The organism is Haliea salexigens DSM 19537 (assembly GCF_000423125.1).
Lineage (GTDB): Bacteria > Pseudomonadota > Gammaproteobacteria > Pseudomonadales > Halieaceae > Haliea > Haliea salexigens.
The window spans coordinates 1-57467 of the sequence record NZ_AUHJ01000008.1; the positions used below are offsets into that span (position 1 = coordinate 1).

A 57467-nucleotide genomic window follows, 5' to 3' on the forward strand; every position below is an offset into this window, starting at 1 on the left:
CACGACGCAGATACTCGCTGACGGTGGGGCGGCCAATGCCACAGGCGGTGGCAATCTGCCGGTTGCTCAGGCCCTGGGCCCATTTGAGGCGCAGCACCTCTTTGATTTTACGCATGGATAACCTCTTCGCTGGCATCTGTTCCCCTCCGTGTGGAAAGGCTCAGAGTACCGGTTAGTTATCCCGCGTCGGGGCGCTCCGTTGGGTGACCTCAGACTGCCTGCCGGGGTGGCAGGCTTCGTCTGGAATCAGTGGCAGCTTTGCTGTGGAATGGGTGGCAGGCTTCGCGTGGAATCAGTGGCAGGCTTGGTCTGGAATACGCACTCACTCCCCACCCTCAGCGCCTGCGTCAGGCACGGGGGATGGGCTGGACAGGGTGTTGTAGCGTCTGGCTTTCTCGCGCGATTTAAGTTGGGCATAGCGCGTCAGGTCAGCGCCTGACCCCCAACCCGTAGCCCGGTGGTAACTCACCGCGTCCCGGATATATCGCTCGAGCCCCTCAAAGAAATCGGAAATACCCTCTCGAGCCATGTAGGAGGTGATCCCACTCAACCCATGTTTAAACAGAAAGTGATCGTCAGGTACCCGCGCGCGACTAATGCGTGAGAGGTTTTCGCTACGTGGAACGCCCCAATTTGCTTGCACCAGGTGATCCCACAGAGGATGGTTCGGCCAGCGGGTGCGGCTATCGTCAGACGCACTGGGTACGGTTAAACGCAGCCAGTTGTTCGCGCCATAGCGCCACAGGGCCGCAAGGCTTGCGCCGAGGTGCTCTGTAGTTTCCACCCCAAGCTCTTTGAGGACATTCCGTTTAAACTGAAACTCAAGACGCCAGACCGTCGTCGTGCCGTGCCAGCCAGACGCTTGCCACAGTTCGTGAAGATAGTATTTTTTAGACTTCTGGATCTCCTCGGTCTTGTCGTACAGTCGTGCTGATATATCTCCGCCCAAGCCAAAGGCATATCCCGTGAAGCGCCGGGTTGTATAATAATTGCTTGCCTGATTGGCTCGAGTAACCCAGGCATCCAGAGCCAGTGAACCAATGTCTACCTCTGTTGTGAAATCAACGCAGATATCCACACGACTAACGTTTGGGGTGATCGAGGCTCCACCAAGCTGGCTTACCACACTCGACAGGGCACCTGTTGCCGCAGCCCAACCTGCGCGAGTGATCAGCTCGCTACTGAGTTGCACATAGGCGAGTGGGAGCCTATGTGCCTTTTCACCGCACACCTGGATATGAAACCAGTTATCCACCAAAACATAGGGGAACCGCCCCTTTCCACGATCCCGCACTTCGAAGCGATGATCGTCCACCACAAAAACAGCACTCGACGAAACGACCGGGTCAGCTGATTTAGCACGTTCCTTGAGCTCGTCGAAGTGCCTTGCCTGTGCATCTGACAAACTACCCGGATATGACAGATACAGGCTGTCTATACCCGTGCGGAGGATCTGCGTGGACGGGTTTCGTTGAATGCTGTTTGCAGGTGCTGTGTTACTAGGCGGCGCACCTGCCTCGACGGCGGGGAGGTGTGGGTGCGGGGTTGTCTGCGACACTCCCGCCCCCACACACTCTCCCTCATCAGTGGATGGGCTCGATACACCTATCGATACTGAGTCTTGTTTAGCCATGTTGATTCTCCTTGATCAGACATGGCCGTCATACTTATTCCTCAGGGGCGAATAGACGACGACAGAATCTGCGAGTTTTATGTCGCGCGATCAGATTGCCAACGCTGGATAAGGCGCTTGAGACTCCTGGAGGCATCCCCTTCGACATCATCGGGATAAAGCTTCAGTTCCTGACAAAATAGCTCATAGGCGCGCTTTTCTGTCAGGGAAGCGAGGCAATTCTCTTGTTCCAATACATAAAGACATACTCGCAATGGCGCGTAGGGTTTCATTTTCTTGGTGGGAGCCCCTTGCCGAAGCCGTTTGCTGACTTTCTGGAAGAATTCCTCATCACCCTGGTACTCCGCCAAAGCCATTCGATCAGCAAAAGGAGGGCAAGTCAGTATGGTTCGGTCGATAAGTATCGCGTCAAAAAAAGCTCCGTCATTGCCTTTTTCAACTTCCTTGGTCAACTCCTCCAAGGATTTACTGTAGAAGCACATGGATCGAAGGTTACCCCTTAGGGCCATCGCAATACCCAGAATATATTTGGCATTTTCTGGATCGACTTCTGGCTCAAATCCCTTGAGTTGACTCAGGATCGCGACGTGAGGATCTGAAGTTTGAGCAACCTCAGCAAATTTGGATTCCAGACTAAGTAATTTGAGCTGCCAGGCCACCAGATCCAGGAAGGGAACCTTGTAGAAGGTAGCCCAGAAAAAGGGCGGGGTTAAGTGCTCAGCAAACCCACCTGGTAGCGAGGTCATGAACCCCCTTAGTTCAGCCAAGTCTGACTCAACCGATCGAAGTTGCTGCGTGAGCGCCAGTAGATCAGCGGCGGAGTAGCGACCAAACTCCTTACTAACCATATTTGCGTCCGAATCCTGTGGTTTGTCACCGAAAGGCTACGGGTTGATGCGGCAAGACTCAATCGCAGTTTACGTGCTACACAACACCAGCCGCGGAGGGTTTACACGGTTATAATTCGGCTCCAGAGCGGGGAGCTATCGACCGAAACCAGACATATAACACCTGAGCTCAACTGCGTTCGAGGCGATGCCTGCTTTTGCGAAAGTAAAAGCGCGCAGCCCGTCAAACGTCGCGTGCAACGCCTTATTAGGCACCTTCCGCACCAATCTGTGGGAGATCTCCAGGTGGGACTCCCACGTCGACGGTGTCAGTACGGAATAGGATCGGAACCACTATAGAGTTTGCAAACATGGTCTTTCGCCGGCCCCAGTGAACAGTGTAGATCTTGCCTCCTGGAGAATTTGGCAAGTCATGAGTCCTCGGCGAGCCGCTTCCGGTGTATAGGAATATCCAGTCCCCGGTATTCACTATCCCATCACCGAACCAGAACAAGTTGTCTTGGACTGGCATAGCAAATCGTTGCGGCCCTGTAATCCCGACCATCAGTCCGTACCGCCCCATGTCCGTAGGCTGCAGCACATGTATTGGCACATGCTCAGAATTTGGGACCCCCCTGTTTGCCACCGGATAAAGCTTCAATTCGGCCAGGTCAGAGACAATCACCTGTCACCTCCCTTAGGCACTGAAAGCCAGCTCATTAGGACGAGAACAGCTCCTATCACTCCAGTTGCCACCCCAACAAGCTCAGCGTTGTCCGCACGTGAAAGTTGAACACCGCCTCCCAGAAGTATAGTGCCCACAGCAATACCAACATTTTTCAGGTGCCGCGTCGATTGGAATGCGGAAATTCGCTCATTCAGGATCGCTGAGTTTATCCTCTCATTGGCAAGGTCGTCTCTTAGCGATTCTCTATCTGTTCGCAGTAATGCAAGTTCTTGCTTCGTCTGATCCAACTCAACTGCCATCTGGGATGTGATCCCAGCGACAAGGGTCGAGGCAACTTCTCCGCCAAAGGCGCGCGAACGCGATGCCGCGAGGCCGGTAATCGATTTAGCCATCGGAGCGGTGAGCGGTTGGGCTGCAACCAGTTCACTGCCACCATCGGAATTGACCTGAGTTCCATCGGAACCCGAGTCCTTTGGTTCTGGAATTTCAGTTTGGTCAGTCACATACCTCTCCAAAGTGCCAAAGGCCTTGCGTAACGGCGGTGAAACGGTGCAACGGTTTTGCCGTCCGGCCACACTAGAACCGCATTCCCACTTCTTGTTAAGAGGCTCAACAAACCAAGCCAACAATGGAAATTTTTTAGGGCCGCCGCTGAAACGATCAATGGCGCAGTAAACCTGAACCATAACTGATGTAACTCAGCAAGTACCGCTGACAGCATTGGAAAATGTACGGCGTGTAAATTGTCGCCGATCGCCATGGTGAAAAGCGACCAAATTGATCTAGATAGCGATCATGTATCCTTTGCAAGATTTCCCGATCTGTTGGTGGTCTAGGCACGATCCCCCCTTGGCCTCTTAACGCCTACATTCGGGCCGGCGAAGCGCGCAGCACTTTGGCGTCCAAGCAGCCACGGGCTGCGACAACATGTACTTATTATGCGTCATTGGAGCATTTGCTCAATGAGCTTGATCAGGGTTGAAAAGCCCTCCGATGAGAGCCGCCCCGAGAACGCCTGATACAAGGCTTCGATAAAGGCTGGACCTTCCTTAATTGGCGCTCCGAGGTCATCAAACCGCTCAGTGATCCAGTCAGCTATCTGAATCTGCTCGTACTCTGAAAGCTTGTTCGACAACTCAACTCTCTCTATCACAGCAGCAGGTGTAACTAGCACTGTAGCGGGATAAGTCTTGGCAACTATCGACGCTGGTTGTGGCTGGATATTTCTCGGTTCCGTGCCCATATCGCTCTCCGGTGAATGGAATTGGAGGCGCATAACGCCTGAGTTAGAAGGCCGCACGCTAGCCGCCCAATTTTGAAAAGCGGTGGCCTGGGACTTTCAAACGCTTTCTTGCACCCTTGTCTACAGCCAAAACCGAGAGCGTGGCCACCTTGGCAAATGCCTCAACATCTCCGATCCAAAGAGCTTTCAATTCACCACAATCGGTTTGCTTTGCACCAGTCCGCGAGATGTATCGCTGATTGATTACGCAGCGATTGTGAACCGAGATATTCCGGGCCTCTATTGCCTCAATGACTTTTTGACGCCCCTTATCGTCTACAAGCACGAGACTAAACCTATTTGAAAAGAATTCCTCAAGGCTACTGAATGACGAATAAGTTAGGCTTTCAACCTTACGCTCAGCAACTGTCTGCACAAGATCTTGAATGCTGTCATGCTTCAAGACCGTTTCCAAATCAATCTTGTCCGATGAACGCAATGTCTCCGGCCGAGAGACAAATATCTCTCTCAGCAGAGACGACAAGTAGTTCAGGTAGTTCTCGACGTGCCTGACTAAAACAACCTCCATAAAGAATTGACGATTCTCCCGTAGGTCGTCAATCGTGCTTCGGCGCTCCCTCCAATCTCGCTCCATCTGGGCCTGCTTCTCCAGATCATCTTCAACTGAAAGCAGGGCACTGTGGGCGCTCTCAGACACCTTTTCAATGTGGCCCGCCATTCCAATAACGAAATAAAGGAAACGATTGATTTGGCGGAATGAAGCTAAATACTCGTTGCAAGAGACCGTTCCGGTTGCTGGTAGACGAACGCCAAGATACGGTGAACGAGATGACGCTGCTTGCGGCTTGGGGTTTGATTTGGCATTCATGTTGATCGGCCTTCTAACAGCGGATTAACAAGACCGGACCGAATAACCTCATTCCGGTTCACTCGGCTACCGGAGCCGAAGAAAAGAATATTTTTATCATGAAATTAGTATGTTAGCTACTCGCACTTCAAATCCATCCGAAATAACCGGACGTCATTTAAAACTATGACTCACCCATTTTAGGAAACAGCGACTTTGGGAGATCAACTGCCCTTAGCGACAGCGCAAGTAGAATGGCGGCTTAGGTGCGGACTCAAACTAACAATTGTGCGGGCAGCTGCTAGATCATTAGATCTAGGGATTGAGCACAGACTGTGGCCACAATTGTGACCACACAAAATCGCACCATCAAATATTCAGTACCATTACGTCACATTAGAATTGGGGGCAAACGTCGTAACTGGCTGATTAAATAGAGTATTTAGTTTGGCCAGCCAAATTGAAAATCCCCGTGTCGGCAGTTCGATTCTGTCTCCGGGCACCATTTTACCCCCTTATGCTTATATCGTTACGGCAACCTCTCAGCCTCGCTCTTGGAGCGCTGAATCGAATCTAGACGAAAGTTCCCTGCGGTCTCTATGCTGCTCCTTGTTACCCAGTTCATACGAGTAGTCGCGAGCGGTAGGGTACGAAAACTGCGTCGGTTACCTGCCCCCTGCATACCATTCCCAAAACCGCGGACAAACTGTGAAATATCAGGCAATGTCTCGGCGTTCGCTGATGCCGCCAGACGCGATTATGAACCAGGTACGACGATCTGTCTGGCTGTCACGGGAAACGAACGATCCGGAAAATTGCTTTCTTTGGATTTGCTGATACTGCTCCGGAATGGGTTTGGCATTCCCACGAAAACATGGATCGAAAGAAAATGGGGCCAGCGAGATTAACTGCTAACCCTTATAGCCGATCACAGCCGGGAAGCCATTGTCCATAATCGCCTTGATGATTCCCTGCACGGCCTCTGTATCGTTGATGTTCGGAAACGGTTCCTGCGGCACGGGCATTTCCAGGAACTCGCAGAGTGGCTCCCAGCCATCCGCCACCTCGAAGACCAGCAACCGCTCGGGGTCGATGGTTGCCCGCACCTCGGCAACATGTTCGTTAAAGCGCCTGATTAGGTGCTTACGGTCGTGCATGCGACCATCAAAGTAGTCATTGATTGTTGCTTTCGTGTACGCCCCTGCTTCGGTGTCCGGCAGGAACTCGATCCACTCTTTACCGAATATGGTGTTCTGGACCGAAATAAACCACTTCTCCGGATCGCGTACGGTAAGTACAACTCTGGCATCCGGGTAATGGTTGGCAAGGGCGGCGTAGCTGGTACACGCCGGGAAATCGACCGTCGCGGTAAAGCCCTCGAAAATCCTGTCCCAGTCCGGCGTGCCGGTCCCTACCTGTTCCCACAGCTTCCAGTGTTCAGGCCCTTTGGGAAAACATTCCACCATGTGATAGCAGGGGTAGCCCAGGTGCTCCAGTGCCGCCTTCAGGGACATGGTACCCGTGCGGCCGAAACCCGCCCCGATCACTTCTAATGTCATCTGAACTGCCTCGCGAATAGGTGGCTGGACATCGATTGTAGGCTATCCCACGACTGCCTGATTGAGCAACCACACGTTCTCTCGCGCCGCACATTGCCCCTTGAGTCCTCCGGTCACTGCGACACTGGCCAACTTCAACAGGTCGTAGTGGCCGGCGTAATGCCGCGCCACCTCCTCATCGGAAATCGAGAAAGGCGGCCCATCCATGGCTCGCTGATCGTACTCAAAGCACAACAGCAACTGCGGTGCCGTCGCCGTGATCACACGCAGGTGTGCGGTGTAGCGTCGTCGCATTGAGAAAGGCAGCGCGACCAGGGCTGCACGGTCATAGATCGCCTGCACCTCACCCAGCAAGCCCTGCGTCAGGTCAAAGATGTCACCCACGAACACATCCACACCATTGCCGCGATAACACCGCAGCTCGTCCAGCTCGGAGATTTCGGGCACCAGACCCAATTCGGCAAAGAGCTCCTGAACCGCCTTTTCACTCAGCTCCGCACCCACCACACGGTATCCCTGTGAGAGCAGCCAGCCAATATCGAGTGTCTTTCCGCACAGGGGCACAAAAACACGATCGCCGGCGACCAGCGACAGCGCACCCCAATGGGCCACCAACAGCGGATTCGCCTCGGCGGCGTGAAAGCCAATTTCGTTGTGTTGCCAGCGTTCGTACCAGAATTCAGGCTCCATACTCACCCCTGTTTGCGCAGTAAGCGCTCCAGACCAAATACATGGGCATCCTCCGCCCCCAGATCCCGCAGCGCGTCAGCGAGATGCAAGAGGTAGTCGCGGTTGAGCCCACTCGGGCCAATCGCGTGGTTTATCTGCGCGGCAATGTCTGCCTCACTCGCGGGCCCCAGGTAGGCGGGGTTATCCGGCCCCGCGATATACACCAGCGCCTCTTCGCACGCGCCGTCCGCAAATTGCACATCCACCACGACCCTCAGGTAGCCATTTTTTTCCCGATTGTCGAGGTGTTCGAAAACGTCCGGGGTAATCTCAAACGCCATGCCCCGGCAAAAAGCGTCGGCGCTTTCCACCAGGGTGACCACGCGGCCCGGTGCCGCGGGCGTTCCACGATGGTCGTGTGAACCCTGCCAGAAACGGCGTTCCCATCCGCGAATGACAGCAGGGCGCCGTTGCAGAAACGGAAAGTCGACCTTGTAAATCAACGAGCCGTAACCGAACAGCCACAGGCGTTGATGGCTGGCGAAGTAATTCATGGCCCGGTTGCGGGCTGTCGTGTCGGCCTCGCGGAATGATTGCATGCGGCGCGGCGGACCTCCCTGAAACGCTACGGTATACTGCCTACCGTGAAAGCACGTAGCGGTGCGTCTAGAACAGAAATTGGTAGCGCAGGCACTGAGCCCCAAGGATATAGCAATCGTATGAAACCGCACCACCACGTTACCCGCGAACCGTTCGCCGTACCCAGCGGCCGCCAAAGGCTGTTCGTCCGCTACCTGATCTCCATTCTCATCGACCTGGTGGTATTGAACCTGTGTGCAGAGTACTGGCAGCACGTACAGATATCGTCTTTCAGCATCACGCTGGCCGCCGCATTGCTGCTGCAGCTACTGTTGCAGGGCACGCTGGTGGTAGAACACCGCATCGCCGGATGGTTTACAGGCCGCAGTGGCTTTGGCTGGCAATTCCTGCGCTTCTTCAGCGCGTGGGTGGTACTGTTCCTGTCAAAGTTCGTCATGCTCTGGGCAATTGACATGGCCTTCGGCGACGCGCTTGTATTCAGCGGCCCTTTGCACGGCGTGGTGGCCTTCCTCGCCGTCATTGTCGCCATGGTGGCCGCAGAAGAGCTGCTTGATCAGTTGGTACGCCGGCTCGCTTGAGCGAGCACCTGCAGCGGCTTCACCGCTGTATCGCTGCCGCCCCGAGGCAAGAGCGCTCGATACGCTAGGCGGGCATACCCCAGCGTGGCTTCACGCCGTTGCGCCGCAGATGCGGCAGCACTTGCTCTTCGAACAACCGCAGCATTTTCCAACCCTGCTCGGGATCAATGCCCCCGAAGAGAGGCGTCAGGTACAGCGAACTGTGGTCACCCAACTCGCGCGCCATGGTCACAACGTCCTCCGGGCGCAGCACCTTGTAGGCGCCACTTTCACGCACCGACTCAGCGGTCATGCGACCGGCGTAGGGGCCCTGGGGCGTGCCGTAGGCATCGGCCGTCCAGCGTGAATAGGAATCCAGCACATGCAGGATGTGCGGCGCGATCCATTGCCAGTCAACCTCCGGGTCTTCAGACACCCAGAGGAACGTGGGCCCCTGGCGTGGATAAGGACCCGGGTCCGGTTTACCCAGGCGCAGGCAGGCGTCGCGGTAGGGTTGCCAAACCTTGGGCGGAAACAGCGGCACGAGAAAACCATCGGCAATTTCGGCGGCTATGCGCGCCACCTTGGGCGCCATGCCACCGAGCAGGATCGGCACCGGTTTTTCCGGCACTGGCGACACCAGGCAGGGGCGCCCCTCGTAGTTGAAGGGCTCGCCGGTCCAGGCCTTTTTCAGTAGCCGCGCGGTGTTGCAGGTCACTTCGAAACGGTCTTCGACGCGCTGACCATACATGGCAAATTCGACCGGCCGGTAGCCAAACCCCAGGCCGAGCTGCATACGCCCGGCGCTGGCCAGTTGGGCCACCGCCAGATCTTCCGCCAGCCGCACCGGGTCGTACAACGGGGCGAGCAATACCGCGGTACGCAATGCGACCTGCCGGGTGCGCCCCGCCATCGCCGCGGCCAGGACCAGCGGCGAGGGGTTATAGCCGTCGTCGGCGCAGTGATGCTCGCCAAAACCCAGCACATCAAAACCCACCCGATCAGCCCACTCGGCCATATCCAGCGCTGCGGCATAGGCCGCTTCCCTGCCTACACCGAATGCCGGCGTGCGCATATCGAAAATCATTACCAGTTCCATGGCATTGCTCCGTGCTTCACCGTTCCGAGTGCGCACTTTAACAAGACGGGAGCGGCGCCCAAACGGGTTTCAGCGGTCGGAAACAATCGGGCGCATCAACTGGCTGTTGGGCCCGGGGATGATTCCCGGGTGTTGCAGCGGCGGGCGCAGGTCGGGTCGGCGTGGCGGGCGCGGCCGATGCCCAGGACGCCATGGGATCACCGCGGAGGGCACATACACCGGCACATAGTGGATGGTCGACTCGGGCTGGGATTGCCGGGCGGGGGGACGGGCCGCAACCTGTGCCCGCAGCCTTGCCACCTCACGTTCCAGCTCTCGTTCACGACGACTTTCCGCTAACCGGTCCGTGCTGTAGCGCATCGCTCTGAGCTGTTGTTCGGCCGCTGCGGGATCTCCCGCCTGTGGGGGGCGTATCCGCAGCACCTCGGTGCCGGCGGACTCCGCCGGTGGCGTATCTGAGAACTGCACCGTGCCGTTGGGCCCCTCGGAACGGTACACCGTGGTGTCGGCAGCCAGTGCCACATCAGCCAGAAAGATGAGCGCGATGGCGCGAGTAATAGTCAGTGGGTGAGGCATCTGCTCAGTATAGATCAGTTGGCAGATCAGGGCGCGCTGCTGACCTGCCCCGGTTCTCTTGACATGGATCAAGCTCCCCGCTTTTCACCCCCGGTTATACCGCAGATGAGGTATGAGCGACTTGCCCCGGGAGGAGGATAGTCGGTATCAAAGATGACCCGGACTCGGAGAATAACCATGACCGCACAACAAATGAACGACATCGACCGCCTCTACGCCAGCGCCCGCAAAATGGTGCCTGTCCTGCGTGAGCGCCAGACAGAAGCTGCCAGCCTGGGCCACCTGCCCGAAGCAACCGTGCGCGAAATGCAGGAAGCCGGGTTCTTCCGCATCATGCAGCCCGCCCGTTTCGGCGGCTACGAAATGGAGCCGGAAGTGTTTTTTCGTGTGCAGATGACGCTGGCTGAGGGCTGCATGTCCACGGCCTGGGTACTGGGCGTGGTGGCGATCCACAACTGGCAGCTGGCGCTGTTCGACCAGCGCGCCCAGCAGGACGTCTGGGGCGAAGATACCAGCGTACTGATCTCCTCGTCCTACATGCCGGTCGGCAAGGTGACCCGCGTCGACGGTGGCTACACGTTGAGCGGCCACTGGGGCTTTTCCTCTGGCTCCAAGCACTGCGGCTGGGCCTTCCTCGGCGCCATGATTCCCGCCGAGAAAGAGGGCGATGCACCCGACTACCGTACGTTCCTGGTACCGCGCAGCGACTACGACATTGTCGACAACTGGGATGTGAGCGGCCTGGAAGGTACCGGCAGCCACGATATCGTGGTGAAGGACGCCTTCGTACCCGAGTACCGCACGCACCGCTCCATTCACGGCTTCGAGTGCAACAGCCCGGGCAACGCCGTGAACACGCATCCGATTTTCCGTCTGCCCTTCGGCCAGATTTTTGTGCGCGCCGTGTGCAGTTCCGCCATCGGAGCCCTGCGCGGTGTCACCGACAGCTACGTGAAAGTGAATCGCGAACGGGTCGGCCTGAACGATGGCAACAAGATCGCCACCGATCCCGATGCGCAGATGGCCCTGGCCAATGCCATCGCCACGGTGGATGAATGCGAAACCATCATGTTCCGCAATTTCGACACGATGCTGGATGCCGCGCGCGAAGGGCGCTCGCTGCCCATGGAGGAACGTATCAAGATGCGTTTCGATGCCTCGCGCGTCGGCGCCAAATGCGCGGATGCCATCAACGCCATGTTCATCGCCTGCGGCGCGCAGGGTATCCATCGCGGCCACCCCTTGAATCGGGCGTGGCTGGATATCAACGCGGGGCGCACCCATGTGGCCAACAACCCGTTCAAGTTCGGCCGCAACCTCGGCGGGAACCTGATGGGCCAGCCCAACGCCGACTTCTTCCTCTGATATCAGAAACCATAACGGGCAGCACACTGCAGCGGAGATACCCATGACTGTTCAACAGAAAATCGAACCCTATGTAATCAAGGCCGAACCCCGCCCCGAGCGCTACGCACGCGGCTGGTATGTCATTGGCAACGCGGCCAGTGTCACCACCGCGCCACGCATGCTGGAAGTGTTCGGCACGAAACTGGTCGCCTACCGCGGCGAAGAGGACGGTGCCGTGCACATACTCGACGCCTACTGCCCGCACATGGGCGGCGACCTGAGTGGCGGCAAGGTGTGTGGCAACTCCGTGGTGTGCCCCTTCCATCTGTGGAGCTGGGGCGCTGACGGGGTCTGTGACGACATCCCCTACGCGAAGAAAATTCCGGAAAAAGCGGTCATCAAATCCTGGCCGGTGCTGGAACGCAACGGTCTGGTACTCGTGTGGCAGGATCCCGAAAACAACGCCCCCATCCCCGGCCAGGAACCCGCCGAAATGGCAGACTGGTATTCCGGTGACTGGACTGACTGGGAAATGCGCGCCATTCCCATTGAAACCCTGGGCCGGGAACTGGTCGACAACATGGCGGACATGGCGCACTTCGGCCCCATTCACTACTCCGCCGTGAAATCATTCCGCAACACCATGGAAGGGCACAAATTTGTGCAGTATATGGTCGGCGGCCACCAGCTCCTCACCGAGGGCGATGGCGGGCTGATCACCAGCGTGGCCACCTATGAAGGCCCCGCCTACATGACCACCACAATGACCGGCAGCATGGACGGTCACCCGATGACGGTGCACCTGCTGGTCAGCCATGTACCCGTTGATATGGAGAACTTCATCATCAACTTCGGTGTGATGATGCGCAAGGACCCGAGCATGAGCCCCGAGGAAAACCAGAAGATGCTGGATGAGTACACGGAAAAGAATATCGAGTCGTTCCACCAGGACGTGGCGATCTGGAACAACAAATGCATCATCGACAACCCGCTGATGTGTGACGGCGATGGTCCCATCAACCTGGTGCGCAAGTGGTACAGCCAGTTCATGACGAATGTGGCGGACATTCGGCCCGATCAGGTCAAGGCGCGTGAACACGTCACCATGGAAGGGCCCACGGTCGAAGAGGTGCTGGCCGCTCAGCAACAGTAACCTGCTTTTTTTTGCGCCGGAGTGCCTTGCGCGCTCCGGCTTTTTTTTCGGTAAACTGACGGAAACTTCCGAGGTGCACTGCGCTTGTTCGCTCTCGTCGCCGTCAACATGCTCATCGTCATGCTCACCGTGGCGATTCACTACGAATTCCTGCACTGGATGACACGCCTGCTGCCGCGCCTGAATATGGTGCACCGGGCGCGTATTGTTGTCGGGGTTGCCGGCGCCATGGTGGCACACTCCATCGAAGTCTGGGTGTTTGGCATCGCCTTTCATCTGATGATCAACACCCCTGGCTGGGGCGCCCTGCACGGAGAATATTTTGACGGTTCCCTGTTGGACTGCATTTATTTCTCCTTCACCGTGTTCACCACGCTCGGCTTTGGCGACATCTTTCCGGAGGGCAACCTGCGCTACCTGATCGGCATTGAATCACTGACTGGTCTGGTGCTGATTACCTGGACCGCCTCTTTCCTCTACTACGAAATGCAGCGCAGCTGGAGCAGCACCTGATGAGCACGCTCACGATTCGCCAGGCGCGTCCGGACGATTGCCCACGTATCCTGCAGTTCATTCGCGACCTGGCACTCTACGAGCGGGCACTGGATGAAGTGCAGGCCACCGTGCCACAGCTGGAAGCGCTGCTGTTCGGCGATAACCCGCGGGTCTACGGTGTTATCTGCGAGGAGGATGGCGAGGCCCTGGGATTTGCCCTGTACTTCTTCAACTTTTCCTCCTGGCTGGGGCGCCTCGGGCTGTACCTCGAAGATCTCTACGTCAACCCGGCACACCGCGGCAAGGGCGCGGGCAAGGCACTGTTGCGCCACCTGGCACAAGTCGCGGTTGCCGAAGGCTGCGGTCGCTTCGAATGGAACGTGCTGGACTGGAATGAGCCCGCCATCCGCTTTTACGAATCTTTCGGCGCACGACCCCAGAGCGAGTGGACAGGCTACCGCTTGACCGGGGAGGCACTGCAGGCTTTCGCGGCGGGCAAGGGCTGAACCGACGCCGCGCCGCGGCAACCAACCGCCACAGCAAAGACCCCCGCGGTGGCGACACCGCGATGAAGTGACAGTACGCTGCGACGAACCGGGGTGAAGCCAGGCCGTTGGCCAGCGTATACTCTAGCCATGCGCACCTCGGACCTTCTACAGAACAAGACAATTCTCTTCTGGGCGCTCCAGGCGGCGGGCTGGAGCGGCTGGGGCGTGTCCTACTACCTCGGCATCATGGTGTGGAGCAAACCGCCTGAAGGGTATGAGTTCTACCTGCCACTGGTGAGCGTCATCGGCATCGGTTTCACTCTGCTGCTGCGCAGCCTGTACCGGCGTACCTGGCACATGGCCCTGCCCTGGCGCGGCGTTGCTCTACTGGGTGGCTCCTACCTCGCCGCGCTGGCCTGGATGGGCCTGCGCGCCACCCTGTTTCAGCAGATGTTCCCGGATGAGCAACTGGGCAAGCCGGATATGGCCTGGTACAACTATTTCTCGGGCACGGTATCGGCGTTCTGGGTGATGCTGGTGTGGAGTGTGCTGTATTTCGGCATCAAGTATTACCTGCTGGTGCAGGCGGACAAGGAACGCCTGCTCACGGCTATGTCGATGGCACAGCAGGCGCAGCTGAAAATGCTGCGCTACCAGCTCAATCCGCACTTCCTGTTCAACACGCTGAACGCCATCTCCACGCTGATCCTGGAACAGGAAACCCAGCTGGCCAACACCATGGTTGGCCGCCTGAGCCGTTTTCTACGCTACTCACTGGAAAACGACCCGATGGAAAAGGTCACGGTGGCGGAAGAGTTTGAAGCCCTGCGCCTGTACCTCGATATCGAGAAGGTGCGTTTTGGCGAGCGTCTGCAGTTGCACTTCGACCTGCCTCCCCAGGTGCGCGAGGCGCTGATGCCATCCCTGCTGCTGCAACCGCTGGTGGAGAACTCCATCAAGTATGCAATCGCAACCGCCGTCAAAGGCGGCAGCATCGGCGTCAGCGCTGCGCTGGACAATGGCGAGCTGGTGCTCGCCGTGGCGGATGATGGCCCGGGGCTGGACATGCGCGTGGGGCGCAATGCCAAGGGCGGCGGTGTGGGGCTGGGCAATATCCGCGACCGGCTGAGCGCACTGTACGGTGAGGGCCAGAGCTTCCGGCTAGGCGCTACCGAGCCGCATGGCCTCACCACCACCATACGCATACCACTGGAATACAAGGAGGCGCGCTGATGCAAGCCCTGTCCACCGTGATTGTCGATGATGAGGACCTCGCCCGACGGGGGCTCGCGCTGCGCCTGCGCACCATTCCGGGCATCGACATCGTTGCGGAATGCAGCAACGGCCAGCAGGCACTGCAGGCAATTGCCGAGCACGAGCCGGATCTGCTGTTTCTGGATATCCAGATGCCGGGCATGGACGGCTTTCAGGTACTGTCGGAACTGCAGGCAGACACCCTGCCCATGGTGGTTTTTGTCACCGCATACGACACCTACGCCGTGGATGCCTTCAAGGTCCACGCCGTGGACTACATCCTGAAACCCATTGACGAAGAGCGCCTGCAAGAGGCGGTGGAGCGAGCCCGGCAGTTCAACCAGCAGCAGGCCTCGACCCGCGACAAAGCCCGGCTGATGAACCTGGTCATGGGCATGACCGGCGCCAATGCGCAAACCGTAGAGGCCATGGCGGAGTCCGGACGCCAGGGCTGGCCGGAGAAACTCACGGTGCGTGACGGCAATGCCATCCACTTCATCAAAACCGTCGACATCGCGTGGATTGACGCCGCGGGCGATTATATGTGCATCCACGCGGGCGGCAAAACGCACATCATGCGGGTCACCATGAAGGAGCTGGAAGCCATGCTCGACCCCGCACGCTTCCTGCGCGTACACCGCAGCACCATTGTCAACGCTACGGGCATTACCGGTGCCGAGAGCCTGGACAGCGGCGAGTACCTGCTGCACCTGGATACCGGCGCGCGCATCAAGGTCAGCCGGGGCTATCGCGACCGGGTGCGTGCGCTGCTGGAAACCTGAACACACGCTCGCGTACAGGGCTGGCAACTGCTGCGGAGTCGCGCATAATGGCGGCAGGCCAAGGCAGGGGATGCAACAGCTATGAACATGAGCAAAGTGGTATTCGGTTTTTTCGTATTGCTGGCGGTAACACTGAATTTCGGTTTCTTCATCGGCGACATCGACAATCCACAACACCACGATGTGTACGAACTGTTTGCGGCACTGGTAGTCAGCCTCATAGCCACCGTACTCAAGTTCGGTGAACGCTCGCAGATGGGGGCCATACTGCTTGCCTCCAGCCTGGTGGTGAACCTGCACCTGCTGGCTGCCGCCGTCGTGTGGGCAATTGCCGTGCATGTGATGGAGGTAGGGCTGACACCGCGTGTCATGGCGTCGATCGTGTCACTCTCCGGCGGCGCACTGCTCGCCAACCTGGTATCACTGGTGCTGCTCACCCTGGATACGGCCGGGCTCAGCCGGAAATAACCCGCCATGAGCCGGCACGTACACAAGTCTCTGGTCTTCCTGTTCCTGCGGCGCATGCGCATGCCGCTGGTGATCCTTATCACCGCCTATGCCATTGCCACCGTCGGCTTCACCCTGATCCCAGGCGTGGACGACCAGGGCAACCCCTGGCGCATGAGTTTTTTCCAGGCCTTCTACGTGGTCAGTTACACCGGCAGCACCATCGGCTTCGGCGAAGTACCCTACCCGTTCTCCCCGGGCCAGCGCCTGTGGACCATGGTCAGCATTTACCTCACGGTCATTGCCTGGCTGTTCTCCATCGGCTCCATTGTTTCCCTGCTGCAGGACCCGGCATACACCCGTGCTCTGCGCCGCGCGCGCCTCGCCTGGAAGGTGCGCAACCTCAACCAGCCCTTCTACCTGGTGTGTGGTTACGGCGACACCGGTCGCATGTTGACCAGTGCACTGACCAACCGCGGCTACCAGGTGGTAGTGATCGAACAAAACCAGGAAAAGGTAGAAGCGCTGGAAGTGGTGGAGTTCTTGGCGCCGGTCACCGCGTTCTGCATGAATGCGAATCTGCCCGACAACCTCATCGAGGCGGGGTTGCGCAGCCGCTGGTGTACGGGGGTTATCGCGGTCACCGGCGAGGGGCATATCAACCTGAAGGTGGCCATCAGCGCCACGCTGCTCAATCACAAGGTGGCCGTGTACGCCAGCGCCGACACGCGCAACGATGCCGACAACATGCGCTCCTTCGACACCGACTACGTGGTCAATCCGGTGGAGGAATACGTGCGGCGACTGGAACTCGCCATCGACAAGCCCGACCTGTTTCGCCTGTACCACTGGCTCAATTCCGGCCCCGGGGCACGCCTCACCCGGGCCACGCCGATCCCGCGCGGCAAGTGGGTCGTGTGCGGTTACAGCCGTGTGGGTCGTGCGGTGTACCAGTTACTGCGCGAGCGGGGCATGGAGGTGGCGGTGATACACCCCGACCCGGAGCAGGCCGGTTGCCCCTACGACACAGTCGCCGGCCGTGGCACCCAGGCGGAAGAGTTGAGCGCCGCTGGCGTTGAAGAGGCGGTGGGTATCGTCGCCGCCACCAGTGATGACGCCGACAACCTGTCTATTCTGATCACGGCACGGGCCCTGAACCCGGAGCTGTTTCACGTGGTGCTGGAAAACGGCTTGTCCAGCCACGCGCTGTTTCGGGCGGCGGAGCCCGACTTTCTGGGCCAGCCCAGTATGGTGGTGGCCGGCACCATTCTCAGCCGCATCAGCTCGGGGCTGGTGGAGCCCTTTATCCAGCAGCTGTTACAGCTGAACAACGACACCGGCCGCGACGCCCTCGCGCGTTTTCTGCGCCACCAGAACGACCACCCGCCGGAGTTCTCCTCAGGCCGTATCAGCAATCGTCGCTCTCCCGCCCTGGCCCGCGCTTTGACTGCAGGCCAGCGCATTACCGTCGGTAACCTGCTGGCAGACCCCAGTAACTGGCGCGAACGCCTGCACCTGGAAGTGGTGATGATTCGCAAGCAGAAAGAGGACCTGCTGTTTCCCGCCGATGATGTGCCGCTGGAGATGGGTGACCGCCTGTTGCTGGCGGGCCGCGACGGTGAAGCCCAGCGCCTGCAGGCAGTGCTGGAAAACGATCAACGCCTGGAATACCTGCTCACCGGCCGGGATCGCCAGCACGGCGTGTTCTGGCGCTGGCTGGAGCAGCGCAGCAACAGGGGATAATCAGCGGCAGCGGATGGGTTCAGCGCCGGCACTGAGGGCAACGATCTCACCGATCTCGACGGCGTCCGCGTAGCCCGCCTCATGCAGCGCTGCCAGCAGGTCCGCAGCCGCCGCTTCCGCCACGCCCAGTAACAGCCCACCGCTGGTCTGCGGATCGAACAGCAGGTCGTAACGCGGATCGGTCGCCGCGCCCGCGCCGCTGTTGCGGGCGTTGGCTTCATGCATGGTGCTGCGACGTCCCGCCGCCAACTGCGCCAGTGCCCCCGGGAGCACAGGCAGGGCCGCCAGCTCCAGCACGGCGCCCTGCTCCGGGCGCAACATTTCCTGTAGATGCCCCCAGAGGCCAAAGCCGGTGACATCGGTTGCCGCACTGGCGCCCTGCGCCAGCGCCACACGCGCTGCCGCGTAGCTGCTCTGCAGCATGCTGTCGATAGCGCCGTGCAGGTGGCGGCCATCGGCCTGCAATTGCATGTGGGCGGCGAACAAGATGCCGGTGCCCAGCGGCTTGGTCAGTATCAGCCGGTCGCCCTCATGCAGGGTCCGCTTGCGCAGGAACTGGCCCGCGCCGCCCATGGGCTCGCCGCTCACCGCAAACCCCAGCGCCAGTTCCGGGCCCTGCAGGCTATGACCTCCCACCAGCTGGCAGCCGACCGCCGCAAATTCATGCAGCGCACCGGCCAGCAGCTGCACCAGGTCGCGCTGTTGCACAGACGGGCCGCTGAACGGCAGGGTCAGCGCCGCCAACGCCGTAGTGGGCTGAGCGCCACTCGCGTACAGATCGGACAGGGCGTGATTGGCGGCGATGCGTCCCATCAGCCACGGGTCCGACACCAGGCCGCGCAGAATATCCAGGCTCTGCAACTGAATGCCTCCGGCCGGCGCTGTCACCACGGCCGCGTCCTCGGCACCGTCCGTCGTGGGGCAATGTTGCGGATACCGCTGGCGCAGCTCGCCGAGTGCCGCCGCCAGCCGGTCGCCACCCACCTTCGCGCCGCAGCCACCGCAAGGTGCCTGCGTGGCGGCGGCAAGTGCTTCGGGCAGGGTATCCGCTGCCGCGTTGGGCATGCCTTCAGGCAGGGCGGCGAACTGCGCCATGAAACGACGATCAATGCGGTCTTTCCAGCGCCAGGCCCAGGCACCGCTGGCGACAAACGGGCCCCGCTCCGCGACCGCTCGACGCTCCCCCAGCGACAACAGGGAGAGAAAACGTTGCTGTGGCCTGTGCGCGCGCAAAGGGCGCTGTAGCAGCAGGTTGCGCAGGTTGGCTGCGAGTACGGGCGCCTGACGCACGGCGTACACACCGGCCTTGGGCCGCGGGTGTTGCAACTGGGTGGCGATATCACCGGCGGCGAACACCACGGGGTCGTCCACTGACTGCAGGGTGTCGTGCACGGCCAGGAAGCCGCCCTGCACGGTGCGCAGGCCGCTGGCACCCACCCAGGGCGCAGCCGCCGCGCCGGTACACCAGAACAGCGCATCGAACGCGGTGCTACCGCCATTTTCTACCGTCAGCTGGCCCGCGCTCACCGCACTCACGCGGCTGGCACAGTGCACCGCGATACCCGCACGGGAGAGCGCTTGCTTCGCCGTGGCCCTGGCGCGGTGGTGGTAGCCGGGCAGGATATCTGCCGCGGCGCAAAACAGGCTGAAGGCCGGTGCGCGATCCCGCAGGCGGTGTGCCATGGCCAGCGCCAGCTCAACGCTGCCGGCGCCGCCCCCCACCAGGGCAATATGCCTGGACGGCAGGCACTCCCCTCGCAACAGTGTGGCTTCCAGAGCCTGCCAGCGCGCCCAGAATTCCGCCACCGGCTTGACCGGCGTAGCGTGCTCGCGCGCGCCCGGCACACTGTCCAGGTCGGGTTGGGAGCCGATGTCCAGGCTCAGCACATCGTAGGTGAGGGCGGGACGACCGGGCAGGCCCACTTGGCGTGCGCGGGTATCCAGCACGTCGACTTCGGCCTCGATGAAGCGCGCGCCAGCCCATTGGCAGAGCCGGGCGAGGTCGATGTGGGTTTCCGCAAACCGGTAGTGGCCGGCGAGCAGTCCGGGAAGCATGCCCGAATAGGGCGTATGGCTTGAGGGCGACACCAGAGTGACGCGCAGCCCGCCGATGGGCCGCATGGCCAGCATGCGCAGCGCCAGTGCATGGGCGTGTCCACCGCCTATCAGCACCAGGTCACGCTGCACGCTGCTGCCTGTCAGCAAGACAGCTGGCTCCGGGCGTAGTCGACGACCTGCTGGCGGTTGCCGCGGAACAGTTCCGTGCCCTCGCGCTGTGCCAGCTGGTAGCTGTACATCGGGTCGTAATAGGCTTCCAGCAACTCGCGAATCCAGCCCCGATGCACCTCGGGGTCACCCCTGCTGTGCTGCAGATCAAACGCCTGCTCCATGGTTGCACGCAGGGCCTGGTGGCGCGCGCCACCCAAACGCTTGCGAATACCGTCCAACCCCTCGAGCAGTCGCGCCCGGTGCAGGGCGGGGCCGTCGACAACCCCGTGGCGGAGCGCGTAGCGAGCGCCCAGGTCGTTGATGTAGTCATCGAGGATCACCGCCACGCGCTCCTCCAACGGCTCGTCCACTACCAACAGCGGCGCCTGCTGCATGTGTTGACGCAAGTTCTCGGGCAGCGCCAGGCGCCCGATAAGGCGGCCCTCATCTTCCAGCACAACCGAACCGGAGCGGCGCGCGAGCTGCTGCAGAAAAGCAATGCTTACGGCGTTTTCAAAGTCGATCTGGCTCGGTTGGGGCTCCGGCAGGTGGCCAAAACTCGAGCCGCGGTGGCGCGCCAGGCCCTCCAGGTCCAGCGCACCCTGCAGCGCATGAATCACGCGGGTTTTGCCGGTGCCGGTGCGGCCGCTGACTAGTACCAGGCGCGCCTGCTGCAGCGAGCGGGCCAGTTCCTCCAGCAGGAAACGGCGCAGCGCCTTGTAGCCACCTTCGATACGGGGGTAAACAATGCCCTCGTCGGCCAACCACTGCTGTACCGTCTGCGAACGCAGGCCGCCGCGCCAGCAGTACAGGTAGCCCTGAGGGTGACGCCGGGCGAAGGCGCACCAGGCGGCAACCCGGCGCTCGCGCTCGTCGCCTGCCACCAGCTGGTGTCCCAGCGCAATCGCCGCGTCCTGCCCACGCTGTTTGTAGCAGGTGCCTACCTGGGCGCGCTCTTCATCGGTCATCAGCGGCAGGCTGGTGGCGCCGGGAAATGCACCGTGCGCGTATTCGGCCGGCGAACGCAGGTCCATGAAGACAGCGTCATCCAGGAACAGGCGGCGGTAGTCGGCGCTTACCGGCAGATCAGCCACGTGCAGCGTTACTCCATTTCTCCACCGAACAGGTCGATGACCCGCTCCTGCAGACGGGTTACCAGGTCCGACATCAGTGCAAAATCTGCATCCAGGCGCGCGGCGTGGTCCGCTTCCGGCAGGTCCTCGTTTTCCTTCAGCAACTCATCCGAAAACTTCAGGCGCCGCAGACAGAGGTCCTCGGCCAGTACCAGCGACACCCGCTCCTCCCAGCTGAGCGCGAGTCGCGCCACCTGTTTGCCGGCGTTGAGGTGAGTCTCCACCTCTTCACCCAGCAAATCAACGCCACGGCAGCGCACCACGCCACCCTCATCGCCGGGCTCGCGCAGTTCGCACTCTTCGCCCAACGCGAAATCCTGTGGCAGGCTCTGGTGCGCCAGCCACGCCGTCATACTGGCGGTTGGCGCATTGTTAACCTGTGGCAATACCACCGGGAAGCTGCCGATGCACTCGCGCAGCAGGTTGAGGAACTCCTCGGCGCGGGCCGCGCTGGTGGCATCGACAAAAACCCAGTTGGCGCGCGTGTCGATGTAGGCATAGAAAAAGGCCGAGCGTGTGAAAGCGCGCGGCAGGAAATCCAGTACGATTTCGTCCTGCAGGGTCAAGCGCTCCTTGCGATAGACCTTGCGACCCTGGGCTTCCTCGATCTCCGCCACTTTCTCCGCAAGCTGCTCGCGCACCACAGTCGAAGGCAGCAACCGTTCCTCCCGGCGCATTCGCAACAGGAAGCGACCATCAACAGGGTGCACGAGTGCGCTGGTCGTCCCGCCCAGCGCCGGCACCCACCCCAGGGATACCGGCTGGGTGGCGCTGCAGTGCTGAAATTCGCGCTGCGCCAGCTGTTGCTCAATCTGCTCTGCTGTTACCTGAATAGGGGTGGTGAGGCGATAGGCCCGCACGTTTTTGAACCACATAAAATACTCCAATAGCCGCCAGTGCCCGGGCCAGGGACCCCAGCACAGGCCTAAAAAGACAGGGATTGTACCCGATGCCGGGCTGCCCGGCATGGGCGAGGGCGCTTTCGGGATGGCTTTCAGGAAGCTCCACCGCCTGCTATCGGAGCAAGCGGCGAGCGGGCGGCTGAAGGAAGCTAACTTGAGGGATAGCGGGGGGTCGAAATCCCCTTGGGCCTTGCTAGCGCTTTAACCGTCTCATTCCGGAAAGGGCGAGCAGGCCGCCAAGCAACAACAGGGCGAAGAACGGTAGTGCCGGGACCGCGACTGGGCCTGACGCTGCTTGAGCGGAGCCGAATATCCTGAAGTGTGGAACCACACCGTTCGATTCTCCAAGATTTGTTGGCGCGGCGAAATTTGTTGGATTACCATTTTCCGGAAAGGCAGTCAGACCATTCTCGCTCAATTGCGTCAGGCCCCAGGGAAAGTCAGCCTGGCCTTCAACCATAGCGGCAATTTCGTATCGCTGTCCAGCGAGCAAAGTGAAATTGAACGCCGGGCTCTGCACCCACTGTGCTCCCGCCCCCACTGCAACCGGTGCACTGTAAAAAAGCACAGCATCGGGGCCGTTACTCGCAATCAGAAAGCGGACATTGGTAGGCGCGACGGGGTTGATGAACGCTTCAAGCTGCTCGACTGAGGTATCGTTGTCAACTTCCAGCTTCAGGCTGATGGCCCCATCCGTGCGGCTATCTGTCGTGTTGTCGGTAACAACCGAAGTGTCTATCAGTGGCGCTTGCGCCATCGCCGACATCGCCCCGAAACCCGCCAAGGCCACCATCAATACTGCGATCAAACTCTTGTTTTTCGTCGATATTCTTCCCCGGTAGTTTTTCTTGGCATATCCCCTAAACACCCGAGATGCTAAAGTGGCCAGTTAAATTGCGCAACGTCGGCCCCATCCCGGATTCGGAGGACTAAGCCATGCAATACCTGCACACCATGGTCCGCGCCAGCGACCTGGACGCTTCGCTGGACTTTTACTGCAACAAGCTGGGGCTGGTGGAAGTGAACCGCTACGACAGCGAGGGCGGACGCTTCACGCTGGTCTATCTGGCCGCCCCGGGCGATGTCGAGCGCGCCAGCACGGCAAGTAGCCCGCTGCTGGAAATCACCTGGAACTGGGACCCGGAAAGCTACAGCGGTGGTCGTAATTTTGGCCACCTCGCGTACCGGGTAGAGGATATCTATGCCACCTGCCAGCGCCTGCTGGACGCCGGCGTCACCATCAACCGCCCGCCGCGTGATGGGCATATGGCCTTTATCCGCTCCCCGGATGGCATTTCGATCGAGTTGTTACAGGCTGGAGACAGCCTGCCCGCCGCCGAGCCCTGGGCCTCCATGCCCAATACCGGGAGCTGGTAGACCCGCGTATACAGGCTTAGTTGCGCAGAAACGCGAGTATCCAGCGCCCGACGCGCTCCGGTTCGGCGTCTTCTGCCAGCGAAGCCATGCCGCGGGTGTAGGCCTCTTCACCAATGCGCTCACGGCGAAATTGCATCACTTCCTGCGCATAACCCGGCACGAACTCGGGGTGCCCCTGAAAGGTAAGTATGTGCTCACCCACCTGGCAGACGGCATTTTCACAGAACTCGCTGCCGGCCAGCACGTCGGCGCCCAGAGCAGGGCTCACCACCTGATCCTGATGGCTGACCAGAATGGCAAACGCGGCAGCCCCCTGGTCGTGCCAGGCAGGTAGCTGCTGGAACCGGTGCTGGTGGATACCCACACCCCAACCCTTGGGTGATTTTTCCGTTTTACCGCCCAGCGCCTGCGCCACCAACTGGTGACCAAAACAGATACCCACCAGCTTTTTCCGCCGGGTGTGCAGCTCACGCACAAAGTCCATCAGGCGGGCAATCCAGGGGTCGGCATCGTACACGCTGCTCTTGCTGCCGGTAATCAGGTAGCCGTCCACCTCGTCGATAGTTTCCGGGTAAACGCCTTCCTGCACGTCATAAACGCGAAACTCGATGGCCGGATCGAGCCGACCCAGCAAGGCGATGAACATATCGGGGTATTCCCCGAAATCCGGCACCCACTCTGGCCGTACCGCGTCGGTCTTCAATATTCCCAGTTTCACCCTGCGCTTCCCGTATTGCCCAACGGCTGAAGCGAGCATGGTAGGAGAGCCCCCGCCCACTGTAAATTACTAATGCTCAGCCGCCCTGCGGAATTCTTGAGCGGCGGGGCCGACAAATTCATAAAACCGTCACACCGCTGTCATGCGGTTGCCATGCGGCGGCGCAACACTGGGACCATGAAGCTGCTCAATGCCATGCACAGGCTCGACCTTCACCTGCTCACCCGAATCTTTTCCCAGGGTGAGCGGCGCACGGTGCGCCCTCTCGCACGTGCGCTCTCTCGCTCCGGAGACGGCTACCTGCAAGTGCTGGTGCCGATGCTGCTGTGGCTGCTGAGCGCTCCCTACGCCGAGGATTTCGCCACGGCACTGGCTGTGGCCCTTGCGGCGGAACGCACTCTCTACTGGACCCTGAAAAACAGCCTGCGCCGGCCGCGGCCGCAGGTTGCCGTTCCGGGTTTCCGCAGCCTGATCACGGCGTCCGACCAGTTCAGCTTTCCCTCCGGGCATACTTCAGCCGCCTTCCTGCTCGCGACCATGCTTACCCTGTTCTATGGCGGCCCCTTCGCGGTGGTGTTCGCCTGGGCCTGCGGCGTGGCGATGTCACGGGTTCTGCTCGGCGTGCATTTTCCCGGTGATACCCTCGCGGGCGCGATCATGGGCGCGGGGTCGGCACTGCTCACTGCACAATTTCTGGGGCTGGCCTGATGCGTATACTTTACGGCGTGCAAGCCACCGGTAACGGCCATATCAGCCGGGCACGGGCAATGGCCGAAGCGTTTCGCGGGCTGGATGTTGACGTGGTCTGGCTCTTTTCCGGGCGCGCGCCGGAGCAGCTCTTCGACATGGCACCGTTCGGCAATTACCTGCACCGGCGCGGCCTGACGTTCGCCACCGAAGACGGCAGAGTGCGCTACCGGCGCACGGTAAGCCAGAACAACCTCCTGCAGTTCCGGCGCGATGTACGCGCGCTGCCCGTGCAGGGTTTCGACCTGGTGGTCACCGACTTCGAACCCATTGTTGCGCGTGCCGGGCGCAGAGCGGGCATTCCCACCATCGGCATTGGCCATCAGTACGCCTTTGGCGGGGCCACACCCACCCCGACAGGGCACTGGCTGGCGCGACAGATCATGCAGTACTTCGCGCCGGTGGACAGGGGCATTGGCCTGCACTGGCACCCGTATGCCAGCAACGTGCTGCCACCCATCCTCGACCTGCCCGCACTCGACACCCGACCACAGGAGCATGTCGTCGTCTATCTGCCCTTCGAGGACGCACAGCGCGTCATTGATGTGCTGCAACAGCTGCCACAGCAGCGTTTCGAGCTATTCGGACCAGGCTTGCCGGAGGCCACATTCGGTAACGTAAACCAGCACCCGGCGCGGGTTGCCACCTTCAAGCAGGCGCTGGCGAGTTGCGCGGGCGTTATCTGCAACAGCGGCTTCGAACTGGTGAGCGAGTGTCTGCATTGGCGCAAGCCGGTGCTCACACGGCCCCTGCAAGGACAACTGGAGCAGTTGGCCAACGCCATGGCCCTGCGCCAACTCGGTTACGCCAGCGTGGCAGAGGAGCTGACCCCCGCTGCATTGCGCACCTGGCTGGCCCGACCCACACCACCGCCCACACTGCATTTCCCGGATGTCGCGGCGGTGCTGGCCCGCTGGCTGGCGGACGGCGCGCGCGGTGAAACAGGCTCGCTGCAGCGCCAGTTGTGGGGGCGCACATTGCAGCCACGGGAAAACTCGCGCCCCATACTTGGGAATCAGCCGGCCATGGGTTAGCCTGACGCCTCTTCAGGCTGAGGTATTCACACCGTGCTGCGCACACTCTTTATCTTCTGGCTGGCACTTGCCGCGCAGGTTCAGGCCTCCAGTGACTTTGTCGGCGGCGAAAGCTGCACCAGCTGCCATGCGCAGCAGCACGCGCTGTGGCAGGGTTCACACCACGACCTGGCGATGACCACGCCAACGCAGGACACGGTGCTGGGCGACTTCGACCAGGCCACCTTTACCCACCGCGACATTACCACCACATTCTTCCGCGAGGGTGACCAGTGGATGATCCGCACGGCGGGTGAAGACGGCAAGCTGGCCGATTTTCCGGTGCGCTACACCTTCGGCATCTATCCGCTGCAGCAATACCTGCTGCCGCTCTCCCGTGGGCGGTTACAGGCCTTTGAAATTGCCTGGGATACGCGCCCGGCGGCAGAGGGCGGGCAGCGCTGGTTTCACCTGAATCCGGAGGAGATAACCGACCACACCGACCCGCTGCACTGGACCGGACCCTACATGAACTGGAACACGCGCTGCGCCGAGTGCCATAGCACCGAGGTGGAAAAGCGCTACGACGCAGCCACACGCAGCTTCGATACCCGCTTCAGCGCGGTAGACGTGAGCTGTGAGGCCTGCCACGGCCCCGGAGAAGCGCACTTGAAGCTGGTAGAGAACGGCCGCGTAGAGGAAGTCGCGGGCGCCGGTTTCCCGCTCGCGCTGGGCCAGCGGGGCGACTGGGCCTTCAGAGACGGAGCCGCCATCGCCAGCCGGCTGGAACCGCTGGAGGGAAACACCCAAATCGACAGCTGTGGCCGCTGCCATTCACGGCGCGGCACCCTGGGGGAATACCACTACGGCAAGCCGCTGCTGGATACCCATCGACTGGCGCTGCCGGAAAGCCCGCTCTACTACCACGACGGGCAGATACGCGACGAAGTCTTTGTATACGGCTCCTGGGTGCAGAGCAAAATGCATCAGGCCGGGGTGGTCTGCAGCAACTGCCACGAGCCTCACAGCCTGCAGTTGCGGGCCCCCGGCAACGGGGTGTGCGCGCAGTGTCACCAGGCCGCGGTCTACGACCAGCCGGAGCACCACCATCACCCGCAGGCCTCCAGCGGTGCGGCATGCGCCAACTGCCACATGCCGGAAACCACCTACATGGTGGTGGACCCGCGTCGCGACCACAGCATGCGCATTCCCCGGCCCGATCTGAGCGTGACCATGGGCGTGCCCAATGCCTGCAACCAGTGTCATACCGACAAAGACGCCAACTGGGCGCTGGCCGCAGTGCGGGACTGGGGCGTGAACTTCACCGACTCCGGCTCCCACCCCGCACGCGCCCTGCAGCGATTGCATGAAGGCCAGGTGCAAGCCGTGCCTGACGTGCAGCAGCTGGCGGCGGACGGCAGCGCAACCCCCATCATGCGCGCAACGGCCTTGACCGCCCTGGGACAGGCGGGCGTTGCGCCTGCGCCCGAAACACAGGCACTGCTGCAATCCACCGAGCCCTTGCTGCGCCTGGGCGCGGTACGCCGCCTCGCCAATCAGCCGCTGCAACAGCGCTATGGTCTGCTACAGCCGCTGGTGAACGATAGCGTCACCAGTGTCCGCATGGCAGTCGCTGAAAGCCTCGCACAGGTGCCACTGGCACAGCTGACAGAGCCCGATGCCGAGGCGTTGCGCCAGCTGTTTGCGGAGTACACCGCGATCCAGGCGGAGCACGCCGACATGCCCGGCGTCCAACTGCAGCTGGGCATGTTCCTGCTCAATCGCGGCGACCTGCCAGCTGCTGAAAAAGCCTACCGCGAGGCGCTGCACCTGAATCCACAGCTGCTGCCGGCACGCCTGAACCTCGCCGACCTGCTGCGGCTGCTGCAGCGCGAGGACGAGGCGCGCAGTGAGTTACAGGCCGCCCTCGCAATTGCACCGGATAACGCCGCCGCACTGCACGCCCTGGGGCTACTGGAAACCCGCGCGGGCAAGCGGGAAGAGGCTATGGATTACCTGCGGCGGGCGGCTGAACTGGAAGAGCAGGGCACGCGCCACCGCTATGTGTATGCCATCGCCCTGCACGACAGCGGCGAGATAACACAGGCCATTGCCACGCTGGAGGCGGTGCAACGCCAGGCGCCGGGCAACGCGGATATCCTGTTGGCGCTGGTCAACTATACCGCCAACAGCGGGGACCTTGAGCGGGCCCGCCACTGGGCAGAGCTGCTGCTGGCCAGCGACCCGGACAACCCCAGTTACCGCGCGCTGCTGAACCGCCTGAGCGGCAACAGCAGGTAGACGGTTGTAGCGGCGACATCAGCCGCCGGCGGGGGCAAACACCAGGTTGAACGTCACCGGCACCGCGGTGCTGATGGCGTTCAGCCCCGCGACTGACTGCAACGCCTGCACGCCCTCAGCGAGGCCGAAGGTCTCGGCATTGACCACCACCGGGCGTGCGCTGATCACCCGCAACAAGCCGCCCTCGGAGCCGGTAACCAGAACCGGCACCGACAAACTGGCCTCTTTGTCGTGCAGCGTCAGCATGACCTCGATATCGGTGGATACCACACCCCCGTCGGTCACGATGTCCAGCACGTCCGGAGACACGTTCGCGCTGATGTTCGCTGCGGGGAACTGCGCCGTCTTGAACAGCAGCTCGCGCATGCGTTCGTTGCGGATGGGGATCATCGTTTCCACACTGTCGAGGTCAATGCCCAGCTGTACCTGTCCCTCGGCACTGACGAACCCGACCAGCGAGGTAAACTGATGGCTCTCGGCAATCGCGTCATTTTTGATCGACAGGAAATCCAGGCTGGATCGGCTGTTGTCCAACTCCCATTGGGCCTGCACCAACGTGCTGCCCAAGAGCATGGCCGCGGCGAACAGCCCTCTGCCTACTATTTTCATTGTCTTGCCTCCATCCTGTCTGTGAACTGGGTCCAACTATAACGGCTTTGAGCACAAAGTCCGCTGTCAGTTCACATTGCCGTGCTCAGTCAGGCGAGGACTTCAGAGTATCTTTCGTGAGGCTGGCATCGCCGGCGCTGCATCTGGCCCGGGTCGCAGCGCGGGTGAGGCGCGGCGGCGAACGGTAAAAACCGGGCACTAACTCAGAACCGCAATATCCGCCAGGTCGCCCTTGCTCTCCAGCCAGGCCTTGCGATCACCCGCGCGCTTTTTCGCCAGCAGCATATCGAGCATGCTGTTGGTTTCATCGCCGGCATCAATCACCAGCCGCACCAGACGCCGCGTATCCGGGTCCATGGTGGTTTCGCGCAGCTGCAGCGGGTTCATCTCACCCAGCCCCTTGAAACGCTGTACGTTGACCTTGCCCTTCTTGTTCTCGGCCTGAATACGGTCCAGCACGCCCTGCTTCTCGCTTTCGTCCAGCGCGTAGAACACCTCCTTGCCCACGTCGATACGGTACAGGGGCGGCATCGCCACAAATACGTGGCCCGCCGTCACCAGTGGGCGGAAATGGCGCACGAACAGGGCGCAGATCAGGGTGGCGATGTGCAGGCCGTCGGAGTCGGCATCCGCGAGGATGCACACCTTGTGATAGCGCAGGCCGGAGAGGTCGTCGCTGGCGGGGTCGATACCCAGGGCAACAGAGATATTGTGTACCTCCTGCGAGGCGAGGATTTCCTGTGAATCCACCTCCCAGGTATTGAGGATCTTGCCACGCAGCGGCAGGATGGCCTGGAATTCCCGGTTGCGCGCCTGCTTGGCGGAACCACCCGCGGAGTCGCCCTCCACCAGGAACAGCTCACCGCGGGTTGGGTCCTCGCCAGAGCAGTCTGCCAGCTTGCCCGGCAGGGCCGGGCCTGCGGTGACTTTCTTGCGGGTGACCTTGCGCGCCGTGCGCAGCCGGTTCTGGGCGTTGTTGATGCACAGCTCGGCAATGCGCTCGGCTTCGCCGGTGTGCTGGTTCAGCCACAGGCTGAAGGCGTCCTTGGCCACGCCGGAAACAAACGCCGCCGCCTCGCGGGACGACAGCCGTTCCTTGGTCTGGCCGGAGAACTGCGGGTCTTCCAGCTTGACCGACAGCACATAACAACAGCGGTCCCAGATATCGTCAGGCGCCAGGCGCACACCCCGGGGCAGCAGGCTGCGCAGCTCGCAGAACTCGCGCAACGCGTCGAGCAGGCCTGTGCGCAGCCCGTTCACGTGGGTGCCGCCCTGTGCGGTGGGAATCAGGTTGACGTAGGATTCGGCCACCACTTCCCCGCCTTCCGGCAGCCATTGCACCGCCCAGTCCGCCGCCGCACTGCGGCCACTGAAGCTACCGACAAACGGCTGCTCGGGTACGCAGGGAAAATCGATGGTGGCATCGCAGAGGTAGTCAGTCAGGCCGTCTTCGTAATACCACTCGTCAGTCTCACCCTTCTTTTCATCCCGGAAGGTCACCCGCAGGCCGGGGCAGAGCACAGCCTTGGCGCGCAACACATGCTGCAGCCGCATGACGGAGAAGTTCACCGAGTCGAAGTATTGCGGGTCCGGCATAAAGTGAATGGCGGTACCCGTGTTGCGTTTGCCGCAGGTGTCGATCACGTCCAGCTCGCTGGCTTTTTCGCCCCCGCCAAAGGCCATGCGGTAAACGCTGCCGTCGCGGCGGATGGTAACTTCAAGACGCAGGGAAAGAGCGTTGACCACCGATACCCCGACGCCGTGCAGGCCGCCCGAGAACTGGTAGTTCTTGTTGGAAAACTTGCCCCCGGCGTGCAGGGTGCTGAGAATCACCTCCACCCCCGGGCGCCCCTGTACCGGGTGAATGTCGACCGGCATGCCGCGGCCGTCGTCGCTGACCGTGATGGCGCCATCGCGGTGCAAAATCACATCGATGCGGGTGGCGTGACCTGCCAGCGCCTCGTCGACACTGTTGTCGATGACTTCCTGGGCAAGATGATTGGGGCGTGTGGTGTCGGTGTACATGCCGGGGCGCTTGCGCACCGGCTCAAGCCCGGTGAGGACTTCAATATCTTCCGCGGTGTAGTTGCTCATGCCTGCCTGTGGTTTCCTGAAACTGCGTTAGTCGAGCCTGCTGCATTGTACCCCAGCGGCAGGGCAGCACGCCCGTTTCCGGCCTAATCCTGCAGATAACCGCCGGAATTCAGGTCTACGGTAAACGGGACATCCCACACGCGGGAGACGCCTGTTTCTATGTGACCATCGGCGTGCAACGCCAGCCAGCGGTAGCCCGGTGGCAGGGTGTCGGCCCGGAAGTTGTCGCTGCCCGGAGCAAACTGCACGCAGGTTGACGGCGAACCGAGCAGACGCAACCCCTGCCATTCGCGATCCACCTCTTGATGCACATGCCCCCAGAGCACACCGCGCACCGAGGGAAACTCCGCCAACACCGCAAACAGCGCATCCGCATCGGCGACGTGCTGCTCATCGAGCCACTGGCAGCCAATCGGCAGTGGATGATGATGCAGGCACACGAGACTGTGCAGGTTCTCACGCGCGGCCAACGCCAGCGCCTGGCGCAACAGCGCCAGCTGCTCTTCACCGAGGTAACCGCCAACTTCGCCCGGCACCTGGGAATCGAGCATTACCAGCTGCCAGCCGCCAAAACGGATGTCGTTGCTGAGCAATGTACCACTGATGTCCACCTCGACCATGCAGGCACGATCGTCATGGTTGCCCGGCAGCCAGAATTGCGGCGCATCGAAGCGATCAAAATAACCGCGCAGTCGCTGATAGGCGTCGAGATAGCCGTGATTGGACATATCGCCGGTGCCCAACACCGCATCGACTTGCGGTTGCTCACGCAGCGCCAGGTCGATCACGGCCTGCAGGGAATGGTCGGTGTCCATGCCCAGCAGCTTCTCTCCCGCCTCCTGACACAGGTGGGTATCGGTCAACTGCAGCAGGCGCACCACACTACTGGATACGGGCACTACCTGGCGTTTGAGTTCAGCCATTGCCATCAACGCCCGGCATTCTGGCCCGGCGTCGTAGTCGGCAACTGGCCGAGACCATTGGCCTGGCAGTGCGCCAGCCAGTCACCGAGGAACTGATTCTGTTGCAGCTTCTCGTCCTGCTGGAACATGTGCGCATTGGGGTAACTGTAGCGCGCCTGGATGCGGCTCTGGGACTGAAAGGCTCCCACTTCGAGCATCCCCGCATCGTGGTAGGCGCGCACATCGATGACCAGCCGGCGTAGCCAGCGGTCCTCGCCGTGCACCTGGTGCAGGCGAAAAAACGTGGTGTATCGACTGCGCTCCAGCACCTCCAGACGCACCCGCGCCTCGCCGAGCGCAAACTCGCGAACATTGGCCTGCTCATAATCCGGGAACAGGCGCAGCAGGCGCGCGTAGTTGGCCTCACACAGCGCGTGCAGGTGCTTCAGGTCCGTTTTGAAAGGGCGCTTGCGAGCCCGCTGCACTGCCATCGACCTTGTCCTGTACCGATAATAGCCCGCCGCAGGCGCAGAAGGTGGCGGCGCAGGCCCTTTGAAAACGCCGAGTGTAGCACTTGTCTCCGGGAAAACCGCGAGTATATTACCGCTTTTGCGACCCGGTTAACGCATGCGGTGAGCCGCTCAGGCTGCTACACTCGCACTCGCTAAAGCACAGGCAGGACAGAGGATTCAGGATGAGAAAGACAGGAGCCGCATTGCTGGCGCTCGCACTCTGCGCGGGTGTCACTCCCGCCGGGGCGGAGTCCCTGCGCGACATCTACGAGCTGGCACTGGCCAACGATGCGCAATTGAAAGCCGAAGAGGCACAGTACAAAGCCAATCTGGAAACAGAGAACCTGGGCCTGTCTGCACTGTTGCCGCAAGTAAACGCTAACTATAATTATACGGATGTTGATCGCAGCTCCACCGACGAGAGCTTTTCTGTCGACGGCGGCATCGGCGGTGGCCTGGAAACCGTACAGACCATTACCGACATCGACACCACCCGCGACGGCTACGAAGTGAGCCTCAACCAGGCCCTGTTCGACCTGCCGGCCTGGTTCACCTTCCAGTCGGGCAAGGAATTCACCAAGCAGGCCGAGGCGACCTTCGCCGCCAACCAGCAAAACCTGATTGTGCGCGTGGCAGAAGCCTACCTGCTGGTGCTGCGTGCGCAGGACAACCTGGCGGCATCGCGCGCTGCGGAAAAAGCCTTCGAGCGCCAGCTGGAGCAAACCCAGCAGCGGTTTGAGGTGGGGCTGATCGCCATCACGGATGTGTACGAAGCACAGGCCGCCCGCGACCTCGCCCAGGTCAACCGCATCGTCGATGAAAACAACGTATCCGTTGCACTCGAGCGCCTGTCGGTGCTCACCGGCCGCGCGCACAGTGAACTCGACGTGCTCAAGGACGACTTCGCCGTCAACCCGCCGGTGCCTGCCGATCGCGCGGCCTGGGTGGAGTTTGCCCTGGAAAACAACTTCAGCCTGCAAGCCTCGCGCTACGCCGAGGAGGCCGCCCGTCAACTGGCCAAGGCCAACAAGATGGAGCACGCGCCACGGTTGAGCGGCAGCTACACCTATTCCGACTATGAAACCGAGGGCGACCTGACCCGCGCGCCCGCCACGGGCTTTGAAACCTCCCCCGACAGTGAGCTGGACGAGAACATCTGGCAGATTCGTCTGGACGTGCCGCTCTACAGCGGCGGTGCGGTGAGCGCCAGCCGGCGCCAGGCGGCACAGGAGTTCAACGTGGCGCGAGAAAACCGCATCAACCTGGCGCGCACCACGGTCACTGACGCCCGTTCACTGCACATGACCGTCATCAGCGATGTCTCCCGCGTGGCGGCGCGCGCCCAAGCCATTGTGTCGTCGAAGAGCGCCCTGGACGCCACCCAGGCCGGCTACGAAGTGGGCACCCGCAACGTGGTCGACGTCCTCAACGCACAGAACACCCTGTTTGCCGCCGAGCGCGACTACGCCAACAGCCGCTACGACTACATTCTCAACAGCATGCGGCTCAAGGCCCAGGCTGGCCTGCTGAGCCCGGAGGACGTCTACCGCCTTGACGAGTCGCTGGAGTCACCACCGCCGCCCACCGCCAGCACCACACCCTGAGCGCCAGGAGCAGCGGTACCGCTGCTCCGCACCCCGACATGAAAGCTCAACTACCTCCTGACATCGACGCCATCAAGGGTTTCCTGCACCCGGACGAAGCCCAGGCGCTGTACCGCTGGGCGCAGTCCAGCAGCTTGGCAGGCCCGATTCTGGAAATAGGCAGCTATTGCGGCAAGTCCACGCTGTACCTGGGTTTGGCGGCGCACGAAAACGGCAGCACCGTGTTTGCGCTGGACCACCACCGAGGCTCCGAAGAGCACCAGCAGGGCGAGATGTTCCACGACCCGGCACTTTATGATGCGGAAATGGCGCAGGTAGACACGTTCCGGGCGTTTCGCCACAACATCGAGCGCGCCGGTCTCAACGACACCGTGGTACCCGTGGTGGCGGGTTCCGCCGCGGCCGCCCGCCACTGGCAAACCCCACTGGCCATGGTCTTCATTGATGGCGGCCACAGCCTGGACGCGGCACTCACCGACTACCGTTGCTGGGCCGGGCACATCAAGCCAGGTGGCATCCTGGCTATTCACGATGTCTACGCGGATGCGGCAAAAGGTGGGCAGGCGCCGCGCGCCGTCTACCGGCTGGCACTGCAATCGGGTTTATTCGCGTTGCTTGAGCAGGTTGAAAGCCTGGCTGTGCTGCGCCGGCTCTGAGCCGGCTTACTGATCCCGGCGCGCGCGCGCCGTCATGTCGGCATCATCTGGCAGCATCTGCACACGGGTGAACAGCTGCGCCGCCGGCGTGTGGCCGGTGAGCGCATCGGCCGCCAGCAGCACCGCCGCCGCGGTCCAGGTCGGTTGCTCATCCGGCCAGAGCAGGTCTTCAACGAACTGATAGCCCGTCCAGTAGGCGCCATCGTCAGAGCGCCACTGGTGCAACCAGCTGTAAAGCTCTACCGCCCGCGCGTGGTCGCCGGCGGCGAGCAACGCCATTACCAGCTCACAGGACTCGGCGACCGTCACCCAGGGCTCATCGGAGACACAGCGGCAGCCCAGACCGGTATGCACGAATTCCTCCCAGCGGGCCGCCAGTCGCGCGCGCGCGGGCGCGCCGGAGATGGCGCCGGACAGCACCGGGTAGAACCAGTCCATGGAAAAACGTGCCTTGCTCTCCCAGCTGCGGTCGAAGCGCTCCGGACGCTGGCGCAGTGCGACGCCAAGCCGGGCTCGCGCCGCTACCCATTCCGGCCGCGGCTCCCCCAGCGCAACGGCCATGTTAACGGCGCACTCCAGGCTCTTGTAGATTGAGCTGCAGCCCGTCACCAGAGCATCGCGCAGCGGCTCACCGGCGGTGTTGACCGCCCAGTCGATGTCGCCGTGGGGGCTCTGCAACGCCAGTACGAAGTCCATTGCACCCTGCACCGTGGGCCACATTTCCGCCAGAAAGGCGCGGTCGCCGCTGATCAGGAAGTGATGCCAGACACCGGTCGCTACATAGGCCACAAAATTGGTTTCACGCCGATGGTTGTTGTCTACAACATCGCCGCGGTAGGCAGCCCACCAGCTCCCGTCGGGCAATTGGCGCGCCGCCAGCCAGCGATAGGCATGCACAGCGGCCGCGTATTCACCGCCAATGGAGAGGCCCATCGCGGCTTCCACATGGTCCCAGGGATCGGTATAGCCGCCGTCGAACCAGGGAATTTCACCGCTGGGGCGCTGGCACTTGAGCAGGTAGTCGACCGTGGGCCGGAGGAATTCCTGTGGAAACAGCCCACGGCTGAGGTACAGGCCACTCACGAACGAGCCTCCGCGCGAAAATAGAACACCTCACTTTTGCCCAGTACCGGGTTCAACCAGCGTTCCAGCGTGCGGGTGAAGCGGGGCGCTTGCAGCAGGTCCCACACCAGCAGACGGTGGTATTGCCGCACCAGCCAATGCTGCTCACCCTCGCGCCAGAACAGGCAGCGCAGCCACCAGTAGGGCGCGTGCAGGGCATGGGCACCATGGCGGTGAAAACCGATAAACCCACCTCGCTCGATTTCAGCCCACAGGGCATGGCGGCGGAAGATACGCAGGTGCCCGCCCGGGGTCTGGTGATAACGCTTGCTCAACAGCCAGCACAGGCGCTCCGGCCAACGGCGCGGCACACTGACACAGAGCAGCCCACCCGGCTTCAGCACCCGGCGGATCTCCACCAGTGCGGCGCGATAGTCAGGAATGTGCTCCAGCACCTCAGAGCAGATGACTTTATCGAAACTGGCATCGGCGAAAGGCAGGCAGAGGGCGGATGCCTGAGTCAGGTGCAGTTGCTTGTCCTGCGCCCCGGGCTCGATAAAGTCGGCGGCGCGGGACTGCGCCGTGCACAGGTCACCATGCGACAGGTCTACACCCACGGCCTGCACGGGCGCCTCGGCATAGGCGGCGATTACGTGCCGTCCCCCGCCGCAGCCCAGGTCCAGTACGCGGTCGCCGGGCTGCAGGGGGAAAAAGCCAAAATCAACGGTCTGCATCGGCGATCACTTTGCGGTAATAGGCTTCCATGTCGCGGGCACAGACGTCCCAACTGAATTGCTCAAGAATGCGCTGGCGTCCCGCGGTGCCCAGGCTGGCGCGACGCTGTGGGTCCTGCAGCAGGCTGTCGATGGCCTCGGCCAGCGCCTCGGCGTCACGCACCGGCACCAGCACACCGGCATCGCCCACCACTTCCGGCAGCGCGCCGCCGTTGGTGGAGATCACCGGCACGCCGCAGGCCATGGCCTCGCCGGCGGGCAGACCAAAGCCCTCGTAAATGGAGGGCACCACCGCGATGGCGGCCTCGGCGTAATAGCGCACCATGTCGGCCGTGGTGATGCCGTTGACGCAGCGGATATGTGCGCTGATCCCAAGGCGTTCGATCAGGCGCTCCGTGCGCCCACCGGGTTCCGGCTTGCTGACCAGCAGCAATTCCAGCTCCGGATAGCGCGGCAGCAGGCGCGCCAAAGCGAGGAGCAGGTAACGCAGGCCCTTGAGGGGGGCGTCGGCGGAGGACGTGGCCATCAGGCGCAGCGGTTGCCGCGCGACCTCCGGCAGCGGTCGAAACTCCTCCGTGTCGATGCCGTTGTGCACCAAGGCGATACCAGCAGGCTGCAAACCGAAGTCGCGGGCGATGTCCTGCCGCGAGCAGTCCGATACTGTCACCACGTGGTGCAGTTGGGTAATCACCTTCTGCTGCATGCGCAGGAAGGAGTGCCAGCGCCGAATGAGCAAACGCTGATGCCAGCGTCGCGCGGCGGCCAGGGCAATACGCAGGTCGCTGGTGATCGGGTGGTGGACCGTGGTCACCAGCGGCAGCCCCATGGCCTGCAAATGCAACATGCCGTAGCTCAGGCTCTGGTTGTCGTGAATCAGGTCGTACTCGCCGCCGTGCTCGCGCAGGTACTTCACCACGCGGCGGCCAAACGTGTAGGGTTCGGCGAAGCCGCCGGTCAGCTTGCTCAGCCATTCAATGATGTTGCTCATGGAGCGCAGGTGCCGCGGGCGCAGGGAATACAAACCGTTTTCGAACAGGTCCAGGCTGGGCAGCTGAATCAGGCGCACGCGCGGGTCGAGCTCGGGGTAAGGCGGGCCGGAGATCACATCCACCGTATGCCCTGCATCGACCAGCGCCTTGCTCAGATACTTGATGTATACCCCCTGGCCACCGGCGTGGGGCTTGCTGCGATAGCCCAGCAAGGCAATCCGCAGTGGCCGCAGGGCGAGCGCCTCAGGCGGTGGCGAACAGGCGGGATCGGCGGGCGCAGCTGCCGGGGAATCACTCACTACTGTCTCTAGCTGCCTGATGACGGCGCCTCTGTCCTGTACCGTTGGAAAGGGGCAGGCACCAGGCCCGCCGTTATCACCGCGGAGACTGCGGCAACGGATGGATTCTAGCAGTGTCGCACGGGGGGAGGCCAGTCCCGAGCTTCGCGAACGGCACTGATCGCCGCGGCTTGTCGTCAATTGAACGCGTTTTCCCGTATAATCGCCGCTTTTAAACAGACCGGAACGGGTATGGCCGCTTCGCAGTACAAAGGGATAATCCTCGCCGGTGGATCGGGCACCCGCTTGCACCCGCTTACCAGTACCGTCAGTAAACAATTGATGCCGGTGTACGATAAACCGATGATCTATTACCCGCTGGCCACGCTGATGCTGGCGGGCATCAAGGATATTCTGGTCATCACCACGCCGCGCGACCAGGCGGCCTTCAGCGACCTGCTGGCTGACGGCAGCCAGTGGGGCATCAATATCCAATACACGGTGCAACCCAGCCCCGACGGCCTGGCCCAGGCATTCCTGCTGGGCGCAGAGTTTATCGGCAATAGCCCCTGTGCGCTGGTGCTGGGCGACAACATTTTCTACGGCGGCGGTTTCACCCAGAGCCTGCGCAATGCCGCCCAGAGCCAGTCGGGGGCCTCGGTATTCGCCTATTACGTGCAGGACCCGGAGCGCTACGGGGTAGTGAGCTTCAATGCCCAGGGTGTCGCGGTGGACATCGAGGAGAAGCCGGTACGGCCACGCTCCCACTATGCTGTGACCGGCCTCTACTTCTACGACAACGCGGTGGTGGATATTGCCCGGGGGATTCAACCTTCGGCCCGTGGCGAGCTGGAAATCACCGACGTCAACAAGGCCTACCTGGCGCGGGGCGACCTGCGGGTAGAAGTGATGAGCCGGGGCACCGCCTGGCTGGACACCGGCACGCACAACTCGCTGCTGGATGCGGCCAACTTCATCCGCGTGGTGGAAGAGCGCCAGGGCCTGAAAATAGCCTGCCCCGAGGAGGTCGCCTACCGCATGGGCTACATTGATGCCGAAAAGCTGTTAAAGCTTGCGGCACCGCTGGAGAAAAGCGGCTACGGGCTCTACCTGAAGCAACTGCTGGACCACGACGGGGTACTGGGCAATGATTTTTGAATCCACACCGCTGGCCGGCCTGGTTGTACTGGAACCCCGTGTGTTCGGCGATGAGCGGGGGTTTTTCCTCGAGAGCTGGAACGCGACGACCTTCCGCGACGCCGGCCTCGACGTCAACTTTGTGCAGGACAATCACAGCCGCTCAGCACAGGGTATCCTGCGCGGGCTGCACTACCAGACCGAACAGCCACAGGGCAAACTGGTGCGGGTCACAGCCGGCGCGGTGTTTGATGTGGCGGTGGACCTGCGGCGCGGTTCACCGACGCTGGGCCAGTGGTACGGTCTGGAACTGAGTGCCGCCAACCACCGCATGCTGTGGGTGCCCCCGGGTTTTGCCCACGGCTTTTACGTGCTGTCCGAGTTTGCCGATTTCCAGTATAAATGCAGTGACTACTACCACCCCGCCAGCGAGGTCTCGCTGGCCTGGGACGACCCCACCCTCGGCATCGAGTGGCCCGTTCCTGCGGGCGACTCGCCGAAGCTGTCAGCCAAGGATGCCGCCGGCCAGGCCTGGGGCAGCATTCCACTGTTCGACTAGCGAAAGGCCGGTACGCACAATAACGGAGAGCTTATATGCCACAGGATTATTTTAAGCTACAGGGTCAAACCGCACTGGTCACTGGCGCCTCCAGCGGCCTCGGCGCCCATTTCGCCCGCGTGTTGAGTGCCGCTGGCGCGCGCGTGGTCCTTGCCGCACGGCGCAGCGACAAGCTCGCGGAACAGGTGGCGGCACTGCAGGCCGCCGGTGGTGACGCGGGCGCCATTACCCTGGATGTCACCAGCCCGGACAGCGTCGCCAGCGCCTTCGCCCAATTCGAGCAGGAGTGGGGGCAGCTGGATATCCTGATCAATAACGCCGGCGTCGCGGGTGACCCGATCAAGTTCCTTGAAACCGGCGAGCAGGACTGGTATCGCATCATTGAAACCAACCTGAACGGCGCCTGGCGTGTTGCGCAGGCCGGAGCCCAGCACATGGTCCGCGGCGCAGCAGGTGGCAGTATCGTCAATATCGGGTCGATCTATGGCCTGCATACCGGTGCGCTTAAAGCCGCGTATAACGTCTCCAAAACCGGTGTCGTGCAGCTCACCAAATCCATGGCCATCGAGCTGTGCCGAAAGAACATCAGGGTCAACGCCCTGTGCCCTGGCTGGTTCCTCACCGATATCAACAGTGATTATTTCCAGACCGAGAGTGGCGAGCGCTACATCAAGACCATTCCCGCGCAACGCCTGGGCACCGTGGATGACCTCAGCGTGCCGCTGCTACTACTCTCAAGCCGCAGCGCGGGGGGCTACATGAATGGGACGGTGCTCACCGTAGATGGCGGCCTGGCTGAAAGCCCGGTTTGAAAACTCAACCCACCAGCAGCGGGCGCCACCAGGCCTCATTGCCGAGAAACCAGTCAATGGTCCGCCCTATACCCGTCTCGAAGGTCTCCTGCGGCGCATAGCCCAGCTCAGCGGTGATACGGCTGGCATCAATTGCATAGCGCCAGTCGTGGCCTGCGCGGTCTTCTACAAAGTGGATGAGGGAGCGAGCCGCCACGCCGCCCGCACCCGGTGCGTCGGGGAAGCGCGCCGCGAGTGCGGGGTCCGCCACAAAGCGCTGATCGAGCTGATCGCAGAGCAACTCCACGATAGCCAGGTTGTGCCACTCGTTGTTGCCGCCGATATTGTAGCTGTCACCCACCGCACCGGACGCGAGCACCAGGTCGATGCCACGGCAGTGGTCTTCCACGTAGAGCCAGTCGCGAATATTGCTGCCGTCCCCGTAGACGGGTAGCGGGCGACCGCGCAACACGTTGGTCAGGCACAGCGGAATCAGCTTTTCGGGGAAATGCCAGGGGCCGTAATTGTTCGAGCAGTTGCTGGTGGTTACCTGCAGCCCATAGGTGTGGTGATAGGCGCGCACCAGGTGATCGGAGGCCGCCTTGCTCGCTGAATAGGGCGAGTTTGGCTGGTACTGCTGCGCCTCGTGGAAGCCGGGGTCACCCGTGTTCAGTGAACCGTAGACTTCATCAGTGGATACATGATGGAAGCGGTGCTCGCGGGCCCCGGGGCCGTCCAGCCACACTGAGCGCGCGGCTTTCAGCAGGCTGTGGGTGCCAATGATATTGGTTTCGATAAACGCATCCGGCCCGCTGATGGAGCGATCCACGTGGCTCTCGGCGGCAAAATGCACCAGCGTATCCACCCGGTGTTTGCACAGCAGCTCCGCCACCAATGGCTCATCGCAGATATTGCCGTGCACAAAGTGGAACCCTGCCTGCCCTTCCAGCGCGGCAAGATTGGCGCGGTTGCCGGCATAGGTCAGTGCGTCCAGCGCTACCAGCGCGTCGTCGGGATACTGGCGACGCCAGTAGTGCAGGAAATTGGCGCCAATAAAACCGGCACCGCCGGTCACCAGCAGCGATCTAGGCATCGCTGGACTCCTTCAATGTCTGCAGCATGCTGCGCAGCTGCACCCGCCAGTGGGGGGGCACACGTTGCAGCGCCTCCCAGGTGGATTGCTTGTCCAGTACGCTGCAGGCCGGGCGCCGCGCCGGCGTCGGGTAGGCGCTGGCGGGAATGGGTTGCACGACCGGCAGTTGCCGCAACAGGCCCAGAGCAGTCGCTTCCTCGGCAATGGCAACCGCGAAGTCATACCAGCTGCAGACGCCGGCATCGCTCCAGTGATACACACCCTGCAGCAGCGGCTGATCAACAGCACTCCACAAGGCTGTCGCGAGTCCGCGCGCCCAGGTGGGTGTTCCCACCTGGTCGCAAACCACCGACAGGGTGTCACGCTCACGCATCAGGCGCAGCATGGTCTTGACGAAATTGCTGCCAAAGCTCGAGTAGACCCAGCCCGTGCGCACAATCATTGCGCGCGGGTGCGCGCGCTGGACAGCCCGCTCGCCCGCCAGCTTGCTGCGTCCGTAGGCGCCCTGTGGCCCCGTCGGAGCATCCGGCAGGTAGGGGTGACCGGAGTCACCGGCAAACACAAAATCGGTGGAGACATGGATCAGCGCCGTTCCCGTGCTGGCACAGGCCGCCGCGAGGTGCCCCGGCCCCTCCGCATTGATCGCCAGGGCCAGTGCCTCTTCTTCCTCGGCGCGGTCCACTGCGGTGTAGGCGGCGGCATTGAGCACCACATCCGGGCGCAGTTCGCCAAACACCCGGCGCACCGCCTCGGGGTCGGTGATGTCCAGCCCGCGGCGGTCCAGCGCCACAACACGCACGCCAGCAGGGGCGGTTGCCTGCAGCTCGCAACCGAGCTGGCCCGCGGCACCGGTAATCAGGGCCGTGGCTGTCACGACCGCGCTTGCATCCAGGCGGCGAGCTCAGCAAAAACCTGCTCGCGCTCTGGCTCGTTGAAAATTTCATGATAGAGCCCGGGGTAAAGACGCAGCGTGACATCGTCAGACCCGACCCGGGTACTCATGGCGCTGGAGCCGGATGGGGCTGTCATCACATCCGCTTCACCGTGCATGAGCAGCAGCGGCAGTGTGATCTCGGACGCCCGGCTATTGACCACGGCCATGGTGGCAAACAGCTCACGCACCAGGCGCGCGCTGACCTTTCCATGGTGCACCAGCGGGTCTGCCTCGTAGGCCGCGACCACCTGCGGGTCGCGGCTGACCTGGCTGGCATCGAGTTTGAGCATACCGAGCGTGGGCCAGAGCCGGGCCAGCAACCGGTTCAGCCATAACAGGGGGCGCGCAGGCGGCTCGGATACCGCCAGCGCCGGCCCGGAAAGCGCTGCGCCGGCGAAACGCGATTGCGCGTCCAGCAGCAGCCGCGCGGCAATCAACCCACCCAGGCTGTGCCCGAGCAGAAAACACGGCACTCCGGTGTACCAGTCGTCAATCTGGCTGCGCAGGCTCAACAGTGGCTGCAGATAATCGGCAAAGGTATCGACATGGGCCCGACGGCCCGCAGAACGCCCGTGGCCCACGTGGTCGGGGGCGACCACGGCATACCCACAGCGGGTAAAATAGCCGGCGAAGTGCTGGTAACGGCCGCTGTGCTCCCCAAGGCCGTGAGCCAGCAGGATCACCCCGCGTGCAGGCCCACTGGCGGGCCAGTGGCGATAAAAGGTGCCATTGTCCAGCTGGCTTTCAGTCACCGACGGTGGCTGAGGGGTGTGCTCTGGCATAGGGAGAACCGGTCGCCTAGGCGACCGGCGTCAGCCACTCGGGGTGTTGCGGGCGGTTGCCGCGCACCGAATCGAAGTACATGGCTTGCAGCTTCTCGGTGACAGGCCCGCGGGCACCGCTGCCAATTTGCCGGCCGTCGAGCATGCGGATAGGTACGACCTCGGCGGCAGTGCCAGTGAAAAAGGCTTCGTCGGCGATGTAGACCTCGTCGCGGGTGATGCGCCGCTCGCGAATCTGGTAGCCGAGCTCCGCCGCCAGGGCGAATACCGTATTGCGCGTGATGCCGTCCAGACAGGAGGTCAGGTCCGGGGTGAAGATCTGGTTGTCGCGTACAACAAACACGTTCTCCCCACTGCCTTCCGCCACATAGCCCTCGTTGTCCAGCATCAACGCTTCTTCGGCGCCGCTGTCCAGCGCCTCGCGCAGGGCCAGCATCGAGTTGATGTAGTTGCCGTTGGCCTTGGCCTTGCACATGGTGATGTTGACATGGTGGCGCGTATAGGACGAGGTGCGTACCTTGATACCGCGGTCGCGGGCTTCCGGGTCCATGTAGGAAGGCCACTCCCAGGCGGCGATCATGACATGGGTACGCAGCTTGTCGGCGCGCAGCCCCATACCCTCGGAGCCGAGGAAGCACATGGGGCGCAGGTAACCTTCGGTCAGCTTGTTCTCACGCACCACGGTGCGCTGGGCCTCGTTCAGCGTGGCCTTGTCGTAGGGCATCTCCATGCCGAGGATGTGGGCCGACCGGAACAGGCGGTTGGTGTGCTCTTCCAGGCGGAAGATGCAGGTGCCGCGATCGGGCGTGTTGTAGGCGCGCACGCCCTCGAATACACCCAGGCCGTAGTGAAAGGTGTGGGTGAGGACATGGACTTTCGCCTCACGCCATGGCACCAGTTCGCCATCCATCCAGATGACCCCATCGCGGTCTGCAAAATTGGGTGCTGCACTCATGTTCAGTCCTGCTGCTCGGTTAATCCTGACGGCGCCGGAAACAGGCGCTGCCACACGGCTTCCACGCTGGCCCGCTGTTCTCGATACCGCTCGCCATCCACCCGGCCGGGCAACTGCTGCAAGGCCAGCTGGTGAGCGGCAGACCGGAAAGCCAGGTACGCCGCCACCAGCGTGCTGCTCTCGTGCTCGCTGAGCAGGCCGGCATTTGCCAGGGTTTCCAGAATGCGGATGTTGTCCGACCAGCGCACCAATTCAGGCACACGACGGGACCACGCCAGAACCGCATATTGCACCATAAATTCAATATCAACGATACCTCCGACGCCCTGTTTCAGGTCGAAATCCTCGCCGTCCGGCAGCTGCGCGGGCAAAAGCTCACGGCGCATGCGCGCCCGCATGGCCACCACCTCCTCTGCCAGCGCATCGGCGTCCCGTTCGCGCTCCAGAATTGACCGGCGCACCGCGTCCACCGCGTCGGCAACCACAGGGTCACCGGCTACGTGCCGGGCGCGCACCAGGGCCTGATGCTCCCAGGTCCAGGCGCTCTCCTCCTGATAGCTGCGAAACCCTTTGAGGGAAGTCGCCAGCAGGCCGGAGGCGCCTGAGGGCCGCAGCCGCATGTCCACGTCGTACAGCTGCCCCAGGGTCATGCGGGTTTCGAGGATATGGATGACGCGCTGCCCGAGCCGGGTATAGAAACGGATGTTGTCGATGCTGCGCTCGCCGTCGGTGACGCCCTGGGCGTCCGCGTCAAAAATGAAGACCAGGTCGAGGTCCGAGCTGTAGCTGAGTTCAATGCCGCCCAGCTTGCCGTAACCAAAAACCGCAAAGCCCGTGCCGCTGCTCTCCCGCGACGGCGCACCGAAGCGCGCGGTGAGGTCGCTCCAAGCCACGGACAGTACATGCTCCAGAATCACGTCGGCAATCCAGGTCAGCTTGTCGCTCACCTGCATCAGTGGCAGGCGTCCTACCACTTCACTGGCCGCCACCCGCAGCACGTGCGCCGCCTTGAAATAGCGCAGCGCATCCATCTGGCCTTCCAGGTCATCCGGCGCCAGCCGCGCAACCTGTTGCCGCAATGCATCGGCCAGGCGCGACTTGTCCGGCGCCGTATAGAGGCTGGCCCGGTCCAGCAGCTCGTCCAGCAGTACCGGGTGGCGCTGCAGCTGCTCGGCAATCCAGGGGCTGGCATCGCAGAGCAGCACGAGGTCGGCCAGCGCAGGTGGATTCTCCAGCAACAGCGCCAGATACGCGCTGCGGCGCAATACGGCGGTGACAAAAGGCAGAATACGCTGCAGCGCGCGATCGGGGTCGCTCGCCTCCGCACACGCCAGCAGCAGGCGCGGCATGAATTGCTGCAGGCGCTCGCGCCCCTCGGCCTGCAGAGTGGCCACGCGACTGCTGTCGCGCAGCGCCTGCAACCGCTCGAGGCTGTCACTTGCCTCACGATAGCCCAGCTCAGCGAGCGCCGCTGCGGTTAAATCGTCTCCCCAGGGCGGCAGCTCATCGGCTGTCGCGGCTTCTTCATCGCTTTCAGGCTCGGCGATCAGGTCGCGAAAATGCTCGGCGACGCGACTGCGGTGCGCCGCCAGCGCCGCCAGATACGCGGGCCAGTCCGCACAGCCCATCACCGTCGCCATGGCCTGCTGCTGCAGTGCATCCGTCGGCAGCGCCTGGGTTTGCTGGTCCAGGTAGCCCTGAATGGCATGCTCGCTGTCGCGCAGGAACAGGTAGGCGGTGCGCAGCTCGAACACCGCTTCGGGCGGCAGGCAGCCCAGTGTGCACAGCTCCTCCAGGATCAGAAGCAGCTCGCGTTGCTGCAGCGCCAGGTCGCGGCCACCGCGAATGAGCTGGAAGCACTGAGCGATAAACTCGACCTCGCGGATGCCACCGTGGCCCAGCTTGACGTCATCCTGCAGCCCGCGGCGGCGCACCTCGCTGTTGATCATCTGCTTCATGCCGCGGAGACTTTCGATGACGCCGAAATCCACATAACGGCGAAACACAAAGGGGCGCAACATCTCCATCAACTCGGCGCCGCGCTGTGGGTCCCCGGTGATGGGACGCGCCTTGATCAGTGCGTAGCGCTCCCAGTCGCGGCCCTGCTCCTGATAGTACTCTTCGAGGGCGGCAAAGTTCACCGCCAGCGAACCGCTTTCGCCGTAGGGACGCAGGCGCATGTCCACGCGGAACACGAAACCGTCGGCGGTGACCTGATCCAGGGCACTGATCAGGCCCTGGCCCAACTTGGTGAAGAACTCGGCATTGCTGATGCTGCGCCGCTCACCATCGGTGTCTCCCGCTTCCGGAAACGCGAAGATGAGATCGATATCCGATGACACATTGAGCTCCCGTGCCCCCAGTTTGCCCATGGCAATCACGATCAGCTGCTGTGCCTCGCCGCTGCGGGCGCTGCGCGGGGTGCCGAAGCGCGCCTGCAGCTGGGCCATGAGCTGTTCCTGCGCCAGTGCAATGCAGCATTCAGCCAGCGTCGAGGTATCGCGCACGGTTTCCAGCGTGTCGGCGCTGCGGCAGAAATCGCGCCACACAATGCGCAGCATATGCCGCTGCCGGAAACGACGCAGCACCGTATTCAGTTCCGCACCGGGTTCGGCGAGCCAGGTGCGCAGCTCGGCAGCCATGTCTCCCGGCTGCAGTGCGCGTTGCAGCAGACCCGAGGACAGCAGCTCCGTGAGCACAGCGGGCTGGCGGCGCACGGTCTCGGCCACAAACGGGCTGCAGGCCAGCACACGGGCAAGGGAGCCGGCGAGCTCTGCCCCGGCCGGCGCAAGTGCTGCCTCAAGCGCACGCACGGCGCCGCTATCGGGGTGATCCTGAATACGCTGCCATGCGGTTGCCGCAGCGGTCGCCAGGCTCGAGGTTAAGGCGTGGGTGTCGATCATCGGCAGAGACTTCCGTTGGCGAATCAGGCGTCGAAGAGGGGGGCGACGCGCATCACTTCTTCTATGGTGGTGTGGCCCGAAGCCACCCGCGCGGCGCCGGCCAGCCGCAGCGTGCGCATACCCTCGGACATGGCCACCTCACGCACTTTGCGAGACTCCATATCGGGCACGATGCAGGCCGCCACTTCGGGACTGTTGACCAGCAACTCGTAAATGCCCTGGCGCCCGCTATAACCGGTCTCCCGGCAGGCACGACAGCCCACGGGGCGCGCCACCTGCGCAGGTGCCGGCAGCGGAAAGGGGTGCACCAGTTGCTGCCAGGCCTCCTCGTCCACCGGCTCCAGTACCTTGCACTCGGTACAGAGCACCCGAACCAGCCGCTGGGACATGATGCCGCGCAGGGTGGCCTTGATCAGATAGGCGGGCAGGCCCAGCTCCAGCAGGCGCGCTACCGAGCCGGGGGAATCATTGGTGTGCAGCGTCGACAGCACCAGGTGGCCGGTCAGCGCAGCCTGCACGGCCATATGCGCGGTTTCCAGGTCACGTATCTCCCCCACCATGATGATGTCCGGGTCCTGCCGCATCAACGCGCGCACACCCGTGGAAAAATCCAGCTTGATGCTGTGATTGACCTGCATCTGGTTGAAGCTGTCCTCAACCATCTCGATGGGGTCCTCGATGGTGCACACGTTCACGTCCGAGGTGGCCAGGCGGCGCAGGGTGGAATAGAGCGTGGTGGTCTTGCCCGAGCCAGTGGGTCCGGTCACCAGTACAATGCCGTTGCCGTGCGAGGTCATCAGCTGCCAGCGGTGCAGGTCCTCGTCTTCCAGCCCCAGCTGGGCAAAACTCTTCTGCAACAGTTCCGGATCGAAAATACGCATCACCAGCTTTTCGCCGAATGCCGTGGGCAGGGTCGACAGGCGCAGCTCCACTTCGCCCCCGGTCTGGGGCGAGCGCGTTTTCAGGCGCCCGTCCTGGGGCCGGCGTTTTTCCGCTACGTCCATGCGCCCGAGTATCTTGATACGGCTGGTCACGGCGGCGCACACCTGCTGCGGCAGTTCGTACACATTGTGCAACACGCCGTCGATGCGGAAACGCACGTGGCCCACTTCCCGGCGGGGTTCGACGTGAATATCCGAGGCGCGCTGTTCAAAGGCGTATTGCAACAGCCAGTCGACAATCGTCACCACGTGCTGGTCGTTGGCGTCGAGCTCATGCATGGCGCCCAGTTCCAGCATCTGCTCGAGGTTGGTCACCCCGGGTGCCGCACTGTGGCTTACGCCGCTGTGACGGGCGCCCCGTACCGAACGCGCCATGCTGTAGAACTCGGCGGTGTGGCGAGTGATGTCGCGCGGGTCCGCCAGCACACGTCGGATCGGTTTGCGCAGCACATGCTCGAGATTGCGCTCCCAGCCGCGAATCCACGGCTCCGCGCTGGCTATTACCACATCGTCCGTGTTCACTTCCACCGCCAGAATACGGTGCCGGCGCGCAAACTCGCGCGACATCACCTCGGCCACGGCGCTGACGTTGATCTTCAGGGGGTCAATAGCGTACACCGCCTGCCCGGTGCGCGCACTCAACCAGCCGAGCAGGGCTTCCATATCCAGCGCTTTGCCGCTGTGCGCGGCGTCCGCCAACTTTTGCTCAGCCAGGTAGACCAGCGGATGGATGCTGCCCACGTTGACCTTGAGCAGGCGATCGCGATCCGCTGCTGACACACGGCCCGCAGTGTGCAGCTCCTCGGCCAGAACATGCAGCTCGAGGGATCTCTCTGCGAATTCAGGGCCGAACTGGGTAGTCATGGCGCTGCGCCTCTCTGCTGGCGGGATACAACATGCGCGCATGCTAGCACAGGCGACTGCCGCTGCGCGCCGCACGGTGTGACAGGAGCAGCACCCTCACCTATACTTCGCGCCTTGCCCACAGGAGAGCACCCAATGCCCAGCTCGAACCCGCTAAGCAGCCTCTTTGGCCGGTCGCCCATCGGGCCCATTCAGGAGCATATGCAGGTGGCCAACGACGCCGCACAGCTGCTCCCCGCGTTTCTGGAAGCTGCCCAGGACGATGACTGGAAGCTGGCAGAAGAGATCTTCAAGCGTATCGGCGAAGCCGAGGAGGCCGCCGACAAACTCAAGCGGTCCGTACGCCGGCACCTGCCCAACAGCCTGTTCCTGCCGGTGCCCCGCACCGACCTGCTGGAGCTGGTGACCATTCAGGACCACGTGGCAAATACGGCAAAAGACATCGCCGGCCTCATGCTGGGCCGGGAAATGCGCTTTCCCGAGAAGCTGGAAAAACACCTGCTGGAATTCGCGCGCGCCTGCACCGCCACCTGCGAGCAGGCGCTGGTTGCCATTCGCGAACTCGATGAGTTGCTGGAAGTGGGCTTTACCGGTCGCGAAGTGGTGCGCGTCGAAGGCCTGATCAAGGAACTGGATAAACTGGAAGGGCGCACCGACAAGCAGTCCAAGGCGCTGCGGGCGCGGCTCTTCAAGCTGGAAAGAAAACTCTACGCGGTAGACGTGATGTTCTATTACAAGGTGATTGAACTGCTTGCCGGGCTGGCGGACTCCGCCGAACGGGTAGGTCACCGACTGCAGATACTGATGGCGAAATAGGACACAGGCATGGAAATCATCGCGGAACATGGCACGCTGCTGCTGATACTGGCCTGTATGTTCGGGTTCTTCATGGCCTGGGGCGTCGGTGCCAACGACGTCGCCAATGCCATGGGCACCTCGGTGGGCTCGAAAGCGCTGACCATCAAGCAGGCCATTCTGGTGGCCATGGTGTTCGAGTTCCTCGGCGCCTATCTGGCTGGGGGCGAAGTGACCGCCACCATTCGCCAGGGCATTATCGATACCGATTCGATGGCCGACAGGCCGGAGTTGATGGTCTACGGCATGCTATCGGCGCTGCTTGCGGCCGGCACCTGGCTGATGATCGCCAGTATCAAGGGCTGGCCCGTGTCGACGACCCACTCGATTGTCGGTGCCATTGTCGGCTTTGCCGCCGTGGGTATCGGCGTGGACGCCGTACACTGGGAAAAGGTCGGCACCATCGCCGCCAGCTGGCTGGTGTCGCCGCTGCTCGCCGGCACCATCTCATTCGCCCTGTTCATGAGCGTGAAGATTCTCATCCTGGATACCGAAGACCCCTTCCAGCGCGCCAAGCGCTTCATTCCCGTTTACATGTGGATGGTGGGCTTCATGATTTCCATGGTGACCCTGCTCAAGGGCCTGAAGCACATCGGCGTGGAAATGGATCTGGGGCTGGGCTCCAAGTTTGCCAACGCGGTGCCCCTGTCGTTCCTGATTGGCCTGGTGGTTGCCGCGCTGGGTGGCTTCCTCGTCAACCGCATCAAGCCGGTGCCCAACACCCAGCATCGCTTTGCCAACGTGGAGCGTGTGTTCGGTATCCTGATGATATTCACCGCCTGTGCCATGGCCTTCGCCCACGGCTCCAACGACGTGGCGAACGCGGTAGGGCCGCTGGCAGCCGTTGCCAATACGGTCATGTCGGGCGGCATGATCACCTCCCAGGCACCCTTGCCCTGGTGGATTCTGCTGGTCGGTGCCATGGGGATCGTAGTGGGGCTTGCAACCTATGGCTGGAAGGTGATCATGACCGTCGGGCGTAAAATTACCGAACTCACCCCCAGCCGCGGCTTTGCCGCAGAGCTGGGCGCGGCATCCACGGTGGTGCTGGCCTCCGGCACCGGCCTGCCCATCTCCACCACGCACACACTGGTCGGGGCCATCCTGGGCGTTGGTTTCGCCCGCGGAATTGCGGCACTGAACCTGCGCACCATCGGCACCATTTTCATGTCCTGGATCATCACCCTGCCTGCAGGCGCGGCGCTCTCAATCATCTTCTTCTTCACCTTCAAGGGCATCTTCGGCTGAGCCACCTCCCCGGGCACTGATTGACTCGATCAGTGCCCCCCGCTACCGTCAGCCGACCCCCCACGGGCAACCGCAGGCAGTCGCTCCATGTCACACCACGACAAGCACATCATCAGCCAGCTTCGCGCCCTTGTCGGCACGCCGTCTGTCAGTTCCACAGACTCCTCCTGGGACCAGGGCAACCGGGCGGTTATCGAGCTGTTGGCCGGCTGGCTGTCGGCGCTCGGCTTTCGCACCGAAATCATGGATGTGTCGCCCGATGGGCAGAAGGCCAACCTGATTGCCACGCTGGGCAGCGGTCCGGGCGGTCTGGTGCTGGCGGGGCATACCGATACGGTGCCGTTTGACGAGGGGCGCTGGCGGTCAGACCCGCTGCAGCTTACCGAGCGCGACCAGCGCCTGTATGGCCTGGGCAGCACGGACATGAAAGGCTTTTTCCCCATTGCCATCGCCGCGGCACGCGCATTCGTGGACAAGCCCCTGCAGCAACCGCTTATCATTCTCGCCACCGCCGATGAAGAAAGCTCCATGGACGGTGCGCGGGCACTCGCCGCTGCGGGGCGCCCCCGGGCCCGCGCCGCCATCATCGGCGAGCCGACCTCATTGAACCCGGTGCGTCTGCACAAGGGCATTATGATGGAGGCCATTGAGGTCACCGGACTCGCCGGGCACTCATCCAACCCGGCACTGGGCGTCAACGCACTGGATGTGATGCACGAGCTGATGAGCGAGATGATGCAATTTCGCCACCAGCTGGCGACCGAGCACGCCAATAGCGCCTTCGAGGTGGCATTTCCCACACTCAACCTGGGCTGCATACACGGTGGCGACAGCCCCAACCGGATTTGCGGCCGCTGCGAGCTGCACTTTGATCTGCGCCTCACACCCTCGGCCGCCGCGGCGGGTGTGCGCGAGCAGTTGCAGCAGCGCCTGCAGACACTGGCCCATGCGCGCGGTGCCAGAATTGCACTGCGCTCACTGGTAGAGCCGGTGCCACCCTTCGAACAGCCAGCAAACAGCGAGCTGGTGCGCCTGGCGGAAAAGCTCACCGGGCACAGCGCACTGGCCGTTGGCTTTGCCACCGAGGCTCCGTTCCTGCAAGCCATCGGTATGGAAACTATCGTTATGGGGCCCGGCTCCATTGACCGCGCGCACCAGCCGGACGAATACCTGGAGCTGAGCCAGATCCAGCCCTGCGTCGACCTGCTGCAATCCTGCATCGCCCACTACTGCCTGTGACGAGAGCGGGCAGGCCGCACAGGCCGTGAAAATTTGCATTAGTCGGCGCGGCCCGCATTGGGTACTCTTGGCACACCATCGTCACTGCCAAACGGAACCGACCACGTGACTACCCCCGGCCGCAGCCATATCCGCTGGTTCAGGAATACGGCGCCCTACATCAACACGCACCGGAACCGGACGTTTGTCCTGATGCTGGGGGGCGACGCTGCCCAGGATCCCAACTTCCCCACCATTTTGCATGACCTGGCCCTGCTGCACAGCCTGGGCGTGCGGCTGGTGCTGGTACACGGTAACCGCCCGCAGATCGACAACAGGCTGGCGGCGGCAGGCATCGAAAGCCGTTTCCACGACGACATGCGCATCACCGACAGTGCCACCATGCACCACGTGACCGATGCCGCTGCATCGCTGCGCGCGCAGATCGAGGCACTGCTTTCCATGGGGCTGCCCAACTCACCGATGCAGGGCGCGCGCATGCGCGTGTGCTCCGGCAACTTCGTGACCGCCCGGCCCCTGGGGGTTGTGGACGGGGTGGACTTCCAGCACACCGGTCGCGTGCGGCGCATCGACAGCGCCGGTATCCAGCAGCAACTGGCCGCCGGCTCCGTGGTGCTGCTGTCGCCGCTGGGCTATTCACCCACCGGGGAGATCTTCAATCTCATGCTTGAGGATATCGCCGTGCACTGCGCCGCCGGTATCGGCGCCGACAAACTGGTGTTGTTCGGCAATAGCGCGGGTATCGCCGGCGACGACGGCGCCCTGCTGCGCCAGCTCACCGTCGCCAACATCAGTGCCGTTCAAGGGCAGGATGCCGAGCAGACGAAACTTCTGGCCACCGCGCGCCGCGCATGCATGGCGGGCGTAGCGCGCTGCCATATCATCAGCTACCGGGACGACTGTGCACTGCTCGAGGAACTGTTCACTCACGATGGCAACGGTACCCTGGTCGCGAAAGACGACTACGAGCAGACCCGCAGTGCCAGCATCGATGATGTGGGCGGCATACTGGAGCTGATCGAGCCACTGGAGCGCGAAGGCGTGTTGCTGAAGCGCTCACGGGAACTGCTGGAAAATGAAATTCGCCAGTTCCGCATTATCGAACGGGACGGACGCATTATCGCTTGCGCGGCACTCTACCCCTTTCCCGAGGAGAACTGCGGTGAGGTGGCGTGTATTGTCTCCCACCCCGACTACCGGGGCGGGCAGCGGGGGCAGCGCCTGTTGCAGGAAATCGAGCGTGAGGCACGGGTGCAGGGCCTGGACCGGGTGTTTGTACTGACCACGCAAACCGCGCACTGGTTCCTGGAACAGGGTTTCGAGGAGCGCTCGCGCGATGCGCTGCCGGCGCAGAAGCAGGCGCTATACAACCTGCAGCGCAACTCCAAGGTGTTTTTCAAGTCACTCTAGCGGCGGCGTTAGCGGGTCACCCCCGATATGCCCGGACTCCAGCACCGGCTGTACCCAGTAGCGGAGCCGATCACGCCCGGCAACCGGCGCCAAAGCCGCCAAGAGGGTGGGGCGAAGGGCCGGGTCATGCAGCACCTCGAAACGGCTGATACGCCGCGACCCTTCCACCTGTTCCGCCAGGCTAAGGCGACTGTGCTCACGACTGAACCCACTCACCGCGGCGACCGTGAAACCAGCAACCGCGGGTAAGGACATCAACGCATCGACCATATCGTCATGTACCTCGCGCGGCACCAGAAGAACCAGCAATTCAGTCATGGCGGCGTTTCTCCCGATATTGATACAGGACGGGTAACAGGAACAGCGTGGTCACCGTGGATGTGAGCAGCCCACCGACAACCACAATGGCCAATGGACGCTGCACTTCGGCACCCGGGCCGCTGGCGAACACCAGCGGTAGCAGGCCAAAAATAGCCGTGGTGGCCGTCATCAACACGGGACGCAGACGCTGACTGGCGCCGGCGCAGATGCGCGCTGGCAGCCTGCCCGGCAAATGCCTCTGTTGCTGGAAATGACTGACCATCACCACACCGTTCAAAACGGCCACGCCCAATAACGCAATGAGCCCCACCGAAGCCGGTACAGACAGATACTCACCACTGAGAAACAGTGAAATCACCCCGCCCATCAGGGCGAACGGTATATTGCCGAGAATGATGCCGGCCAACGCCATGGAGCCAAACGTGGCAAACAGGATAAGCAGTATCAGAACCAGCGCGACCGGCACCACCAGCAACAGGTTGCGGGTGGCACGCTGCTGATTCTCGAACTCGCCGCCATATTCCAGCCGATAGCCCGCGGGCAGCGATACCTCAGCGGCCAGCACCTCCCGGAGCTCCTCCACAAAACCCACGACATCGCGCCCTTCCACGTTGACCGTCACCACGCCGAAGCGACTGCCGCGCTCCCGTTCGATCAACAGCGGGCCCTCGGCATAATTGAGACTGGCCACGTCGCCCAGTGTTGCGAGGCTGCCATCGGGCAGAGCAACACTGCGCGCGGCGAGGTCAGCCACCGTTGCCGGTACGGCGACGGTCTGTGAGCCGGCCGCCAGCGTTACCGGAATACGCCGCTTGCCCTGACGCACTTCAGAAATCACAGTCCCCTCGATCTGGCTGCGCAGGTACTCAGACAGGCCCTCCACCGTGAGACCGTGGGCCGCCGCCAGCTCGGGCTTTACCTCGAGATTCAGGAACTTGCCGCCCTCTGTCACAGAGGCCTGAACATCCACCGCGCCCTCCACTTTGGGTATCGTCCGCGCGATGCCCTGCATCAGGTTGGCAATCTGCATCAGGTCTTCACCGTAGACCTTGACCGTAACATCTCCCGTGCTTCCCGTAAGCATCTCCGAAACCCGCATCTGGATCGGCTGCGTGAAACCCACATTCATGCCGGGGAAGCCCTCCAGCACCTTGCGCACCTCCCCCTCCAGCTGGGACTTGCTGGCAAAACGCCACTCGTCCGGTGGCAACAGCTCCATGAAAACATCCGTCTCGTTGAGCCCCATCGGGTCCAGCCCCAACTCGTCGGAACCGGTACGCGTAACAATCTGGCGAATCTCGGGCACGCCGGCCAGGAGCGCGGCGCCCACCTGGCGATCAAGCTCGACCGAGGCGGGCAGGGAAATGCTGGGGGATTTTTCCAACTGCACGATCAAGTCACCTTCATCAAGCACCGGCATGAACGTCTTGCCCATCAACAACAGGAAGACCGCACTCACCGCCAGCAATGCCCCGATGCCGAGTAGCATGCCCCGGGGCCGCAGCAGAACACGCTCCAGAGCGGACTCGTAGGCCCCTTGCAGACGCAGCATGAACCGCGGCATGCCAGCGCTTTGCCTGCCCAGCATGAGTGAGGCGGCAACGGGAATCAGCGTCAGGGAAAGCGCCAGCGCGGCCAGCATGGCGTAGACGATGGTCAGCGCCACCGGCGTGAACAGCTTTCCCTCAAGACCACTGAGTGTGAGCAGCGGCGAAAATACGATGATCACGATCAATGTGCCGGATACCACAGGCAGTGCCACTTCCTGCGCCGCGCGGTACACCACGTGCAGGCGCGGCAGGCCCGTATCCTGATTCAGCCGGCTCAGCGTGTTCTCCACCACCACCACGGAAGAGTCCACCAGCATGCCAATAGCGATCACCAAACCGCCAAGGCTCATCAGATTGGCGGTCAGGCCGGTGCCGGACATCAACAGGAACGTGGCCAACGCCGCCAGCGGCAGCGACATGGAAACCACCAGCGCCGCGCGCAGATTGCCCAGGAATACGGTCAGCACAGCCACCACGAGTAGAATAGCCTGAAACAGGGCGCTGGAAATGGTACCGATGGCCGTGCTGATCAGCCGTGCGCGGTCGTAAAACACGTTGATTTCAGTGCCAGCGGGCAGGGTTTGCGCCAACTCATCGAGGCGCGCCTTGACCCCCTCCACAACCGCGCCTGTGTTGCTGTCGCGCAGCGCAATCACCAGGCCCTGCACGGCTTCCTCGCCGTTGCGCGTGACCGCGCCATAGCGTGCCAGATGGCCGATTGCCACATCGGCAACATCGCCCAGGCGATACACCCCACCGGGGCCGGAGCGCACGACGATATCCTCTAGCGCTTCCAGAGAGTGCACCTGCCCTTCAACCCGCACCACCAGCACATCGTTGCCCAGCAGCATACGGCCTACCCCCGCGTTGAGATTCTGCGCAACAATGGCCGCCTCAAGTTCCGCAATGCCCAGGCCGAGCTCGGAGAGCACCACCGCATGCGGCGTGACCTGATAGGTTGTTGCGTAGCCGCCGAGCACATTCACATCGGCCACCCCGGCAACCGTGCGCAGCGCGGGACGTATCTCCCACTCGAGCAGCTGGCGCTTGTCCTGCAGCGACAGGTCGGGGTTCTCGATAGTGAACATGAACATCTCGCTGAGCGGCGTGCTCATCGGCGCAAGGCCGCCCTCAACTGCGAAGGGCAGCTCGTCGAGAATGCCCGCCAGCCGTTCGTTCACCTGCTGACGCGCCCAGTAGATATCCGTACCGTCAACAAAATCCAGGGTGATATCGGTGATGGCGTATTTGGTCGTGGAGCGCAGCATCGCCTGTCGCGGAATACCCAGCAACTCCGTTTCCAGGGGATAGGTCACGCGCTGTTCGATTTCTTCCGCCGTCATTCCCGGCACTTTGAGAATGACCTTGACCTGTGTGGGCGCGATGTCGGGGTAGGCATCAATCGGCAGATTGAGCCAGGCACGCAGGCCGAGCCCCGCCAGCATCAGTGCCATCACACACACGAACAGGCGCTGGGTGAGGGAAAAGCGGACCAGCTGTTTCAGCATGTCACTCGCCACCCAATCCCATGAGCACGCCCTGCACCGCGGATACTGAGCGGCTCAGCACGGCACGGCCCGCCAGTGCGGTGTCAGACGTTACCGCGTAATCATCGCCAACCGGCTGCAACAGCGAGACTGGCGCCAGCTGCAACACACCCTCGCCACGCAGCAGTACGTGTGCCTGTTCCTGCCAGGTGAATACCGCCGAGCGTGGCAGCAAATACGCGTCCTGACGGTAGAGCGGCGTTGCGCTGACTATACGGTTCAGCTGCACCCCGCAGGATGCGTGTATCGCCTCACTCCAGGCGACCAGGGAAAAGCCACGCGCAACACCTTCCAGCTCGTCTATATCCAGACGACAACCAGCAAGTTGTACACCGCTCAAGCGATCGGCATTCTGCATGGGCACCAGCAGCTGCAGGCGCAGGTCATCCGGCGCCACAAACCCGGCCACATCATCTCCCGCAAGCAATGCCGTTTGCCGATGGTCGTATTCTATAAAACCGCTGATAGGCGTGTGCAAGGTGATGGACTCCA

The 57467-nt window shown here is 62.2% G+C and carries 54 protein-coding genes (1 of these 54 running past the window's edge); 22 read left to right on the plus strand and 32 right to left on the minus strand.

The window, feature by feature from the left end; all coding sequences use genetic code 11:
* The 9 genes from G533_RS24535 to G533_RS0110365 form a co-directional block, all read right to left on the minus strand.
* Nucleotides 1-136: helix-turn-helix domain-containing protein (locus G533_RS24535; protein ID WP_144079850.1), on the minus strand; the 136-nt coding region annotated here is incomplete at its 3' end.
* Between the two features lie 186 nt (nt 137-322).
* Entirely contained in the window at nt 323-1633 is a 1311-nt protein-coding gene (locus G533_RS21540) for a hypothetical protein (protein ID WP_051230200.1), read from the minus strand.
* A 77-nt stretch (nt 1634-1710) separates the two neighbouring features.
* A complete protein-coding gene (locus G533_RS0110330) occupies nt 1711-2481 on the minus strand; it encodes a hypothetical protein (protein ID WP_027949880.1) in 771 nt (256 codons plus the stop codon).
* 660 nt (nt 2482-3141) lie between these two features.
* On the minus strand, nt 3142-3834 hold the full coding sequence (locus G533_RS0110340) for a hypothetical protein (RefSeq protein ID WP_144079851.1): 693 nt from the start codon (nt 3832-3834) through the stop codon (nt 3142-3144).
* A 257-nt stretch (nt 3835-4091) separates the two neighbouring features.
* The gene (locus tag G533_RS0110345; RefSeq protein WP_027949883.1) at nt 4092-4391 is read right to left on the minus strand and encodes a hypothetical protein; all 300 of its coding nucleotides are present in this window, start codon (nt 4389-4391) and stop codon (nt 4092-4094) included.
* Between the two features lie 58 nt (nt 4392-4449).
* Nucleotides 4450-5259 (minus strand): hypothetical protein, encoded by an 810-nt coding sequence (locus G533_RS0110350; protein WP_144079852.1) that lies wholly within the window; start codon nt 5257-5259, stop codon nt 4450-4452.
* An 890-nt stretch (nt 5260-6149) separates the two neighbouring features.
* Complete coding sequence (locus tag G533_RS21545; RefSeq protein WP_158413412.1) at nt 6150-6797, minus strand: sulfotransferase family protein; 648 nt, start codon at nt 6795-6797, stop codon at nt 6150-6152.
* Nucleotides 6798-6839: 42 nt separating this feature from the next.
* Entirely contained in the window at nt 6840-7487 is a 648-nt protein-coding gene (gene tmpT, locus G533_RS0110360) for a thiopurine S-methyltransferase (RefSeq protein WP_027949885.1), read from the minus strand.
* A 2-nt stretch (nt 7488-7489) separates the two neighbouring features.
* On the minus strand, nt 7490-8065 hold the full coding sequence (locus G533_RS0110365; protein ID WP_027949886.1) for a gamma-glutamylcyclotransferase: 576 nt from the start codon (nt 8063-8065) through the stop codon (nt 7490-7492).
* 120 nt (nt 8066-8185) lie between these two features.
* On the opposite strand from G533_RS0110365, the gene G533_RS0110370 reads away from it, so the two are divergent.
* Nucleotides 8186-8644 (plus strand): hypothetical protein, encoded by a 459-nt coding sequence (locus tag G533_RS0110370; RefSeq protein ID WP_027949887.1) that lies wholly within the window; start codon nt 8186-8188, stop codon nt 8642-8644.
* Between the two features lie 64 nt (nt 8645-8708).
* Here the strand turns inward: G533_RS0110370 and G533_RS21550 are convergent, their stop codons facing one another.
* The gene (locus G533_RS21550; protein WP_051230202.1) at nt 8709-9722 is read right to left on the minus strand and encodes an LLM class flavin-dependent oxidoreductase; all 1014 of its coding nucleotides are present in this window, start codon (nt 9720-9722) and stop codon (nt 8709-8711) included.
* A 69-nt stretch (nt 9723-9791) separates the two neighbouring features.
* A complete protein-coding gene (locus G533_RS0110380; protein ID WP_051230203.1) occupies nt 9792-10370 on the minus strand; it encodes a DUF4124 domain-containing protein in 579 nt (192 codons plus the stop codon).
* 105 nt (nt 10371-10475) lie between these two features.
* Between G533_RS0110380 and G533_RS0110385 the strand changes: the two genes are divergently transcribed.
* The 8 genes from G533_RS0110385 to G533_RS21555 all read left to right on the plus strand — a co-directional run bounded on the left by G533_RS0110385 (nt 10476) and on the right by G533_RS21555 (nt 18007).
* On the plus strand, nt 10476-11663 hold the full coding sequence (locus G533_RS0110385) for an acyl-CoA dehydrogenase family protein (RefSeq protein WP_205622598.1): 1188 nt from the start codon (nt 10476-10478) through the stop codon (nt 11661-11663).
* Nucleotides 11664-11706: 43 nt separating this feature from the next.
* Nucleotides 11707-12798: a 3-ketosteroid-9-alpha-monooxygenase, oxygenase component gene (locus tag G533_RS0110390; protein ID WP_027949890.1), complete on the plus strand. Its 1092-nt coding sequence runs from the start codon at nt 11707-11709 to the stop codon at nt 12796-12798.
* 84 nt (nt 12799-12882) lie between these two features.
* The gene (locus tag G533_RS0110395) at nt 12883-13311 is read left to right on the plus strand and encodes a potassium channel family protein (RefSeq protein ID WP_027949891.1); all 429 of its coding nucleotides are present in this window, start codon (nt 12883-12885) and stop codon (nt 13309-13311) included.
* Nucleotides 13311-13799: a GNAT family N-acetyltransferase gene (locus tag G533_RS0110400; RefSeq protein ID WP_027949892.1), complete on the plus strand. Its 489-nt coding sequence runs from the start codon at nt 13311-13313 to the stop codon at nt 13797-13799. Before G533_RS0110395 ends, G533_RS0110400 begins: the two co-directional genes overlap by 1 nt.
* 129 nt (nt 13800-13928) lie before the next feature.
* Nucleotides 13929-15014 (plus strand): sensor histidine kinase, encoded by a 1086-nt coding sequence (locus tag G533_RS0110405; protein WP_027949893.1) that lies wholly within the window; start codon nt 13929-13931, stop codon nt 15012-15014.
* Nucleotides 15014-15817, plus strand: coding sequence for a LytR/AlgR family response regulator transcription factor (locus G533_RS0110410; RefSeq protein ID WP_027949894.1), 804 nt, complete (start codon nt 15014-15016; stop codon nt 15815-15817). The genes G533_RS0110405 and G533_RS0110410 overlap by 1 nt, the downstream gene beginning before the upstream one ends.
* 81 nt (nt 15818-15898) lie before the next feature.
* On the plus strand, nt 15899-16285 hold the full coding sequence (locus G533_RS0110415; protein ID WP_027949895.1) for a DUF6394 family protein: 387 nt from the start codon (nt 15899-15901) through the stop codon (nt 16283-16285).
* Nucleotides 16286-16291: 6 nt separating this feature from the next.
* A complete protein-coding gene (locus G533_RS21555; RefSeq protein WP_035527606.1) occupies nt 16292-18007 on the plus strand; it encodes a potassium channel family protein in 1716 nt (571 codons plus the stop codon).
* Here the strand turns inward: G533_RS21555 and selD are convergent, their stop codons facing one another.
* The 4 genes from selD to G533_RS0110445 form a co-directional block, all read right to left on the minus strand.
* Nucleotides 18008-20212 (minus strand): selenide, water dikinase SelD, encoded by a 2205-nt coding sequence (gene selD / locus G533_RS0110425; protein WP_035527609.1) that lies wholly within the window; start codon nt 20210-20212, stop codon nt 18008-18010. It abuts the gene before it with no gap.
* Nucleotides 20206-21309, minus strand: a complete 1104-nt coding sequence (gene mnmH, locus G533_RS0110430; protein ID WP_027949897.1) for a tRNA 2-selenouridine(34) synthase MnmH — start codon at nt 21307-21309, stop codon at nt 20206-20208. The genes selD and mnmH overlap by 7 nt, the downstream gene beginning before the upstream one ends.
* An 8-nt stretch (nt 21310-21317) precedes the next feature.
* On the minus strand, nt 21318-22223 hold the full coding sequence (rdgC, locus tag G533_RS0110435) for a recombination-associated protein RdgC (RefSeq protein WP_027949898.1): 906 nt from the start codon (nt 22221-22223) through the stop codon (nt 21318-21320).
* 220 nt (nt 22224-22443) lie between these two features.
* Nucleotides 22444-23118 (minus strand): hypothetical protein, encoded by a 675-nt coding sequence (locus G533_RS0110445; RefSeq protein WP_144079853.1) that lies wholly within the window; start codon nt 23116-23118, stop codon nt 22444-22446.
* Nucleotides 23119-23186: 68 nt separating this feature from the next.
* On the opposite strand from G533_RS0110445, the gene G533_RS0110450 reads away from it, so the two are divergent.
* Nucleotides 23187-23627 (plus strand): VOC family protein, encoded by a 441-nt coding sequence (locus tag G533_RS0110450; protein ID WP_027949900.1) that lies wholly within the window; start codon nt 23187-23189, stop codon nt 23625-23627.
* Nucleotides 23628-23643: 16 nt separating this feature from the next.
* Here G533_RS0110450 and G533_RS0110455 read toward each other — a convergent pair whose 3' ends face one another.
* Complete coding sequence (locus G533_RS0110455) at nt 23644-24345, minus strand: glutamine amidotransferase-related protein (RefSeq protein WP_027949901.1); 702 nt, start codon at nt 24343-24345, stop codon at nt 23644-23646.
* A 177-nt stretch (nt 24346-24522) separates the two neighbouring features.
* On the opposite strand from G533_RS0110455, the gene G533_RS0110460 reads away from it, so the two are divergent.
* The 3 genes from G533_RS0110460 to G533_RS21565 are packed head-to-tail and all read left to right on the plus strand — an operon-like array spanning nt 24523 to nt 28406.
* Nucleotides 24523-25053 (plus strand): phosphatase PAP2 family protein, encoded by a 531-nt coding sequence (locus tag G533_RS0110460; RefSeq protein WP_027949902.1) that lies wholly within the window; start codon nt 24523-24525, stop codon nt 25051-25053.
* Nucleotides 25053-26126, plus strand: a complete 1074-nt coding sequence (locus G533_RS21560) for an MJ1255/VC2487 family glycosyltransferase (protein ID WP_084638929.1) — start codon at nt 25053-25055, stop codon at nt 26124-26126. The genes G533_RS0110460 and G533_RS21560 overlap by 1 nt, the downstream gene beginning before the upstream one ends.
* Before the next feature lie 33 nt (nt 26127-26159).
* A complete protein-coding gene (locus G533_RS21565) occupies nt 26160-28406 on the plus strand; it encodes a tetratricopeptide repeat protein (RefSeq protein WP_035527612.1) in 2247 nt (748 codons plus the stop codon).
* An 18-nt stretch (nt 28407-28424) separates the two neighbouring features.
* Here the strand turns inward: G533_RS21565 and G533_RS0110475 are convergent, their stop codons facing one another.
* From G533_RS0110475 to G533_RS0110490, 4 genes are all read right to left on the minus strand, one after another.
* Complete coding sequence (locus G533_RS0110475; protein WP_051230204.1) at nt 28425-29015, minus strand: YceI family protein; 591 nt, start codon at nt 29013-29015, stop codon at nt 28425-28427.
* 198 nt (nt 29016-29213) lie between these two features.
* Nucleotides 29214-31109 carry a DNA topoisomerase IV subunit B gene (gene parE, locus G533_RS0110480; protein ID WP_027949904.1) on the minus strand — a complete coding sequence of 632 codons (1896 nt, stop codon included), beginning with the start codon at nt 31107-31109 and terminating at the stop codon, nt 29214-29216.
* Nucleotides 31110-31192: 83 nt separating this feature from the next.
* Nucleotides 31193-32032: a 3',5'-cyclic-AMP phosphodiesterase gene (gene cpdA / locus G533_RS0110485; protein WP_035527684.1), complete on the minus strand. Its 840-nt coding sequence runs from the start codon at nt 32030-32032 to the stop codon at nt 31193-31195.
* A 5-nt stretch (nt 32033-32037) separates the two neighbouring features.
* Nucleotides 32038-32502 carry a DUF1249 domain-containing protein gene (locus G533_RS0110490; protein ID WP_035527615.1) on the minus strand — a complete coding sequence of 155 codons (465 nt, stop codon included), beginning with the start codon at nt 32500-32502 and terminating at the stop codon, nt 32038-32040.
* A 203-nt stretch (nt 32503-32705) separates the two neighbouring features.
* Here G533_RS0110490 and G533_RS0110495 point away from each other — a divergent pair, with 203 nt between their 5' ends.
* Both G533_RS0110495 and G533_RS0110500 read left to right on the plus strand, forming a co-directional pair.
* Entirely contained in the window at nt 32706-34127 is a 1422-nt protein-coding gene (locus tag G533_RS0110495; RefSeq protein ID WP_027949907.1) for a TolC family outer membrane protein, read from the plus strand.
* A gap of 38 nt (nt 34128-34165) precedes the next feature.
* The gene (locus G533_RS0110500; protein WP_027949908.1) at nt 34166-34783 is read left to right on the plus strand and encodes a class I SAM-dependent methyltransferase; all 618 of its coding nucleotides are present in this window, start codon (nt 34166-34168) and stop codon (nt 34781-34783) included.
* A gap of 6 nt (nt 34784-34789) precedes the next feature.
* Here the strand turns inward: G533_RS0110500 and G533_RS0110505 are convergent, their stop codons facing one another.
* The 3 genes from G533_RS0110505 to G533_RS0110515 are packed head-to-tail and all read right to left on the minus strand — an operon-like array spanning nt 34790 to nt 37801.
* The gene (locus G533_RS0110505; protein ID WP_027949909.1) at nt 34790-35866 is read right to left on the minus strand and encodes a prenyltransferase/squalene oxidase repeat-containing protein; all 1077 of its coding nucleotides are present in this window, start codon (nt 35864-35866) and stop codon (nt 34790-34792) included.
* Nucleotides 35863-36579 carry a class I SAM-dependent methyltransferase gene (locus G533_RS0110510; RefSeq protein WP_027949910.1) on the minus strand — a complete coding sequence of 239 codons (717 nt, stop codon included), beginning with the start codon at nt 36577-36579 and terminating at the stop codon, nt 35863-35865. The genes G533_RS0110505 and G533_RS0110510 overlap by 4 nt, the downstream gene beginning before the upstream one ends.
* Complete coding sequence (locus G533_RS0110515) at nt 36566-37801, minus strand: glycosyltransferase family 4 protein (protein ID WP_027949911.1); 1236 nt, start codon at nt 37799-37801, stop codon at nt 36566-36568. Before G533_RS0110515 ends, G533_RS0110510 begins: the two co-directional genes overlap by 14 nt.
* Nucleotides 37802-38098: 297 nt before the next feature.
* On the opposite strand from G533_RS0110515, the gene rfbA reads away from it, so the two are divergent.
* The 3 genes from rfbA to G533_RS0110530 are packed head-to-tail and all read left to right on the plus strand — an operon-like array spanning nt 38099 to nt 40354.
* Nucleotides 38099-39004, plus strand: coding sequence for a glucose-1-phosphate thymidylyltransferase RfbA (gene rfbA, locus G533_RS0110520; protein WP_027949912.1), 906 nt, complete (start codon nt 38099-38101; stop codon nt 39002-39004).
* Complete coding sequence (rfbC, locus tag G533_RS0110525; protein WP_027949913.1) at nt 38994-39542, plus strand: dTDP-4-dehydrorhamnose 3,5-epimerase; 549 nt, start codon at nt 38994-38996, stop codon at nt 39540-39542. The genes rfbA and rfbC overlap by 11 nt, the downstream gene beginning before the upstream one ends.
* Before the next feature lie 35 nt (nt 39543-39577).
* Nucleotides 39578-40354, plus strand: coding sequence for an SDR family NAD(P)-dependent oxidoreductase (locus tag G533_RS0110530; RefSeq protein WP_027949914.1), 777 nt, complete (start codon nt 39578-39580; stop codon nt 40352-40354).
* 4 nt (nt 40355-40358) lie between these two features.
* Here G533_RS0110530 and rfbB read toward each other — a convergent pair whose 3' ends face one another.
* The 6 genes from rfbB to tfpB are packed head-to-tail and all read right to left on the minus strand — an operon-like array spanning nt 40359 to nt 48805.
* Complete coding sequence (rfbB, locus tag G533_RS0110535; RefSeq protein ID WP_027949915.1) at nt 40359-41426, minus strand: dTDP-glucose 4,6-dehydratase; 1068 nt, start codon at nt 41424-41426, stop codon at nt 40359-40361.
* Nucleotides 41419-42300, minus strand: coding sequence for a dTDP-4-dehydrorhamnose reductase (gene rfbD, locus G533_RS0110540; RefSeq protein ID WP_084638931.1), 882 nt, complete (start codon nt 42298-42300; stop codon nt 41419-41421). Before rfbD ends, rfbB begins: the two co-directional genes overlap by 8 nt.
* A complete protein-coding gene (locus G533_RS0110545; protein WP_027949917.1) occupies nt 42297-43142 on the minus strand; it encodes an alpha/beta hydrolase in 846 nt (281 codons plus the stop codon). The genes rfbD and G533_RS0110545 overlap by 4 nt, the downstream gene beginning before the upstream one ends.
* Nucleotides 43143-43158: 16 nt before the next feature.
* A complete protein-coding gene (locus G533_RS0110550; protein ID WP_027949918.1) occupies nt 43159-44097 on the minus strand; it encodes a branched-chain amino acid transaminase in 939 nt (312 codons plus the stop codon).
* A 2-nt stretch (nt 44098-44099) separates the two neighbouring features.
* Entirely contained in the window at nt 44100-47000 is a 2901-nt protein-coding gene (gene glnE, locus G533_RS0110555) for a bifunctional [glutamate--ammonia ligase]-adenylyl-L-tyrosine phosphorylase/[glutamate--ammonia-ligase] adenylyltransferase (protein ID WP_035527619.1), read from the minus strand.
* A 23-nt stretch (nt 47001-47023) separates the two neighbouring features.
* Nucleotides 47024-48805, minus strand: coding sequence for a type IV pilus assembly ATPase TfpB (gene tfpB, locus G533_RS0110560; protein ID WP_027949920.1), 1782 nt, complete (start codon nt 48803-48805; stop codon nt 47024-47026).
* A 135-nt stretch (nt 48806-48940) separates the two neighbouring features.
* Here tfpB and G533_RS0110565 point away from each other — a divergent pair, with 135 nt between their 5' ends.
* The 4 genes from G533_RS0110565 to argA all read left to right on the plus strand — a co-directional run bounded on the left by G533_RS0110565 (nt 48941) and on the right by argA (nt 53557).
* Complete coding sequence (locus G533_RS0110565) at nt 48941-49621, plus strand: TIGR00153 family protein (RefSeq protein WP_027949921.1); 681 nt, start codon at nt 48941-48943, stop codon at nt 49619-49621.
* A 9-nt stretch (nt 49622-49630) separates the two neighbouring features.
* A complete protein-coding gene (locus tag G533_RS0110570) occupies nt 49631-50908 on the plus strand; it encodes an inorganic phosphate transporter (RefSeq protein ID WP_027949922.1) in 1278 nt (425 codons plus the stop codon).
* Nucleotides 50909-50995: 87 nt separating this feature from the next.
* Complete coding sequence (gene argE, locus G533_RS0110575) at nt 50996-52147, plus strand: acetylornithine deacetylase (RefSeq protein WP_027949923.1); 1152 nt, start codon at nt 50996-50998, stop codon at nt 52145-52147.
* A gap of 105 nt (nt 52148-52252) precedes the next feature.
* Nucleotides 52253-53557 (plus strand): amino-acid N-acetyltransferase, encoded by a 1305-nt coding sequence (gene argA / locus G533_RS0110580; RefSeq protein WP_027949924.1) that lies wholly within the window; start codon nt 52253-52255, stop codon nt 53555-53557.
* Here argA and G533_RS0110585 read toward each other — a convergent pair.
* The 3 genes in view from G533_RS0110585 to G533_RS0110595 are tightly spaced (at most 1 nt apart) and all read right to left on the minus strand, a layout consistent with a single transcriptional unit that may run on beyond the window.
* On the minus strand, nt 53549-53875 hold the full coding sequence (locus G533_RS0110585; RefSeq protein ID WP_027949925.1) for a DUF3240 family protein: 327 nt from the start codon (nt 53873-53875) through the stop codon (nt 53549-53551). The two genes, argA and G533_RS0110585, sit on opposite strands and share 9 nt — an antisense overlap.
* Nucleotides 53868-56936 (minus strand): efflux RND transporter permease subunit, encoded by a 3069-nt coding sequence (locus G533_RS0110590; protein WP_027949926.1) that lies wholly within the window; start codon nt 56934-56936, stop codon nt 53868-53870. Before G533_RS0110590 ends, G533_RS0110585 begins: the two co-directional genes overlap by 8 nt.
* Before the next feature lies 1 nt (nt 56937).
* Nucleotides 56938-57467, minus strand: the 3' portion of a protein-coding gene (locus G533_RS0110595; RefSeq protein WP_027949927.1) for an efflux RND transporter periplasmic adaptor subunit. The gene runs 490 nt beyond the window's last position; 530 of the gene's 1020 nt are visible here — the last part of the coding sequence; its start codon lies beyond the right edge, outside the window — the gene reads right to left on this strand; the stop codon is at nt 56938-56940.

What these genes read in the sequence shown, in the direction of transcription:
- G533_RS21540 (WP_051230200.1), bottom strand. Translation starts at nt 1,633, where the DNA reads ATGGCTAAACAAGACTCAGTATCGATAGGTGTATCGAGCCCATCCACT.
- G533_RS0110330 (WP_027949880.1), bottom strand. Translation starts at nt 2,481, where the DNA reads ATGGTTAGTAAGGAGTTTGGTCGCTACTCCGCCGCTGATCTACTGGCG.
- G533_RS0110340 (WP_144079851.1), bottom strand. Translation starts at nt 3,834, where the DNA reads ATGGTTCAGGTTTACTGCGCCATTGATCGTTTCAGCGGCGGCCCTAAA.
- G533_RS0110345 (WP_027949883.1), bottom strand. Translation starts at nt 4,391, where the DNA reads ATGGGCACGGAACCGAGAAATATCCAGCCACAACCAGCGTCGATAGTT.
- G533_RS0110350 (WP_144079852.1), bottom strand. Translation starts at nt 5,259, where the DNA reads ATGAATGCCAAATCAAACCCCAAGCCGCAAGCAGCGTCATCTCGTTCA.
- G533_RS21545 (WP_158413412.1), bottom strand. Translation starts at nt 6,797, where the DNA reads ATGACATTAGAAGTGATCGGGGCGGGTTTCGGCCGCACGGGTACCATG.
- tmpT (WP_027949885.1), bottom strand. Translation starts at nt 7,487, where the DNA reads ATGGAGCCTGAATTCTGGTACGAACGCTGGCAACACAACGAAATTGGC.
- G533_RS0110365 (WP_027949886.1), bottom strand. Translation starts at nt 8,065, where the DNA reads ATGCAATCATTCCGCGAGGCCGACACGACAGCCCGCAACCGGGCCATG.
- G533_RS0110370 (WP_027949887.1), top strand. Translation starts at nt 8,186, where the DNA reads ATGAAACCGCACCACCACGTTACCCGCGAACCGTTCGCCGTACCCAGC.
- G533_RS21550 (WP_051230202.1), bottom strand. Translation starts at nt 9,722, where the DNA reads ATGGAACTGGTAATGATTTTCGATATGCGCACGCCGGCATTCGGTGTA.
- G533_RS0110385 (WP_205622598.1), top strand. Translation starts at nt 10,476, where the DNA reads ATGACCGCACAACAAATGAACGACATCGACCGCCTCTACGCCAGCGCC.
- G533_RS0110390 (WP_027949890.1), top strand. Translation starts at nt 11,707, where the DNA reads ATGACTGTTCAACAGAAAATCGAACCCTATGTAATCAAGGCCGAACCC.
- G533_RS0110400 (WP_027949892.1), top strand. Translation starts at nt 13,311, where the DNA reads ATGAGCACGCTCACGATTCGCCAGGCGCGTCCGGACGATTGCCCACGT.
- G533_RS0110405 (WP_027949893.1), top strand. Translation starts at nt 13,929, where the DNA reads ATGCGCACCTCGGACCTTCTACAGAACAAGACAATTCTCTTCTGGGCG.
- G533_RS0110410 (WP_027949894.1), top strand. Translation starts at nt 15,014, where the DNA reads ATGCAAGCCCTGTCCACCGTGATTGTCGATGATGAGGACCTCGCCCGA.
- G533_RS0110415 (WP_027949895.1), top strand. Translation starts at nt 15,899, where the DNA reads ATGAACATGAGCAAAGTGGTATTCGGTTTTTTCGTATTGCTGGCGGTA.
- G533_RS21555 (WP_035527606.1), top strand. Translation starts at nt 16,292, where the DNA reads ATGAGCCGGCACGTACACAAGTCTCTGGTCTTCCTGTTCCTGCGGCGC.
- rdgC (WP_027949898.1), bottom strand. Translation starts at nt 22,223, where the DNA reads ATGTGGTTCAAAAACGTGCGGGCCTATCGCCTCACCACCCCTATTCAG.
- G533_RS0110450 (WP_027949900.1), top strand. Translation starts at nt 23,187, where the DNA reads ATGCAATACCTGCACACCATGGTCCGCGCCAGCGACCTGGACGCTTCG.
- G533_RS0110460 (WP_027949902.1), top strand. Translation starts at nt 24,523, where the DNA reads ATGAAGCTGCTCAATGCCATGCACAGGCTCGACCTTCACCTGCTCACC.
- G533_RS21560 (WP_084638929.1), top strand. Translation starts at nt 25,053, where the DNA reads ATGCGTATACTTTACGGCGTGCAAGCCACCGGTAACGGCCATATCAGC.
- G533_RS0110475 (WP_051230204.1), bottom strand. Translation starts at nt 29,015, where the DNA reads ATGAAAATAGTAGGCAGAGGGCTGTTCGCCGCGGCCATGCTCTTGGGC.
- parE (WP_027949904.1), bottom strand. Translation starts at nt 31,109, where the DNA reads ATGAGCAACTACACCGCGGAAGATATTGAAGTCCTCACCGGGCTTGAG.
- cpdA (WP_035527684.1), bottom strand. Translation starts at nt 32,032, where the DNA reads ATGGCTGAACTCAAACGCCAGGTAGTGCCCGTATCCAGTAGTGTGGTG.
- G533_RS0110490 (WP_035527615.1), bottom strand. Translation starts at nt 32,502, where the DNA reads ATGGCAGTGCAGCGGGCTCGCAAGCGCCCTTTCAAAACGGACCTGAAG.
- G533_RS0110495 (WP_027949907.1), top strand. Translation starts at nt 32,706, where the DNA reads ATGAGAAAGACAGGAGCCGCATTGCTGGCGCTCGCACTCTGCGCGGGT.
- G533_RS0110500 (WP_027949908.1), top strand. Translation starts at nt 34,166, where the DNA reads ATGAAAGCTCAACTACCTCCTGACATCGACGCCATCAAGGGTTTCCTG.
- G533_RS0110510 (WP_027949910.1), bottom strand. Translation starts at nt 36,579, where the DNA reads ATGCAGACCGTTGATTTTGGCTTTTTCCCCCTGCAGCCCGGCGACCGC.
- rfbA (WP_027949912.1), top strand. Translation starts at nt 38,099, where the DNA reads ATGGCCGCTTCGCAGTACAAAGGGATAATCCTCGCCGGTGGATCGGGC.
- rfbC (WP_027949913.1), top strand. Translation starts at nt 38,994, where the DNA reads ATGATTTTTGAATCCACACCGCTGGCCGGCCTGGTTGTACTGGAACCC.
- G533_RS0110530 (WP_027949914.1), top strand. Translation starts at nt 39,578, where the DNA reads ATGCCACAGGATTATTTTAAGCTACAGGGTCAAACCGCACTGGTCACT.
- rfbB (WP_027949915.1), bottom strand. Translation starts at nt 41,426, where the DNA reads ATGCCTAGATCGCTGCTGGTGACCGGCGGTGCCGGTTTTATTGGCGCC.
- G533_RS0110545 (WP_027949917.1), bottom strand. Translation starts at nt 43,142, where the DNA reads ATGCCAGAGCACACCCCTCAGCCACCGTCGGTGACTGAAAGCCAGCTG.
- G533_RS0110550 (WP_027949918.1), bottom strand. Translation starts at nt 44,097, where the DNA reads ATGAGTGCAGCACCCAATTTTGCAGACCGCGATGGGGTCATCTGGATG.
- glnE (WP_035527619.1), bottom strand. Translation starts at nt 47,000, where the DNA reads ATGATCGACACCCACGCCTTAACCTCGAGCCTGGCGACCGCTGCGGCA.
- tfpB (WP_027949920.1), bottom strand. Translation starts at nt 48,805, where the DNA reads ATGACTACCCAGTTCGGCCCTGAATTCGCAGAGAGATCCCTCGAGCTG.
- G533_RS0110565 (WP_027949921.1), top strand. Translation starts at nt 48,941, where the DNA reads ATGCCCAGCTCGAACCCGCTAAGCAGCCTCTTTGGCCGGTCGCCCATC.
- G533_RS0110570 (WP_027949922.1), top strand. Translation starts at nt 49,631, where the DNA reads ATGGAAATCATCGCGGAACATGGCACGCTGCTGCTGATACTGGCCTGT.
- argE (WP_027949923.1), top strand. Translation starts at nt 50,996, where the DNA reads ATGTCACACCACGACAAGCACATCATCAGCCAGCTTCGCGCCCTTGTC.
- G533_RS0110585 (WP_027949925.1), bottom strand. Translation starts at nt 53,875, where the DNA reads ATGACTGAATTGCTGGTTCTTCTGGTGCCGCGCGAGGTACATGACGAT.
- G533_RS0110590 (WP_027949926.1), bottom strand. Translation starts at nt 56,936, where the DNA reads ATGCTGAAACAGCTGGTCCGCTTTTCCCTCACCCAGCGCCTGTTCGTG.